Origin of the sequence: Methylocaldum sp. GT1TLB (genome assembly GCF_051027445.1) — a bacterium.
Classification (GTDB): Bacteria; Pseudomonadota; Gammaproteobacteria; order Methylococcales; family Methylococcaceae; genus Methylocaldum.
The window spans coordinates 1265861-1322121 of sequence record NZ_CP194898.1 but is presented as its reverse complement, the minus strand read 5'-3'; the positions used below and the strand labels follow the sequence as shown (position 1 = coordinate 1322121).

The window sequence follows — 56261 nt, the reverse complement described above, 5'->3', positions numbered from 1 at the left end:
ACCGAAACGGACCGGCCGGGAGTCACGGATCAGGCGTCGGAGCGCCCGGCGATTTCCCGTAAGGCGGAGGAACTCGACCGGACCTGGTATTCCGCGTCAGGCTTCGTCGGCTGGTTCACCCAAGTGAACCACCGCATGATCGGCAAGCGCTTCATTGTCACTTCCTTCATCTTCTTCCTGATGGCGGGAATCGAATCGCTGCTTCTGAGAACCCAGCTCGCGGTGCCGGAAAATTCGTTCCTCACGCCGGATCACTTCAACCAGCTTTTCACCATGCACGGCTCGACCATGATGTTTTTCTTCGCCGTGCCCATGATGGAAGGGCTGGGCATCTATGTCGTCCCGCTCATGATCGGGACCCGCGACATGGCTTTTCCCCGCCTGAACGCTTTCGGCTATTACGTATACCTGATCGCCGGAGTGACGCTTTACGCCGCGGGTTTTCTGGGCCATGCGCCGGACGGGGGCTGGTTCGCCTACGTGCCGCTGACGCTGACCCAGTATTCGCCCGGACTCGGTCTGGACTTCTGGGCGACGATGATCACGTTCATCGAAATCTCCGCGCTGGTGGCGGCGGTGGAGCTGATCGTCACCGTATTCAAGCAGCGCGCGCCGGGCATGTCGCTCAACCGCATGCCGCTGTTCGTGTGGGCCATGCTGGTGACCATGTTCATGATCGTGTTCGCGATGCCGCCCCTGATGGTGGGCAGCGTCATGCTGGCCTTGGACCGCACGGTGAGCACCCATTTTTTCATGACCTCGGGAGGCGGCGAGCCGCTGCTCTGGCAGCATCTCTTCTGGTTCTTCGGCCATCCGGAGGTCTACATCATCCTGGTGCCGGCGCTCGGCGTCATCTCGTCCATCGTCGTGACCTTTGCGCGGCGGCCGATCTTCGGCTATACCGCCATGGTGCTCTCGGTGGTGGCCATCGGCTTCGTCGCCTTCGGGCTGTGGGTGCACCACATGTTCACGACCGGCCTTCCGACACTCGGCGTCAGTTTCTTCACCGCGGCAAGCGTGATGATCGCCGTGCCGAGCGGCGTGCAGATATTCTGCTGGATCGCGACGCTATGGGGAGCGAAGCTGCGGTTCGCGACGCCGCTTCTGTTCGTGCTGGGTTTCTTCTTCATCTTCGTGCTCGGCGGGCTGACCGGCGTGATGGTGGCCTCGGTGCCGTTCGATACGCAGGTTCACGACACTTACTTTTTGGTCGCGCACTTCCACTACGTGCTGATCGGCGGGGCGGTGTTCCCGGTGTTCGGCGCGATCTACTACTGGTTCCCCAAAGTCTTCGGGTGCATGCTGAACGAGACCGCCGGCAAGTGGAGCTTCGTCCTGATGTTCGTCGGTTTCAACATGAGCTTTTTCCCGATGCACCAGCTCGGCTTGCAGGGCATGCCGCGCCGGGTCTACACCTATCTGTCCGAATCGGGGTGGTTCGAATTGAGCCTGCTGGCGACCATAGGCGCGTACGTCTTCGCCCTCGGCGTGCTCGTCACCGCGGTCGACGCCCTGCTGAGTTTCCTGCGAAAACCCGACGCACCGGACAACCCCTGGGGCGGGGATACTCTGGAATGGGCGACAAGTTCGCCGCCGCCCAATTACAACTTCGAGGATATCCCTGTGGTGCGCGGCCGTTGGGCGCTGTGGGAGCGCGGCGAGGAGCCGGCGGGAACGGTGGTGGGACTCCGCTCCGGGCGGCGCGAAGTGCTGGTTACGACGCTGCTCGATGCCGAGCCGCACGCCGTGGCGATTCTGCCGGGACCTACGATCTGGCCTTTTCTTTCCGCCGTCGCGGTGGCGGCGGGTTTTCTCGGCTTCATCCGTCATCCGATCTGGTTCCCGATCGGCTTGCTGCTGACCTTTGTCGGATTCGTCGGATGGCTCTGGCCGCGCGCGGTCGGAGGTCACGCCGAGGAGGAGCAAGCCCGATGAACGCCGAAACCCGCTTCGATGCCGGCGAGCTTCCACGATTGCCCGCCGACTACAGAGCCCCCTTGTGGTGGGGCATCGTCGGTCTCATCCTGGTCGAATCGGTGGTGTTCGCCACCCTCATCACCAGCTATTTCTATCTCGGCATCGATCAGCCGGAATGGCCGCCGGCGGGCACCAAGACGCCCGATCTGGTCAAGCCGACCCTGGGCACGCTGGTGCTGATGGCCAGCAGCCTGCCGATGCACTGGGCCGACCGCGGCATCACCCGAGGCAACCAAACGGCCCTGCGCTGGGGGCTGCTGCTGAGTATCGCGCTGGCGGTGACGTTCTTGGTGCTGAAATACATCGAGTACAGCGAAATGGGGTACCGATGGTATACCCATTCCTACGGCTCCATTTCCTGGACCATCATCGGCTTTCACAGCACCCATGTGGTTGCGCTGATCCTGAAGACGGTCGTGGTCAGCGCTCTCGCATGGATAGGCTACTTCAGCGAGCGGCGCAGTCTGGCGGTGAAGGTCAACGGGATTTACTGGCACTTCGTGGTGGCGGTCTGGATACCGCTGTACGCCACGCTGTACTGGATGCCGCGCGTTTTAAAGTGAGGGAAGAAAGGTGTTGCAGGCCGATGCGGAACGGTATTTCTCGGAGCGTAGCGGTATCGCCGCGCTATGGGCCGGTTTGCTGGCGGGTCCCGTCGCCTGGGCCTTGCACCTTCAAACCAGTTACAGCATCACGCCTTTCTTCCACGGCCCCGGGTCGACTCTCGCCCTGTATCTGGCGACTTTGGCGGCCCTGGCGATCGCCGCGGCCGGCGGGTTGGTTTCCTGGCGGAATTGGCAAAGGGCAGGGGCGGCGTGGCCGAGCGGAGAAGGCGGGGTGATCGCGCGGAGCCGCTTCATGGCGCTCTCCGGGATGATCATCAGCGCCTACTTCTTCGTGACCATCCTGGCGCAGGCCGTTCCGATCATGATTCTGCGCTCGTGAGGCCTGCCATGGCACGAAACCGTATTGCGCGCCGAACCGTCTTTCCCTGCTTGTCCACTGCGTTCGGTGTTCCCGCATGCGGACATGCTCACGAAGGGAGTTCGGCGATTTCCGGCTTTCAGTGGACCGCCTGGAATTTCGAGCCTTGGGTCCTTTTTTGTCTTGCGTTGTCGGCCGGACTGTTCGTGGCCGGATTGCGGCGGCTGTGGCCGAAAGTCGGCACGGGCCGTCGGGTGCTCATCCAAAAAGCGCTGGCTTATGCCGGGGGATGGCTGCTCATCGCTCTGGCCCTGATTTCGCCCCTGGATCGGCTTTCGAACGAGCTTTTTTCGGCGCACATGGTCCAGCACGAGATCCTGATACTGCTCGCCGCGCCGCTGCTGGTCTTGAGCCGTCCGATCGCCTTTGCCCTGTGGGCGTTTCCGCGCGGGTGGCGGAAGTCTCTGACAGGCTATTGCAAAACCGGCTGGGTCGGGCGTTTCTGGCGCAGAATGACCGTGCCCTTGGCGGCCTGGACGATACACGGGGCCGTCATATGGATCTGGCATGCGCCGGTCTTTTTTCAGGCGGCGCTGAGACATGAGGACGTGCACACGCTGCAGCATCTGAGCTTTTTCGTTTCGGCACTGGTGTTCTGGTGGGCGATCATCCGCGGCGGCGAAGGGGCGAGAGGGTACGGGGCCGGGGTGCTATACGTGTTCTCCACGACGGTGCATACCAGCCTGCTAGGAGCGTTGCTGACCTTCAGCAGCCAGCCCTGGTATCCGACCTACGGCGGCTCGGCGGCGGCCGGACTGAGCGCGCTCGAGGATCAGCAGCTCGCGGGGCTCATCATGTGGGTCCCCGCCGGCGCGATCTATCTGGTCATCGCCCTCGGGATGTTCGCCGCCTGGCTGGAGGCGATCGGAAAAAACGCGGGCGGCGCGGCGGGGCACAGCGGGAGCCCGCTCCCGAGGGGACCATGATGTTGAGGGAGTTTTGAAAAAGTTATTTCCCTTTGGAGGGTGTCACAAAAATAGGATGTGCTGAACGCAGTGAAGCGCGGCAATCGCGAACTCTGTAGCTCTGTAGGATGGGTAGAGCGAAGCGAAACCCATCGATAGTGGGTTGGCGAAGCGTAACCCACCCTACGCGGAGTGTGTCCGAGCGGAACGGGGCGTTATACAAGGAGGATTCGACATGGAGCAGCCAAAAACCGGTCAGAGTCCTGTGGCCTATGCTTTGCCCGGCAAGATCGGAACGCGTCTCGGTGTGATGCTCGTCGCGCTCGGCGGTCTGGCCGGGTGGCCGGGAGTCGTGTCGAGTCAAGTTGCCGAATCCCGGGTCCAGGCACAAGCCGTTCCGCCTGCCGAGGCGGAGGACGGCCAATGGACCATGCCGGCCAAGAACCATGCGAGCACCCGCTACAGCGGACTCGACCAGATCACGCCCGAGAACGTCGGGAATCTCAAGCTCGCCTGGTCCTTTTCGACCGGCCTGAACAAGGGGCACGAGGCGGCGCCGCTGGTGATCGGCGATACGATGTACGTCGTCACGCCTTATCCCAATGTTCTCTACGCGCTGGACCTCAAGGAAAAACCGGGCGCGATGAAATGGAAATTCGAGCCGAAACCGGCTGCCGCCGCGCAAGGGGTCGCTTGCTGCGACGTGGTCAATCGTGGGGCGGCCTACGCCGACGGCAAGATTTTCTTCAACACCCTCGACAACCATACTTTCGCGGTGGATGCGAGGACCGGAAAACAGGTCTGGAAGACTAAGCTCGGCGACATCAATCGGGGCGAATCCATGACCATGGCGCCCCTGGTGGTGAAGGGCAAGGTGCTGGTGGGCAACAGCGGCGGCGAGTTCGGCGTGCGCGGCTGGCTCACGGCGCTGGACGCCAATACGGGAAAAATCGCCTGGCGGGCCTATACCACGGGTCCCGACAAGGACGTGCTGATCGGTCCCGAATTCAAGGCTTTTTATCCGGAGGACAACGGCAAGGATCTCGGCGTCACGACCTGGCCGCCCGATCAGTGGAAGATCGGCGGCGGCGCCGTGTGGGGCTGGATTTCGTACGACCCGGAGCTGGACCTGATTTATTACGGCACCAGCAATCCCAGCCCGTGGAACCCGGAAATGCGGCCCGGCGACAACAAATGGACCTGCGGCATCTTCGCCCGCCGCCCCGCGACAGGCGCGGCGGTATGGGCCTACCAGTGGAGCCCTCACGATCTCTACGACTACGACGGCGTCAACGAGAATATCCTGGTGGATCTGCCGGTTAATGACCGGATTCGGAAACTCCTTCTGCGCGCGGAGCGCAACGGGTACGTCTACGTCATGGACCGGACGACCGGGGAAATCCTGTCGGCCGACCCGTTCGTGCCGACCAATGTCACCCGCGGCATCGATCTCGAGACCGGACGGCCCATTCACGTCGAGGAAAAGAAGCCGCAGACGGGAAAAACCGTCACCGACATCTGCCCGGCACCGCCCGGCGCCAAGGACTGGCAGCCCGCGGCCTGGTCGCCGCGGACCGGTCTGCTTTACCTTCCGCACAATAACCTCTGCATGGACATCGAGGGATTGGAGGCCAATTATCTCGCCGGCACTCCCTACGTGGGGGCACGGGTGCACATGCACGCGGGACCCGGCGGGCATCGCGGCGAGTTCACCGCCTGGGACCCCCTGAAACGGCAGGCCGTCTGGAAAATCAAGGAGCGCTTCCCGGTGTGGAGCGGCGCGGTGGCGACTGCCGGGGACGTGGTGTTTTACGGCACCATGGACCGCTGGTTCAAGGCTGTGCACGCCCGTACCGGAGACGTTCTGTGGCAGTTCCAGGTCGGCTCCGGAATCATCGGCCAGCCGGTGACTTATCGGGGACCCGACGGCAAGCAATATGTCGCGGTGCTTGCCGGAGTCGGCGGCTGGTCGGGCGCCATCGTGTCGGGCGGGCTGGACCCGCGCGACGGCACCGGCGCGCTCGGCTTCGTCAACGCCATGAAGGACTTGCCCGAACACACCAACCCCGGAGGGACGCTGTATGTATTCGCCCTCCCGTAATGCCGGACGGGCGCTACCGGGAGAGGGGACGCGTCACGGAAGCGGAATCGCCGCGGTCTTCGCGTTGTGCCTGCTCGGAGCTTGCGGGGGCGGGAAAGAGTCCGACGCCGTCGCCCTGACAGGCGGCAATCCGGAGCGGGGTAAGGACGCCATCCGCGCCTACGGCTGCCCGTCCTGCCACACTATCCCCGGCGTGTTCGGCGCGGATGGCCTGGTGGGGCCTCCTCTCGGCGGAATCGCCAAGCGGGTCGCCATCGCGGGCGTTCTACCGAACACCCCGGAAAATATGATCCGGTGGCTGCAAAATCCTCCGGCCGTCAATCCGCAGACCCTGATGCCGAACATGAATGTTCCGGAATCCGACGCGCGTGACATCGCGAGCTATCTTTACACGCTGCTCGATTGAAACGCTTGCGTGGCGGTGTCGCCGGCTGTGGATTGCTCTTCTTTTGTGCGGATGCGCGGCCGAGTCCCGGTTAGCGGATGAGTCCGGGGGGAGCGGCGTCCGTCCGGCGGCATCTTTTGGTCTGCAATTAGAGAATTTTCCGATTCGGTATCAGAGCGCCCGACAGGTAGGTCGGCAATCCCTTGCCGACTTATCGGCTCGGCAAAGGACTTTGTCGGAAGGGCAGCTCTGGCGCTCCCAGAGATGCCGTTTGCGATTGGGAAGGGATTGCCGACCTACGTGCTTCCCGCCCGACACGAAGCCGTGCACCGGGATGAAAAACGCTCCAGGCGAGGCCGGCCCGCTGCGGACGGCGGAAGGCTTGCGTTGGAGCGAGGTGCCGGACAAGTTATATGCCGGTCCTTTTTCGAAAGGCGCCCTGACCGGAGAGCGCTTCGGGCTGTTGCCGAGTTCCTCCTTTCGGCTCGCCACCGGGCGGTGCACGGATTGTCCGGTGCCCGAGGCGGCGCTCTGGTATTTTCGCGACGAACTCATCGCCGTTCCTGATGGACTTCGGCCGATCACCGGCACGGCGCTTTTCGAGCCGGAGCGGAGCGAAACGCCCCATCCGCCGCTGGTCTGGATCGGCGCTCCCGAGATCGTCGAACACGCGACCTTGTCCGAAGACGGACAGTTTCTCCGCGCACCGGCGGGTGAGATCGCGTTTGCGGTCACCCCGGCGATTCCCACCAATCGGGCCTATCTCGATCGTTCCACCGTGGCTTTTCTTTCGAAACGGCCGCTGCGCATGCGAGGCGTCACACTGAGCGATCGGGGGACTCCGGTTTTCGTCGCCCGGACGATCTGGCCGGAAGATACCCGTATCGACATCAAGGGAGCCCGATTTGAGCCGTTGAAAGAGCGGGAAACCTTGACGACCTTGATCCGGGCACAGACCGGCGGCGTGACGGGCATCTACGCCGCGCGGGTGTTATGGGAGCGTCATCCGGGACAGCTCCGCCGCTGGGCGAGCCGCCCGGTGCTCGCCTTCGTGCTCGACGGCGCCCAGGGCGACGATGACGGCGCGCACGGCGGCCATCTCGCGCCCGCCACCGGGATATTGGGGCCGCAAGGCGAATGGAGCGATTGGCTGGCCGCCAACTTCTATCCCATAGACGACAAGAACGCAAAAGGCATTCTCTCGGCAATGGTGCCCATGGACAATTACCTCGCGGATCTCAACAGCGGACAGGCCTGGTACCGTCCGAACTACATGCTCGTCGCGGTCATGCGCGATTCCCGAATTCCGCGCCGGGTGCAAGCCACCTTGCAACAAGTGCTACACGGCTATTACTGCCATGTCATCGGCTACGACCGGGCCGCCAACAACAGCACCGCGCTGGTCATCGATCCCTTGCGCTGGCTGGGCTGGAACATTCCGGAGACCGGTCCGACCAGCTATCTCGCCGCCGTGGCCGCTTTCCCGGTGGCGGCCCTGGTTCAGATGAGCCTCGCCGGCGGCAGGGATGTGTTTCGCACGCTCGCCGCGGAGAAGACCCGGCTCGTGCCCAGAGAGGCCTTCGAGACGATAGGCCGAGACCTTCTCGATCTCGTCGAGGGGAGCGCTCCGACGCGAGAGCTGACCCCTTTCGAGCAGATGCTCGCGGCCGATACCGAGGCTGTACTTTTCGTCCGGATACCGCAGATTCCGTCCAGCCGCCGCTTCGGAACCTATCCGGCGGGTTCCCTGACCGAACTCGCCGGCCGGGTGCCGTGGAGCCGGAATGAATGGGAAACCGCCCCGGACCCCGGCGAACAGCCTTTTCCGGAACGGCTGGTAGGCTCGTGCAGATGAGCAGCGACCGATTTGCCGGCGCGCATCCAGGCACGGCGCCCGGGGGGGCTATGGTCTCCCCGGGCAGTGGAAAAGACGGAAATCGGTCGGACCGAGAACGCTGTAGCACAGCAGGACAATCAGATGGATCTACTGAACTGGAACTGGAGCGAATTTCTGTCTCACGTGCTCAAGCTTGCAGGAGCGTTCGTACTCGCCCTGCCGATCGCCCTGGAGCGCGAAAGAACGACCCGCACCTTGGGATTGCGGACTTTCCCTCTGGTTGCGCTAGCAAGTTGCGGTTATATCCTGGTCGGGGAGTCGGTCGTCGGTACCGCTCAGGATGCGCAGGCGCGCATCATCTCCGGATTGATGACGGGTATCGGCTTTATCGGCGGCGGAGCGATTTTGAAGACGTCGACAGGTGTCCGGGGAACGGCCACGGCGGCTAGCCTATGGTCGACCGGCGCAATCGGCGCTTCGGTCGCCCACGGCTTGTATGAGATCGCCGTGCTGATCAGTACGATCAATTTTCTGACTTTGCAGTTTCTGACGCCGATCGAGCGTCGAATGGGCAAAAAGGATCGGCCGGATTTGGAGGACTCTTGACGCGCAGATCGACGTTTTCGGTCAGCCGCCGCACATTCTGACGTTGCAGAGACCGTGGTTTGTGAGGGGGCGGCTAGCGTGGAAGCGCTCCCGACGGGAATCGAGGGAGGCGATGTTTCCGGACAGATCGGATTCGTGATGGAATAAGCTCACCGCTTGATCGCTCGCTGCCGCGGGTGAGGTTTCGCGGCGGCGATCACGAATTTTCAAAAAAGAAAGTGGGGGGCAAGTTATGTTCGTGTTCGACAGGAATGAGTTTTTCGAGGACTATCGTTCCGCGTTCGGACCCATGACGCAATACCGGGTCGACGCGCTGGAGTTTCTGCTTGGCGAAATCGAACAGGATGTCCGTTTCGACGGGACGGATACAGACCGGCAACAGTTGGCCTACTGCCTGGCGACATTCAAATGGGAAACGGCAAACACGATGAGGCCGATCGACGAGCACGGCTCGGCGGCCTACTTTGAATCCCGCTATGGACCGCATACCTCGGTAGGCCGGCGGCTCGGCAATCTTTACCCGGGCGATGGCAATCTTTTTCACGGGCGTGGCTTTGTACAGCTGACAGGCCGAAACAACTACGAGAGAGCGGGAAGATTTTTGAACGTGGATCTGATCTCGAACCCTGATAAAGCAAAGGAGCCCAAGCTGGCTTATCAAATTGCCGTCCAGGGAATGAAGGAAGGATGGTTCACGGGCAAAAAGCTCGGACATTTCATAAAAGACGGAGTATCGCCCGATTATGAGAATGCTCGAACCATCATCAATGGCCACGACAAGGCTACAACGATCGCCGACATCGCACGCCGATTCGACGGTCTCTTGCGGGCGTCCGCCCTTCAGCGATCATAGCGGAGATGGCATCGGTCGATTTGGGATTCCGTCGGATCGACGGCGCTGCCGTATGAGTCCATTTCGGGAATGTCATGGAGCGCACAGGGAGTTGGGATTGCTATGAAATTGTCCGGGTTCGGCATCACCGCCGCTTTTGTAGGTCTGTTTCTGGTTGCTTCGGGAGTAAAGGCCGGAGGCGATCAAGACAAGTCCGATTTGACTCGAGAGGAGCGAAGCGCCTGGTATCAGAGACTGAAATGGCCCGCTGACTGCGAGGAGAGCTTCCAAAGCCAAGCCGAGGATATTCCCGATGCCGGCCTTACCTTTCATCGCCTGAAGGACAAGCAGTATCTCGTGGAGATACAGTGCTACCTGGGCGCTTATCAACCCGGTTTTGTTTTCATGTTTTATGACGAAGCCCGGACGAAAACGGTATTGTTGAAATTCAAGCGTTATGAGCGCGAGACGGATGGCCGCGTCTCCCGCTATCTTGAAACGGAGCTGAGCGGATTTCCCGAATTCGATGACAAAACGAAGGAGCTGAAAGTCTGGTCGAAATCCCGCGGCATCGGAGACTGCGGCTCGATCGTCGTTTACACTTTTCGGAACGGCCAGCCGGTCGTCGAGGAAGCTCGGGCTCAAGCCTGTCAGGACGACCCCGACGCTCCATTCGCGGAGCCGGAAGCCTGGCCGAGAGTCAGAAATCCTTAAAGCCTTCGGGCAGGAGACTTGCGAAGAAGGTTGAAGCCGAACGCCGGTGTCGGTGAGACGATCGCCATGGTCGTTGACGCTAGCCGGCCTGGACAAAATAACAACAACCGGACTTACGCATTTTTGCCTTTTTCCCTCGGGAGACGGAAGAAGAGTCCATTTTCGTAAGTCCTGAACAACGTCGAGACTGGAGGGGTGCCATCATGCTGAAATCGATCGATATCCTAATCGGGCTTTCTGTCGTCATGCTGATCGTCAGCATGGCTGTGACTCTGATGACTCAGGCCATGCTGGCTCTGCGTCAAAGTCGCGGAAAGCACTTGCTGGCCGGACTTGTGGACCTGTTCGAGCAGCTCGATCCCGGCGTGGAGCGGCGCTGCGCCGAGGAGATAGCGAAGATGATTCTACGCAGTCCAATCCTCAATGGCGGCAAAATATTCGGTTTGATCCGGTATGGCGAGGTGATTCACCGCGAGGAGCTCACCAAGATGCTGCTCGACCTGGCATCGCGAGACCCGAAGGACGTGACGATGACCGAGCTGCAACAGACAGCGCTCAAGGGATTGAAGAAAGTGATGGCGGAAAACGGTATCTCCGACCCCGACCAAACGCTGAAGAATATCCATATGGCGGCCCTCCAACTGGAGAAATCCAACCCCGAACTCGCCCACGACGTCCGCCAGAATATTGCCCTGTTACAGGAAGCCGCCAGCCAATTCTTGGCGAAAATCAACTTGCGGTTTGATTCGGTCATCGATCGCGTCAGCGAATGCTTCACCTTCGGTGCCCGCGTTTGGACTTTCGTCAGCGCTACGGTGGTAGCCGTCGTGCTGCAACTGGACACGGTGACGCTGGTGAACCGATTTGCCATGGACGACGCCATGCGAACCGCTTTTGTCGAGGAGGCGATGAAGATCGATCAGGCACAGTATGTCGTAGCCAGCTTGGAGGCTCAATCCGCCACGCCGTTGCCCGTGTCGGACAAAATCGAGAGGCAGTATTTCACGTTCCTGGCCAAGCAGGGCGTGATATTGCCGCCTACCTCTCTCGAGCTATGGTTTGACAACTGGAAAAATGTGAACCTTCCGGGGCTGATGATCTCCATCCTGCTGCTCAGCCTCGGCGCGCCTTTCTGGTACAGCGTACTGAACAGGTCATTGCAATTGCGATCGGTCCTCGCGCGAAAAGACGATATACAGCGCGTCATTCGGCACACCACTCAGCCTGCGGGAGAGGTCTCCGACGGCGGTGTCGGCGCAAGCGGCGGCAGCCGTTCGAGCGGTCTGTAAAGGCGACGATGTTATCCGGTGCCCGGAACCGGCCCGTCGCTTTGAATAGTCGGGTACATCCCTTGGGGAACACGGTGTCGTAACACGTGATCAGCCGATCACGCTTTGCTCCCCGAGACCGTGTTCCGAGCCGCGTCACTTTAGGAATCTCTGACTAAAATCCTTCGACAGGCTCAGGACGAACGGAATCAATACGTTACCGTTCGTCCCGAGCCTGTCGAAGTGCGTGAACGGAATCCACTTGTTCAGAGTTTCCTTTACTTTGCGATGGTGATGCTCGGAACGCCCGGTTTCGGAAGTTCGGTCACCGTCATCTGAAAAATCTGCGAGAGCACCCGAAAGGCCGTTTGGTTCCACGATGACCCACGGCTTGGACGCACGGCGAAGTATCTCCCTCGATACTTCACCACAACGTCCGCGTCTGCGGGCGGCCTGCTGGATTCGGAAATCTCGATGACCGAGACCGGATTTTCGCCGACCGGCGGCGTTCGCGGATCCTTGGGAACGTCCCTTTCGGGTTCTGCGGCGAGGGTTCGGCCAATGAAATGCATGATGTTGCTAAAGCTTCGCAGCCTGAATTTGCCGTGCAGCGGAGATTCGCCCCCCGGATAGCCGGGACGAATATCGACCAGGAGATCGTTGGGTGCATTTTTTTCGGCCTCGTCATTCAGCCGGATTCGCTCCTCATTGCTCAAAAGGAGGGGATCGTAGTTCGTCAGAACCGTTCGACCGACGACTTGCTTGGTCAGATGATAAATCGGCGTCGTTGAATCCGGCGCAATGGAATACTCCTGCTCCAATGCCTGAAATTCCTTTCCGCTAATCGACTCGGAAGGCAGCGTCCAGTGACGCTCGAAGATCAGGGGCTCCGCGTACAACTGGTCACGATCCTGAATCGATGACAGGTGCAGCACGATGCGCCGAAAAGCGGCGTAATCGCGCCGGTTTCGAGGCCGATTGTGAAATACCGCTTCTTCGCCTTGAGTGCGAAATTCCAGCGTCACCAAACGCAGCAGATCGACATCGATATTCTGACGCAGCAGCAAGGTCAGCTTGTCTTCGGATAATGGCGTCAGCAATCGCTGCGTAAATTGTTCGCCTTCCATGGGAACGATACTGATGGTCGGATTTTCCGACGCCGAGCCGCCGAAAATGGGCATCAGCGTGGTGCCGCTATTCCCCGTAAACGGCGGGGTGGCCCCCGCATTGACCTGGAAATTCAGCGTCGCGGCAATATTCGAAATCCCGGAAAAATATATTGGCTGATTGAAGCGGGCACGCGCGATATTGAGCAGGAGTTGCCTCGACATCACGTCCGCACTGGATTCGTTATAGGCGATCGCCAGATGATCAAGCGCCATGGGTGACAGACAGCTCGAAAGTCCGGCCGCGAAAAAGGCTAAAGCGAGCAGGCGAAATAGCGGTGCGGCGCTTCGCAGGCCGCGAACTGCTGAACAGTCTCGCAGCATGATGACCGGCACAGGCTATGGATTCGGGAATTCATCAAGCCAGGATACTGTACGGATACTCTGAATCGAGGCCATTGATATTCGTCAGGTTCCGGCCGGGAGTGACTTGGTTCCCAGTTTACTGAAGCGTATCCGCTCTGCCGCATAACCCGATCCTCCACGAACATATGCCGACCGGCAGGAGTCGGCCAACCACTACCCCGTAGCTGACGTTCGGCTCGAGATCGTTTTTCGGGTGGGATAACCGGCACTTCCGTGCCGAATGTGGCGGCGGATTGTCCTGAACGGATAGTTAGGGCCACCGAAGTGAACTTCTGCTGTTCGGCCATTTCTGCCGTTCGCATTTAGTTTTCAGCCGGCTTCGAATGTCGGCTTTATGGAACCATGAGCGAATTGGTACTTTCCGCTAGTGCAGGCCGCTCGCGGCAAATATTCCGGGAGGTTACGAGAGAAATCTCCGAGTGTCCCGGTCTAATTTAGCCAATCTCTCTATTTTGCTGCGGGAAGAAAACGTCATGAAAGGAAAGAAGCCCACGGGGCTGCCCGGCTTGCTGGTCGGTTTGACTGCGGTGTTTGGCACAGTTACAACAGGTATATCTCATGCGCAAAGCGGCACCCCGGATCCCGCCTTTGGTGTCATCGGACGGGTGCTCACGACCTTCGAGACCGCTACTGATCAGGCGTTTGCTGTGGCCATCCAGCCCGACGGCAAGATCGTGGCGGCCGGATTCACTACTTCCCCCATTGCCAATGGCGACAACAACTTCGCCGTAGTCCGCTATAACCCCGATGGCACCATGGATCCGACCTTCGGCACGGGCGGCGGAGTCATCACGAATTTCCGGACTGACGTACCCACGGGTGACCCCGATAGCCCCAGCAGAAACAGCTCGGATACGGCGCGCGCCGTCCTGATTCAACCCGACGGCAAGATCGTGGTTGGAGGGTTTTCCGACGCGCCCAATGGCGACAACAACTTCGCCTTGGTTCGCTATAACCCCGACGGCAGCGTGGATCCGACCTTTGGGGATAATGCCATCTTCCCAGGCACGACACTCACGGATTTTCGTCAATTACCCGATGGGACTCGTTCGCTTGACCAACTCAGAGCCCTCGCCCTCCAGCCCGACGGCAAGATTGTGGCGGTAGGTTTTTCGAATGCGCCTAACGGCGAGGGTAATTTTGCCTTGGTCCGGTACAATCCCGATGGCATCATCGATCCGACCTTCGGCGATAATGCCATCTTCCCAGGCACCGTGCTCACCGATTTTGGCAATCGTAGCGTGGATGACGCCTTTGCTGTGGCCATGCAGTCCGACGGTCAGCTCGTGGTGGCAGGCAGCACGTCCCCCGCCCCCGATTGTCCGGCGGCCTTCGGCCTCGTTCGATACAACAATGGCGTTCCGAATACCAATTTCGGGCCCAATAACCGGGTAGCGACCTGTCTTCGTGGCACAAGCGCCCAGGCCAGCGCGCTCGTCGTCCAGCCCGATGGCCGGATCGTGGCGGTCGGAACGACCAACGGTCCCAACGGGGATCTTAACTTCGGTTTGGCGCGGTACAATCTGGATGGCACCCTCGATCCGACCTTTAATGCCGACTCGATCAACCCTGGGCTCTCGATCACGGACTTTGATAACCGTGCGCTTGACGCTGGGACCGTCGAGCGCAGCGCTGACTTTGCGACTGCGGCCGCGATGCAGGCAGACGGCCGGATCGTGGTGGCAGGAACGTCCAACGCCCCCCTTGGCGTGGGCAATACCAACTTCGCCCTGGTCCGCTACGATCTGAATGGTGTCGCGATAACCGACTTCGGATCCAACAACCGGGTGCTGACCGATTTGGCCAACACGACCGGCGACCACGTCTTGAATAGCAGCACGGACCAGGTCCAGGCCATCGCCATTCAGCCCGATGGCCTGATCGTGGTGGCAGGCGGTTCTGACGCGCCTATCGCCGCTGTCGGCGGTCCCAGCTTCAACTTCGCCCTGGTGCGGTATCTCCCATAAGGGGCGTACGCTTGCGAGACAGCAACCGAGTGGCTGCCTATTGAGTAGTGTCCCGGAAGCCTAAGCTTTATCAGCTTACAGAAAGCGTCTATCGACCTTGCCGCAGTGCTGCAGCAGGCGATTGAAACCTGCCAGCCGCTCATTCAAGCCCGCCGTCACAAGCTGATCGCCTCGCTGCCCGATCAGCCGCTCGGGCCGGACGGGGATAGCCTGCGCTTGGCCCAAGTGGTGTCGATCTGCTCAACAATGCCGCCAAATATACGCCCGAAGGCGGCACAATTTGGCTGGAGGCGGCGTGTGAGCAGGATGACGCCGTCATTTGGATCCGGGATACCGGCGAAGGCATTCCGAAGGCGTTGCTGCCCTACCTGTTTGATGTCTTCACCCAAGCCGAGCGCACCCTGGACCGGTTCCAAGGCAGGTTGGGGCTCGGCCTGACTATCGTCCAGCGCTGTGGCGCTGCACGGAGGCCCGGTGGAGGCCAAGAGCGCAGGCCCCGATCAGGGAGTGAATTCATCGTGCGGCTGCCCCTGAGCGAAGGGCAGGCTTGACGGGCGCTGGCCTTGCGCGACTCCAGGCGCAACGCGGTTGACGATGATCTGGCCACATATTCGGCGCTCGAGCCAACGTTGGAAGTGCACAGCCCGCACGTTGTAGTTCCAGCGCCGCGTCGTGGCTGGCCCCGGTCCGCTGTGGTTATTGAATCGAATGACCGCTGCGGGCACGAACCACTTATAGGAGGCAACCGCACGGAATGTCGGAAGTCGACCGCGTTAGCGAGGATGCTTTCGCCGCTAGAATGTAGGAATGAGATCGAAAGCCAGCTTTAGAGCGTTTTCCGAATCGGTGTAAGGGATTCGGATATGTAGGTCGGCAATCCCTTGCCGACGTATCGGCTCGGCGAAGGGCTTTGTCGGAAGGGTCGCGACTAAAGCGACCGTTTGCGATTGGAAGGGTCGCGACTAAAGCGACCGTTTGCGATTGGAAGGGTCGCGACTAAAGCGACCGTTTGCGATTGGGAAGGGATTGCCGACCTTATATCTCGATTCTGGATTCCACAAGAGGCAGAATCTCCGACTGATCATCGGACCCAGACGCTGGGCAAGACGTTGCCGACCTTGGGCCTGAAGCCCGCGCCGTAGATCGTCCCCCAGCGTCCCTTCCTCGCCATAGAGTTCGAACGGTATCGTAGGGCTGCCTTGGGCAACACCCTGGATGGATAAGGCTGAACCCGGCAGGAGCGGTTTCGATCGGTCAGCACTTTGCCCCATCGTCAACGCAGACCAAGGAGACCCTATGACGTTCAGCCCCATCGGTATCGACATCGCCAAAGCCAAGTTCGACGCCGCCGCGCTACGCAACGGCAAGTACAAAACCAAGGTCTTCCAGAACACGCCCGAAGGGTTTAAGGCGTTCCTGGCCTGGCTGCAAGCCTTCCCAACGCCCCACGTATGCCTGGAGGCCACCGGCCGCTATGGTGAGGGCTTGGCCCTGTTCCTGGTCGACCACGGCCTCGCCGTCAGCGTGGTCAACCCCGCCCAAATCCACGCCTTCGGCCAAGCCGAACTGAGCCGCACCAAGACCGATAAAAGCGATGCCAAGCGCATCGCCCGCTTCTGTCTCAGCCAACGGCCGCTGCTCTGGCAGCCGCCTCCGCCGGCCGTGCGCCCATTACAAGCCTTAGTGCGTCGGCTCGAGAGCCTCCTCGAGATGCGGCAGATGGAAAAAAACCGCCTGGACGGGGCCGACCCCACCGTACGCCCCTCCATCGAAGCCGTGCTCGCCACCCTCGACGCCGAGATCGCCGCTACCCAACAACGCATCCGCGAGCACATCGACCACGATCCGGACCTCCGCCAACGGCGTGACCTGCTCGACACCATCCCCGGTTTGGGCGACGCCACCATCCCGGTGCTGCTGGCCGCCCTGGGCGACGTTCACCGCTTCGAAAACGCGCGCAGCGTCGCCGCCTTTGCGGGCCTCTCGCCCAAAGAGCACCAGTCCGGGAAGTGGAAAGGCCACACCCGCCTGTCCAAGACCGGCGATGCCTTGCTCCGCAAGGCCCTTTACCTGCCGGCCATCGTCGCCCGGCGCCATAACCCACTGATCCGGGCCTTCTGCGAGCGCCTTAAAGCCCAAGGCAAGAACGGCAAACTCATCGTCGGCGCCGCCATGCGCAAGCTCCTCGTCCTGGCCTACGGCGTCCTTAAGTCCGGCCGACCGTTCGATCCCAATCATGGGCTTGCATCGTGATTTCTAAGACGGTATCTACGTTCTCCCCTCCTGGAACGAATCCGTACACCGGGATGGAAAACGCTCTAAGTACATTCCGCAAATACTTGCGGAATCTCGACAGATTGGCTTGATTGGCGGGGTTGTCCTGCAGGTTGCCTATGCCGCAAGACTTCCCTGAATGTACTTAGAACTGGCATCGTGTGGAAGACCCGCTTTACACGTCAGGAGTACGCCCCCTGTCCATTTGTGCGCAATGGCCCATGCCAAAGTCGAACCGCGACACGTCGGACTGCAAACGCGTGAGCAGCATGCAACGCGTGCCAGCATCGAGAGTATCCATGCGCAAGCCATCTACCGTAGTGGGTTACGGCATTCACGCTATATCGGCCTGCCCAAGACTCAGTGCAGCCCATCATCACGTCCGTGGCGGCGAACCCGGTTGGGCTCGGTTTCGGGTGAAACGGTAACCCGTAACATCCCTTGCAGATCGCGGTTTGCAGCCCTCACACGGTCTGTTTTGACTGCTCGAAAGAGCTTATGAATAAGCCAATCGCATGAACAGATGGACTCATCCTGATCGTCCACGTTTCTGTTTTGCCGGCATGATCATTTTCCTGATCAAGCCGTGACCGTTTGCTGCTCCAACGACGCCAGATCGATAACGAAGCGGTACTTCACGTCGCTCTTGAGCATGCGGTCGTATGCGTCATTGATCTCTTGGATAGGAATGAGTTCGATGTCCGAGACGATGCCGTGATCGGCACAGAAGTCGAGCATTTCCTGCGTCTCCTTGATCCCGCCGATAAGCGAGCCCACCATTCGTCGGCGTCTGAAGATCAGGTTGGCGACGCCGGGTGACGGATGCGGCGTATCCGGAACCCCGATCAAGCACAGCGTGCCGTCACGTTTGAGCAGCTCGATATAGGCGTCCAGGTTATGCGATGCGGCCACGGTATCGAGGATGAAGTCGAAGCTGTTGACGTGCTTCTTCATCTCATCGGGATTCTTTGAAATCACCACTTCGTCGGCGCCCAGCCGCTTGGCGTCCTCGGTCTTGTCCGGAGAAGTCGTGAACAGCACCACATGCGATCCAAAAGCATGGGCGAACTTCACCCCCATGTGGCCCAAGCCTCCGAGTCCGACGATTCCGACCTTTTGGCCTTGGCCCACCTGCCAATGACGCAGCGGCGAATAGGTGGTGATGCCCGCGCACAAGAGCGGCGCGGCGGCGGCGAGATCGAGCTTTTCGGGCAGGCGCAGTACGAAATGCTCATCGACCACGATCACATTGGAGTACCCGCCGTAAGTCATCTTTCCCGTGTGCTTGTCGGGACTGTTATAAGTCAACGTGAGTTCGTTCTGACAATACTGCTCCAGATTCTCGCGACAATCGGGACAGGTGCGGCAGGAATCGACCATGCACCCCACGGCGGCCAAGTCGCCGGCCTTGAAGGTCTGCACCTCGTCGCCGACCGCCGTCACCCGCCCGACAATCTCGTGCCCGGGCACCACCGGGTAGACGGTGTTCTGCCATTCGCTGCGGACCGTATGGAGATCCGAATGGCAGACCCCGCAGTAGAGGATTTCAATCTGCACGTCGCGTGGACCCGGTTCGCGCCGCTCGAAGCGGAACGGACCCAGCGGCGTACTCATGCTGTGGGCAGCATATCCGATGGTTTTGATCATGGAGAGCTCCTTATTCCGTTTCTTAAACGGACCGTGTTTCGGACGCTTTGTTCGATTTACTTCCTCGCTCCCCATATAAAGAGGATATGTGCAATAGGCAGACATCAATGGCCCCATTCTGGTAAACGGTATTCTAAAGCGATTGGGTAGATCCGAATCCGCCACGCTGAGTGATGTTCGTAGGGGACTGTCAGCCATGAAACCGTTCGGCCGCGGGCACCCCTTGACAGTCCCCCGTTTCGGAGTAGTCTACCATCCCATTGGATGGCTATGAGATGGTAAGCAGAAGGTATGGCAGGGGAAACCGAGAAAATTACGATCAACTTGGGGTTCGTGGACCTCGGGCAGATCGATTTGCTGGTGCAGGAAGGCTTCTATTCCAACCGCACCGACTTCATTCGTACCGCGATACGCAACCAACTTGCCGCCCACGCGGAGGTGGTGAAACAAACCGTGGCCCGCAAGACCCTGGTGCTCGGCCTGCAGGAGTACACCCGCCGCGATCTGGAAGCGGTACGGACGGCCGGACAGAGGCTGCAAATTCAGGTGCTGGGCCTGGTCATCATCGGCGATGATGTCTCGCCCGAACTGGCACGGGACACCATCGAGTCCATCACGGTACTAGGGGCCTTGCGGGCCAGTGCGGACGTCAAATCGGCCTTGGCCGGCCGCATCCGCTAGACCTTGTTTTCCCGCCTCGCCGGTGGAGATCCACTTACAGCTCACATGTCTCCACCCACCGAACCATGGCCGCTGTTACAATCGCCAAAGGAGACCTGGATTATGACCGACGCACTGCACGCCGTAATGGCGGAAGCCACCCGGCTCACCCGCTCGGGCCGGCTCGATGAAGCCGCCGCCCTCATCCGGCGCACGCTCCGGGGCGGTTTCGCACCCGACACGTCCTCGAAGACCTCCGACTCTTCCGGTCACGAACCTATTGACAGCACGTGCCGCGTCATCGACGACATTTCCCAACTCACGCCGCCACCGGACAGCGGGGCATCGGCGCATGGGAGCCCGCACGACGCGAGCCCATCCTCCGCGCCGTCGTCCGCCTTCGAGGCTACGTTTCGTTCGCTTCGAACCGGACTCGAATCCATAATAACCAAACCGAGCCAGTCAAACCCGGACATTCAGGCAGGAGGGCAGTTCATGACAGGTTCCTTCACCAACCCGGCCGGAACCCGCGCCTATAAGCTCTATATTCCCAGCGGCTACCACGGACAAGCCCTGCCGCTGATCGTCATGCTCCATGGCTGCGCCCAGGACCCGGACGACTTCGCCGCGGGCACCCGCATGAATGTCCTGGCGGAACGGGAGGGATTTTTCGTCCTGTACCCCGAGCAAGCGCCCCAAGCCAATCCGTCCCGATGCTGGAACTGGTTCAAGGCGAGCGACCAGCACCGGGATCATGGCGAACCGTCCATCCTTGCCGACATGACCCGGCACATCGTGAGCACCCATGGCCTTGACGCCGGGCGGATCTACGTGGCGGGACACTCGGCCGGCGGGGCGATGGCCATGGTCATGGGAGTGAACTACCCTGAGCTCTACGCCGCCATCGGCGTCCATTCCGGACTCCCTTACGGTGTCGCCCATGACATCCCCTCCGCCTTCGCGGCCATGCAGCAGGGGGAAACAGCTGCGCTGCTGCAGCGGGAAAGCAGTTTCCCGGCAGCGCTGAAAGCACTCCGGATCGTCCCCACCATCGTCTTTCATGGAGACCGGGACACCACGGTTCACCCCGGCAATGGCGATCGGGTGTTGGCACAGTGGGCAACCGTACACTCAGGCGCGGGAAGAAAATTGCGGGTCACGGCGAACCGGGGTCAGGTGCCTCACGGGCATTCCTATACCCACTCCATCTATCACGACGCGAGCGGCCAGGTCGTCATGGAGCAGTGGCTAGTTCATGGGGCGGGCCACGGCTGGTCGGGCGGAAGTCCTGATGTCTCGTATACCGACCCCAAGGGACCCAGCGCCTCGGAGGAGATGGTCCGGTTTTTCCGGAAGCACTCGCAGGGCAAACCGTAAGAACTCGGCGAGCCGGTGAGAAGCCTCTTGCGTTCCTGTCTAACCGGGAAGTTTTTGGGTTGCGAGCGCATCACTATCAGGAGATCGTCCAGTAAGCGGAAGGTCTCCCGGAACCTAAACGAAGACCACGAGGTCCATGGATGAGGCGTCCATAGGGAATGGCGGAGAAAAAATCATGCTCCATGGGAAGATAGCCCTGGTCACCGGTTCCACCCGCGGCATCGGTCTCGGCATCGCCACCGAACTCGCCCGGCAGGGCTGCCATATCGGTTTGAATGGCTTCGGGGAGATCGAGGAGATCGAGAGATTGGCGCAGCGCTTGAGCCACGCTCAGGGTGTGAAAACTGCCTATTACCCCGCAGACCTCTCACAACCGGCTGCCATCCGCGGCATGATCCAAGCGGTGGAGGCTGATTTCGGTGCCGTTGACATTTTGGTCAACAACGCCGGTATTCAGTATGTGGCACCGCTGGAGGAATTTCCGGATGCGCAGTGGGAGACCGTGCTCGCCGTCAATCTTTCAGCCGCTTTCCATACCATCAAAGCCGCGCTGCCGGGCATGAAGCGGCGCGGTTGGGGACGGATCATCAACATTGCCTCAACCCACGGCCTGGTAGGCAGCGAGGGCAAGGCCGCTTATGTGGCGGCGAAGCATGGCCTCCTGGGTCTGACCAAGGTCGTGGCTCTGGAGACGGCTAACGCCGGCATCACCTGCAACGCGATTTGCCCAGGTTGGGTGCTGACCCCGCTGGTCGAAAAACAGATTGAGGACTTGGCCCGACAGCAGGGTATTTCGCCGGAAGAGGCCAAACTGGCGCTCCTGCGCGAAAAGCAGCCTATGCTCCAATTTTCGACCCCGGAGGACATTGGCGCCTGGACCGCTGTCCTGTGCAGCGAGGCGGCCAAGACGACCACGGGGGCGGCCTTTCCGGTCGATGGGGGCTGGATCGCCCGCTGACCGGCTCAGGACGGAGCCGCTCAAGGCCAAGCTCGGCAACGGAAACCCGCCGCTTAAGGAATGAGCATGCCCAGACTTCAAATACGAGGTGCAGAACTCCATTATGAAAGCCTGGGGCACGGCCCGTCCCTGCTTTTCATCCACGGCCTAGGCTCCAGCACACGGGATTGGGAAGCTCAGCTCGCTTACTTTTCTCCACGTTTTCACGTGGTCACGTTCGACCTCCGCGGCCATGGCCGATCGGACAAGCCGCCCGGCCCCTACAGTATTCTTGGGTTTGCGGCGGACACGGCGGAACTGATCCGCTTGCTCTCCCTGGGTCCGACTCACGTTGTCGGCCTCTCGATGGGAGGCATGATCGCTTTTCAGCTCGCCATCAGCGCCCCGGAACTCGTGCAGAGCCTGGTGATTGTCAACAGCGGCCCGGAATTCATCCTCCGTACGCTCAGAGCACGACTGCAGATCGTCCAACGGAAACTCATCGTCCGGTTGCTGGGGATGCGCCAAATGGGAAAGGTTCTGGGCAAGCGTCTCTTCCCCGAGCCGGAACAGGCAGAACTCCGACAGCTATTCATCGATCGGTGGGCCGAGAATGATCCGCGGGCTTACCTTGACGCTTTGCGGGCTTTGATCGGATGGACCGTGGCGGATCATCTCGACGCCATTCACTGCCCGGCCCTCGTGATCACTTCGGATCAGGATTACACGCCGATAGCGGTCAAGGAAACCTATGTAGCCAGAATGCCGCAGGCGGAGCTTGCGATCATCCGCGACGCACGGCACATGCTGCCTCTGGAGCGTCCGGACGCGTTCAATCAGGTACTGATGGAGTTCCTATTAAAGCATCGGCCCTTTCTCCGAAACCTTCCCGAGTCTCGCGAAGGATAGCTATGCCGGGAAGCAAATCGGGACGGTATACGTTTCCGGGTGATTTCGTTCCTGCTGCTCCGGACCGAGGGCATACCTTGAAAGCTTTGGGCTTCCGTCACTCGGTCCTTAAGGAAGCTCTGAACAAGTGGATTCCGTTCGTGGCGAGCTTGTCGAACCACGAACGGAATCCATACGTTACCGTTCGTCCTGAGCTTGTCGAAGGACTTATTCAGAGCTTCCTTAACAGCTTTGGCTGGACCCGTATCAGCGTTTCGGTTAAGTCATCTCGGCTCATGATCTGATCGACTCGTCCGAAGCTGCAACGTTCGATCGGTCAGGGAGGTCTTAGTTGAAACCGGGAAATAAAGTATGCCCTAAGAATTGGAGAATGAGACCTTGGATAGGCGGACTTTTCTCAAGGGTTTGGTTGGCGGGGTCGTTGTGACCTGGCCGGGCTTGTTGGTGCCGCGATCATTGCGGGCCGGCGAGTTGCCGATCGGTGCGGTGGAAAGCGCCGTGCGGACGGCATTGTCCGGCAAGAAGCCCCTCATCAAGCGCACCTACCGGCCACCGAACTTCGAGACCCCGGTCAGGGGTTTCAGCGGCGTCATCACGCCGAACGACCAGTTCTTCGTGCGCTGGCACCTTGCCCATATTCCGCAAGTGGCCGCCGAAACCTGGCGGCTTGGGGTAGGTGGCGATTCGGTGGAGCATCCCTTCGAGTTGACGCTGGACCAGCTCAAGCGGGATTTCGAGCCCGTCGAACTGTTTGCCGTGTGCCAATGTGCCGGGAATCGCCGCGGCTTTTCCGAGCCGCATGTGCCCGGCGTCCAATGGGGGGCGGGCGCCATGGGCAATGCGCGATGGAAGGGCGCTCGCCTCAAGGACGTGCTGGCGAGAGCAGGACTCAAGTCGGATGCGCTGGAAATCGTCTTCGACGGCGCCGATTACGGAGCTATCGACGAGACCCCCGATTTCGTCAAGAGTCTTCCGCTATGGAAAGCCCTCGACGAGAACACCCTGGTCGCCTACGAGATGAACGGCGAGGCCCTGCCTCATTGGAACGGCTTTCCGGTACGACTGGTGGTGCCCGGTTGGTCGGGGACCTACTGGGTGAAGCAGCTGACGTCCATCAGCGCGATGCCGAAACCGGAAACGGGATTCTGGATGAGCAGGGCTTACCGGATACCGAAAGACAAATTCCCGCACATCGAGCGATTTCTTTCGCAAGAAGGGGAGGACAATACGCCGATCACCGATATGGTGGTCAATTCTCTCATGACCAACATCGAGGAAGGGCAGCGCTTGCATGCGGGCAAACCGGTGACGGTCAAAGGGCTTGCGTGGGACGGGGGGCATGGAATCCGAACGGTCGAAGTTTCGGTGAACGGCGGCAGGACGTGGCGGGACGCGCAGCTCGAACAGGACTACGGTCGTTTCTCGTTCCGCGCCTGGCACCACACCTTCACGCCACGCCGGGGCGGCAAACATGTGCTCATGGCGAGGGCGACGAGCCGGCAGGGAAGCACCCAGGTTTACGAACTCATCTTCAATCCAGCGGGTTACCACAACAACGTGGTGCAACGGATCAATGTGGTGGTCGCATGAGTGCCCATGTCATGAAGATGCTCAACACGCTGCTGCTAGCGCTAGTCGCGGTTTTTTCCACTAGCGCCTTTGCGGGAGAGGCGCAGATAGAGCTCAAGGAAGGGGCGGGACGCGATACCGTGATGGCCAATTGCGTCATGTGCCACAGTATCGACTATATCCAGATGAACTCCCTTTTCATGAAAAGAACCGACTGGCAAGCGACCGTCGACAAAATGGTGAATGTCATGGGAGCGCCGATCAGCCAGGACGACATGTCGGTGATTCTGGATTATCTGACGACGTATTACGGCGTCGAATAACGGCGTTAGAGCGTTTTGATCTCGCTCGTACGGCAAAACAGGCTTGGCCGGAGTCGTTGGCGCCTTCGGCCAGGGTAGATCGACTCAAGCATTCGTAGGTCGGGAATCCCTCCCAATCGCAAACGGTCGCTTTAGTCGCGACCCTTCCGACGAAGACGCTCGGCCGGGACGTGGCGTCGGGAAAGGATTCCCGACCTACTCGCGAGTGCCCGTACAGTCGGTATGAAAATGCTCTAAGTACATTCCGCAAATATTTGCCGAATCTCGACAGATTGGCTTGATTGGCGGGGTTGTCGTGCAGGTTGCCTATGCCGCAAGACTTCCCTGAATGTACTTAGAACGCCGCGTTCAGATCGGCAATCCAACCCGGCGGAATGATCTTATCGTGGAAGCGATCCGCACCGACGGCGCAGGTATAGGCCGTGCGGAAGGGTGTAATCTCAATCGATTTTTTCCAGTGCCGGAGATTTGGCTTTGAACAACTCGGCTGCAAGCTCGAGTTGAGCCGTCAATGGCGGTATAGCAGGAATTTCCCAGGCTTTTCCTGCGATACGGGACAATAAGTTATTCAGCCAAAGGCGGTCCGATTTTGCCTGGTGGATAATGAATCTGTAGGAATCACCGTCCTTAAAAACAGCAAAATCTTCCAGATAAACTTCAATTGCTTCCTGTTCACCGTAGAGCCTTGTTTGAACGTAGATTGTTCGCGCGTCGAGATCAAAACGAAATTTCTTTAATTCTGCAATACCCTTAAGGATTATATTCGCCACCCAAATAATCAATCTATTGGGTGTCAATTTTATTGCCATTTTTATTAAGCTGGATTTCATACTCATTTCTTTCACCTTGGTTCGCTAACATAATAAGTTTTATAGTATATTGTTCCGGCGCTTACTAAGCGTAAAGAAAGTATTGTCATGTTATGGCGTATCGGCATTCAGGGTGCCGGAAGAATGCGACCACGATCTGCGGTAGTTTCTGAAGTCGCCGCGAGGCCCCGATCAGGCATCGTTTCAAATCGGCTTTATTCTCGGGTAAGTGTTTGGCCACCCTGGATTCACAGACCCCGAGACCTGCTCATCCGGGTTCAGTTGCGGGGAATAAGGGGGCAGGTACACCAGTTTCAGCCGTCCCTGCTGCTGTTCCACGTAGTCTTTGACCAACTTGGCCTTATGAATCGGGTGCCCGTCCACCACCAGAAAGATCGGTTGCTTGGCCCCGACCATCAGGCGTTTGAGAAACTCCCGAAAGACCACCGTCGTGACCGTTCCCTCCTGGACCATGAAACGGAAATCGCCACGAGCGCTGACCGCGGAAATGACATTCAGGCCAAAGCGCCGGCCGGTCGCCTTGACCACCGGGGTTCGGCCGCACGGCGCCCACGTCGTGCCCGCATGGTAATCGGAACGAAGGCCCGCTTCATCGGCAAAATAGATCACCGCACCGGCCCGTTTCGCCTCGGCTTGCAGGCGCGGAAACGCTTCCGCCTGCCACCTTTCGACCAGCACCGGGTCTTGTTGCCAGGCTCGATACAATGGCCGTTGTGGGGTAAACCCCAGCATCCGCATGATCCGCCCCACACTGGGCTTGGTCAGCCGCTTGCCGAACTGCCGGTAGATCACTTCGCCGATCAGCAACAAGGTCCACAGACCAAATTCAAACTTCATTTGCAGGGGCGTCTGATCACGCACGGTCTCGGCAAGCCAGCGCATTTCGTCCGGGGTCACCTTCGGGGGTCGACCGGGAATCGATTTGGCCAGCAAGGCATTTTGTCCACCGCTGGCAAAGTCCGACAGCCAGCGAAATACCGTTCGGATATTGACGCCAAAGGCGGCGGCAACACTGGCCACGGTCTCGCCTTTGCCGACTGCTTTAACCGCCTGCTGGCGCATGACTTGGAGCGAGAGATTGTCGATCGATCGCCCGTCAGAGTCTCTTTTGCATCTCATGGCCGTAGCCTAACACGAATATGGCATTCTTTATTTTACGGTTAGTATAAGCCGTACATGGCCGTCCCCTTTAGCCGAAAACCAATCGCCGGGGGCTCCCTGAGAATGCCTGGAACGGGCCCTGTGCCGATTATTTAAAGCGTGAAGCGAAAGGTGCCGACGAGCGCGCCGGGTATCTTGCTGCCGCCGAGTGCACGACAGTGATAGGTATCGATGGCGGGATGGATCGGGCTTTCCCGGGTCAGCGCCTCGAGCGCCGAGCCAAACAATCGATACAAACTGTCGTCAAACCGCAGATCATTGATGGGTGCCGCGATTTCGCCGTTCTCGACCCAGAAACAGGCGTAGCGGGTCATGCCGGTCACCCGGGCGGCCTGGACATCGCTCCAGTTGAGGTAATGCAGATTGCCCACGTAAAGACCGGTACCCAGGCAGTTCAGGACCTCGGTCTCAGGCAGGTTGCCGGCCATCAGTTCCGGCGCGCGCAAATGCTCTCCGAACCAGCCGCTCGGATCGGCCGCATTGGACGGCACGCCATATTGTTTTGCGGAACGGGAACTCACCAGCAGGTTTTTCAACTGCCCCTTCTCGATGAGCATCAACTCCACCGGCGGAAGCTCGCCCAGGCTGTTGAAGCGCGGCGTGAGCGCCAAGCAGAAGTTTTCTTTCAAGGTGAACTGTTCGGACAGACCGACCTCACCCTGGATCAGTCGCTTGAGAGGACAGTTACCATCCCGGTACGCCCGGTAACTGAGCGCGCCCCATGAGAACATGGCGATCAGTTCGGCGACGGCGGCCGGCGCGAAGTACACCCGATACTCGCCAGGCGCAATCGGGCGGGCAGGGCGTTTCAAGAAGGCAAGCCGGGCCTTGTCGGCAGCCAGGACGGCCTGGAACCGGTCCTCATCCCATGCCGGCCCCCAGAACCGACCTTTGACGGCCTTGTTATCTCCGGACGCGTTGGTCGTGAACAGGGAATAATCCACCCATAGGGATGCGGTCGAAAACCAGTGGTTCAACCCCGCCGAATTGCGGACCGCGCGGACCTGCGGGCCCGCGGCCAAGAGTCCGGTAAAGTCCGTCCCTTGGGTGACGCGGGCGATGGCCTTGACCGCAGCGGCGGCGTCCGGCTCTGTCCCGGAATGTTCGTGTTCGCTGGTTCCATGGTCTTGCAGAGGCACCGCGAAAGGGTCTTCCGGGAGTGTTCGAGCTTCCCGCCGTGCCCGCTCCAACCAGGAACGCAGGAGTGCCCGATCGTGATCGAGGTGGCCGCTGAGGTCAAACATGAAAGTCACCTGACGGCCAGCCCACTGAAAGGTGAGTGCCAGGTTTCTCTGCAAGACGGCCGTGGCTTGCCGCACTTTGGAATCGTTGAACCGCACATAGGTTTGATCTTCGGCGGTGAGTTGGAGGCTGAGCGCTTCTCCGGCCTTCAAGTCGGAAAAGGTTGTATCCGCGAGATCGTCGAAGAGCCGTCGGGTTTCCGGAAGAAAGCTCACGAGCCACCTCCGAACACGTCGATGCCCGCAAACAGACAGGGCGGGGCGGCATGGCCGACGCGGATGAGCTGATTAGGTTCGCCTTTCCCGCAATACGGCGTTCCGAAGAGCTCCCGCTCGTCGCGACAACCGACCTGCTTCAGTGCATTCCAAAAAGGCACCGTCATCCCCCGGTAATTGGGATTTTTGAGGACGTCGGTCAACCGGCCTTGTTCGATCCTGCGGGCATATTCGCAGCCAAACTGGAATTTGTTGCGGTAGTCGTCGATGGACCAGGATCGATTGGATTGCATGTAAACGCCTCGCTCCACGGAGGCGATCATCTCGGCCAGGGAACTGATGCCCGGTTCCAGGTTGATGTTCGCCATGCGGTCGATCGGCGCCCGATTCCAGCCGGCCGAACGGAAATTGGCGACGCCGGGAATGCCGAGTCGAGACTGACTTTCCAAACTGCCGAGCCCCCGCAGCAACACGCCGTCCCGGATCAGATATTCCCGTGTCGCGGGGTTGCCGCAGTCATCGAAGGCGTAAGAGGCAAACTCACCCGCGACGGTGGGGTCGAAGGTGACGTTCAGCAGGGGCGAGCCATAGCGCAGCCGGCCGAAATCGTCCGGCTTCACGAAGCTCCAGCCGGCATAGTTGCGCTCGTCGCCGAGGATGCGGTCGAGTTCCAGCGGATGGCCGATCGATTCGTGGATCTGCAGCAGCATCTGGTCCGGCGCCAGGATCAGGTCCAGGGTCTCATCGGGACAATTTTCGGCGTCCAGCAATTCGAGCGCCTCGCGGCCCGCCCGCTCGCACTCGGCGTGGAGGGCCGAAAAATCGAAGAATTCCAACCCCGCCTGACGGCAGCGGGCGGCCGGGCCGTTCAATGAACGCTGCTGGGTCTCGGTACCGTCCTGAGCGGTGGCCGCGCAATGACTGGAAACCAGCCACCACTGCTGTTCGATATCCGCGCCGCTGGATGAGACGTAGTGCACCGTGCTTTCCACCAAGGTGGCTTCGGCGGACGTGCTGACGATCTTGTCGGAGACTTTGAGTGACCGGCTGGCGCGGATCAGTTGATCGGTCAATTCGGCGAGCGTCAGACGGTCGAAACCCAATCGCCGGGTGCTGACAAAGCGTCCGTGAGCCGGAGGCCGGTGCCCTTCGGTGAATGGGAACAAGGCATGGGGCGCGCAGATCCGGGCCAGATACGCGGCCCGCCGGGCGGCCTGGACCAAGCCCTGTTGCGAGAGATCGCTGGTGCCGGCATAGGCGATATGGCCGTCCACCCGTGCTTCCACCATGACGCCCCGCTCCAGGGTGATGGCGTTGTCTTCCGGGAGGTGGTTGCGGACGGTACGCCGATAGGTCTGCTCCTGGACGAAACGCAGGCCAATCCAATCAGCCTCGGCCTGGACCCAGGCGAGTGCCCGGTGAATATCGAACGCGGGGAGTTCGGGATAAAAGTTGACCGGGAGGCTCATGCTTCGCTGATCGAGTAGACAATATCAAGGGTATTGTGGGACCGGGAGGTCAATGGCCGTCCGGCGGCAGCAGGAGGCCCCAGCCGGTTCCTGTGGATCCCGGCAGCCCCAGTCCTGCACATCGACGGGTTCCTTGCGGTATGGCTGAACGCATACGCCTGACTCTGTTCTGCCCGCCCTGCTCAACTGGAGCCGGACGCGCTGAAAGCCCAATGAGCATAAGCTCGGGAGGCCGTTGATGCGGCATCTTATCATGACCGGTCAAGCCGAACGAATGCCTCGGCACATCCCGGCGGAGCAAGAGACGCCTCCAGCGAGATTTAACGGGGCACAAGCAATCGATCATGCAGTCAAATCAACGGCGCCATATTTCGGGCCCCATCCTCTGCGTTCTGGCCGATTACCAGGTCCGCCGCTGGGATGCCTATCACATAGCCTTGGTCATGCTGGGCACCTTGTTCCTGGTGGAGCAGAAGATGGAAGGCCGCCCACACTGGCCGATGCTCTCCGTCATACGCGCGGGGCCGGCAAAGCGCGGAGCCGCGCGACGAACCGCGCCAGCGCCGCGCCGATTTCGTGGGGCGAATCTTCCTGCAGGTAATGGATGCCCGGCACGGTGATTTCGGTCTGGTTCGGCCACTGCCGGCAGAATCGGCGTGCGCGCGCTCCCAGCAATGCGCCCGGTTCCGCGTTGATGAACAGCTTGGGAATATCGCTGGCCGCGAGCCAGGCCCCGTAGGTTTCGACCACTTCGGCGACATCCCGCGGCTCGCCATCGATAGGCAACTCGCGGGCCCAGGCCAGCGTCGGCGGCCGGGATTCCGGCGTGTGGAAAGGGGCACGGTAGGCCTCCATTTCTTCCTTGGTCAAACTCCGCAGGACGCTTTTCGGCAACACGGTCTCGACGAAGAAGTTTTCCTCCGCGATCATCCTGAAGCCCTCGTCCGAGCGGAGGGCGCGGAAGATCCGCTCCCGCGGCGGAGGGAAATCGGCCCACAGCCTCGGTTGCACGAGGGCTTCCATGTAGGCGATCCCCTGCACGCGGTCCGGGTGGCGGCGGGCCCAATGGAAGCCCAGGGCTGAGCCCCAGTCGTGGACCACCAGCATCACCCGAGCACCGATGCCCACTGCCTCGAACCAGGCATCCAGATAGTTGGCGTGATCGAAGAACCGATAGCTCGACGCCGGCGAGCGGCCCGACTGGCCCATGCCCACCAGATCCGGAGCGAGGCAGCGGCCGAGGTTCTGGACGTGGGGGATGATGTTGCGCCAGAGGTAGGACCAGGTCGGGTTGCCATGCAGGAAGACGATGGGGTCGCCTTTGCCGACATCGACGTAGCTCATCTCGGTATCCAGGACCGATACGCGCTTCCGGGGATGATGATCGACCGCGGAAATCTCGGATGGGAACATGATCGGCACTCCTGTTCTCGAGAACGTTACCCCCGCGATCAACGACATAGATCGAGCGGGACGAAGCCCTGCTCGGAGCAGGCGCGGTGGTATTCCTCGGCATTGGTGGCGGCCGTTTCCCGGCGCAGGACGGAGCCGTCCAAGTCGAGGTACTCGACCGCGCCGCGCACGAAAAACAGACTCACGAAGGGGGCATCGCCCTCGGCAGTCCAGGTGTCGACATGACCGGCCGGCTCGTACTCGTAATCGCCGGGACCCAGCAGTCGTCCCTCCGGATCGAGGCGCCGGCATCCGCTGAGGAGGTAGCCGTGAACCTCGCCCTGATGCCGATGCAGGGGGATGCGTGCTCCCGGCTCCAGGCGCAGCAGCGTGACCCATTCGCCGCGCTCGGGAAACAGGGCCAGCAGCTTCTTGGAAATACCGTGGCCCACTGAAATCCACGGCAGCTGATGGTTGCCCGCGGCTGCCGGGATGAACGGTTCGGTTGCTAACATAAGATGCTCCTTTGCCAAATAGTGACTGACGGTACGGACACAATAAGGCGGCGAGTAATAGCGGAAAAGGACCACAAATGACAAAAATCATGGAGCCACTTTTCGAACTACCCATCACCCTGCCGCGCAAGGGTTCCCGAGAACTGCTGCGCTCCGTGTATTGCCAGCTGCGGGAGGCGATCCTCGACGGACGGCTCCAGTCCGGTACGCGACTGCCTTCGACCCGGGCATTTGCCGCAGCGATCGGTGTGTCGCGCAATACCGCGGTAGCGGCGTACGAGCTATTGTTGAGCGAGGGCTATCTGACCGTTCGGTCGGGTTCCGGTACCTATGTGGCCGACATCTCGCCGCGCCCGGCTCATCATCTGTCCAGCGAACCCGGGGCGGACGGCCGTTTGAACGAAGCCTGGCGCCGGGCTCAGCCGGTGCTGCCTGCGGGCGTCGAATCCTGCCATTTCGACTTCAGGCTCGGGCTGCCCGACAAATCGGCGTTTTCCTTTCCGGTCTGGCGGCGCCTGTCCGCCAGGGCACTGAGAGCCTGGTCGAAGACGCCGGCAGTCTACGACCACCCGCAGGGCTGGCCGGCGCTGCGCGCGGCGATCGCCAAACACGTCTCTTTCGCCCGGGCGGTTTCCTGTTCGCCGGAACAAATCGTGGTCACGGCGGGCGCCCAGCAGGCATTTGACCTGCTGGCCCGCATCCTGGTCACGCCGGGCCGAACCGTGGTCGCGGTCGAAGAACCGGGCTATCCGCCGCTGCGGGATGCCTTCACCGCCGCTGGTGCCAGAATCGCCGCCATCCCGGTTGATGAGGAAGGGCTGAGGATCGATTGCCTGCCGGCCGATGCCGGGGTGATCTGCGTCACACCCTCCCACCAGTTTCCCCTGGGCATCACCTTGTCCGCGAAGCGCCGAGTTGCCCTGCTCGAATTCGCGCAGGAAAGGGGTGCCGTAGTGGTGGAAGACGATTACGACGGCGAGTTTCGCCTGGGTGGCCGGCCATTGGATGCATTGCAGACGCTCGACCGAAGCGGCTCGGTTTGCTATGTCGGGACCTTCTCCAAGAGCCTGTTCCCGGAGCTGCGCCTCGGGTTCGTGGTGGCTCCGCCCTGGGCGCGGGATGCACTCGTCGCCGCCAAGGCGTGCGCGGACTGGCATTGTCCGACGCCGTCTCAGGACACCCTGGCGGCCTTCATCGACGAGGGCCATCTGGCTCGCCATGTGCGCAAGATGGGCAAGATCTACGCAGAACGGCGCGCGATGCTGCTTCAGGCCTTGTCGCAGCACGGCGGCGATCGGTTGCAGCCAATAGGGGATGCGGTGGGCCTGCACCTGGCGGTGAAGCTGAGCCGGGAGATTCCGGCCACCGAATTGGTCAGGGAAGCGGCGGCGGATGGCATCCGCCTTTATGCCCTCGAGCGATACTCGGTCGAAAAGCCGGCACCTAACGGCGTGGTTTTAGGCTACGGAATGATCCGGTCGGACCGGATCGGTGCCGCAATTGAGCGACTGGCGCGGATCATGAGCCGCTTCGAATGACTGCTTTTGGCCATCTCGTTTTCGAAGCGGGGAAACCACCGACCGAAATGGTCTTGCTAGGTCCCGCCAGCCGCTCGCCACAAGTTTTCGCATATAGGCACTCGACGCCATCTATGACGAGGGCCGTAGTGTGCCAACGCGCCCGGTGCGCGGCGTCGACGATCTTCGGCTGTGGCTTGATGCCGTACTCGACGGGCTAGGCTTGACCAATGGCATCCCAATGGCGGGGCAATCGTACGGCTGCTACGCTTCAGCCGAGTACGCACTGCATGCACCTCAACGGGTGAGTAAGCTCGTTTGGATCGCACCCGTCATGATTGGCGCGCCCATCCCGCAGGAGTTCGTTGCACGCCTGATGTCCGTTGCAGATGGGCGGCGGGAGTCGCTTGAGGAGTATTGTCGCTGGATCATGCCAAGCATCGCGGTCAAGTATCCCGAGGAGTTTGATCGGAGAATTGACGAAATACTACTCGTGCGGGAGAGCTACGGCACGATGTTCCCTCCAGTGCGGGCGGCAGTGATGTCCGACGAGGATTTACAGCGAATTGAGGTACCGACGCTCGATATCCTTGGCGAGTGCGACGGAGCAACGGCCGACCCTCACGAAGCAATCGAGCGCGTCGAGTCGCTCATGCCGCATGTCGAGACGATACTCGTTCCCAGAGCGGGGCATGACATCGTGGCTGCGGAGACCGAACTCGTGACTGAGCGGCTGCTCAAGTTCCTCCAGTAGCAGTTGGCTAATCTCCAGCGGACAGGTGAGTTCGGATGGTACCTAACTATTCATTCATGCCGACGCCGCTTCGCGGCGCGGCTTAATTCAGGGCGGTTATGCCGTAAGACGACCTCGTGCTAAGCGATCGGGCGAATAGCGGCTCCTAATCCTGTATGCTTTTCGATTCTGAACAAAGCCGCCATTGGCGAAAGGCCGGTATTGGTCAGCGTGAATGGCCGATTAGACCGAAAACCACCCACTCGAAAACAAACTTCCGGAGATCGTTCTTGGCCGTCATTCAACATTGAAACAGCAAAGCGTCGAGGTAAAGGATCGGAAAAACACCGGCGAGTCCAAGACGGACCAGGCTGCCGCCGAACGTTCGGGTTCCAGACGGACTTCGGTGCTCGCGGATTCACGGGCAGCCCCAAACGAGGCGCTGCCCGTGACGTTTTTGCCGAATGGCGGCGAGGCGTCGTCCGGTTTATCCAGTCGGATCATCGACCGGTGCCGCCACCTTACAGCGCGCGACTACGGGCGTGAATCTCGTTGTCTCGCCGAACCGCGGATGGCCTCGGGTCGAGACTCAGCGGCTCGAACGCGGCCTCCGATAACAACCGCTCGATGCCGGAACGCCTATCGCCGCCCAGACACAAGCCAGCCTAAAAATAAACCATCGAAGCCGTGCAGGCGAGATCGATGTATTTGGAAGGATTGACCACCCCCTCAAAGGGCGTGGGGATGAACGGCGTGTTCACCGTGGTCAGGATAAGCTGGCTCTTGAAGGTGACCGGCGACTCTCCCAACGAGACGGATGGAATCACCACGGACGCATGTTTAATGTGGAGGTCCGGTATGTGTTCCAACACCACCTCCCAAAGATCGCCAATCAGGGTTGACTCGGTGACGATGTCCGATTCCTGAAAGCGATAGCTTTTTTCGCCCAATTGCAGATTGAGGGTCGTTTGCGTTGGGAGAATGCCAACTTCTGCCTGGCTGCCCACCACCAGGGTAAGGCTGACGTGCCGGCCGGTGCACTCGTAGAAGTTGGGCGTTTGCGCGGCGTCTGCGACGGTCTGCAGCCCCAGTCCGAGCCCAATGGCTCCCAATAGGGACTTGTTCAGGTGCTTCATGCGAATATCCTCCTAAGTTGATGAGAGAGGGCGGTTTGAATCGCCGACCGAAAATGTCACCGGCCAAACCGTAAGATCTGCCTCAAATCGAGGCGGTTGCTATGATGAGGCGATAAGTCCATTCAGGCTGTTAATTAATTCACACGCTGGACACGGCCAGCGCTCTTCAAGATTTCGGTCCGTCGACGGTTCACGGCGATGACCGCCAATTGTCGGCCTCAGCAGTCATTCAGTCTGAAAAATACCAGCCCCCACGAACGACTGCTTTAGGCCGTCTGTGTCCAGAAAACCACCCTGTCGTAGGACATGTAGTACTATCAGTATTCGCTTATCTACTGAGATGGGCGATTGAACTCGCTTTTTGTCCTTTCGTTGTATTTTCTAGAGAGTGATCTATGGCAGGTTATGAAGGTGATGTCGTCACCCCTTACGATCAGGATCTCGGACCCGTGCTTTTCGAGCACTATGGAGCCGACACCGCACGACGCGTAGCGGAAAGATCAGTCCGTGACGTGCTCGAAATCGCCGCGGGCACGGGAATCGTGACCCGGCACTTGCGTAATGAGCTTGCCAAGGACGTGCGATTGACCGCGATCGATATCAGCGATTCCATGATGGAGGCCGCCCGCAAAAAGTTTCTCCCTCACGAGCAGGTCGCGTTCCAAGTCGCGGATGCCACGGCGCTGCCGTTCGACGATGAGGCGTTCGATGCGGTGGTCTGCCAGTTTGGGGTCATGTTCTTCGATAAAGAGGCGGGGTTTCGCGAGGCATACCGGACATTGAGGCGCGGAGGGCGGTACTTGCTCCGCGTCTGGGACTCGGAGCATTACAATCCATTCGCCAGCTTGAGCTTTGAGGTGCTGAAACAATTCTTTCCGTCGGATACACCTCGTTTCCTCTTCGATCCCGTTGCCTGCCATCAAATCGATCCGATCAAAGAAAAGCTGATTCGCGCCGGCTTTGATCGAATCGTCATCTCGGTCGAGCGAAAGGAACACGATATTCTGGACGTGGCGGCGTTCGCGCGGGCACTTGTGTTCACTCCGGTTATCACAGAAATACGAGATCGCGGCGGTGTCGATCCCGAGGAGATCTCCGAGGCGTTGACGGAGGCGCTGATAAAAGAATATGGCTCAAATCCCACGCGCTATCCGATGCAAGCCATACTGTTCGAAGCGGAAAAGCCGATTGCATCGCCATTTTTGCGAAACCTTTTGGGACATCCAAGTCACCAAAAGGAGTAAAAAAATTGGCGACGAGTATTGCCTTCGGCGGCCCGCGTTCGACCGGTCCCGACCCAATAGTGGGATCGGGACCTGGATCCACAATGACTTGACACGGTGTCGGTTGCCTTATGTTTGATCTCCACCTGCGCTAGCCGCGCAGACTCCGATCAAACATCCGACCCTACGGCTACGCGGAGGCAGGGATCAGCGGTTCGAGCCCGAGGGCGGCGGCGAAACGCCGGGCATCGCGCGAGCGGTCCAGGCGGTAAAGGACACCGCGCAAGGGACCGATGGGGGCGCCGAGGAACGCCATGGGCCGTAGCCGTTCCAGCATGGTGACGGTGCCGCGGACGAACTCGCGGGCCGAGAGGATTTCCGGCGGGATGGGGGAGAGGAGGATATCGGCGGCGGCGACCGCGGCGTCCTGGAGGGGCCCAACCGCGCCCTGGGTGTCGATCAGGATGATATCGTACTGGGCAAACGGCGGACGGCCGAGGAGGTGCTTGAGACGCACCCGCCCGTCGACGGCGTCGCGGATCCAGTCGCGGAGCTTGCCGTCCGGATCGTCGGAATAGACGAGATCGAGGCGGTCGAGGGTGGTCTGGCTGACCACGTCCTCGCAGGCCGCCTCGACCATCAGCCGGGTGAGACCGCCCGGAGCGCGGTATCGGAGCGGAAAAAAGCTGGAGAGGGTCGGTTGGGGATCGGCGTCGACGAGGAGGGCGGTCTGGCCGAGATCGGCGAGATAGGCGCCGAGATTGGCGGTCAGCGTGGTCTTGCCGACGCCGCCCTTGGTGCTGGTGATGGTGATACAGATGGCCATGGCGCCCTCTCCGGCATGTTACCCGGGGATGGAGTCCCGGGGACGATGATGAACCGAAGAAACAGAGCGCTCGCGCCTGTAAGGCGTGGAGCCGGTGATAGGATTTGAACCTACGACCCGCACATTACGAATGTGTCAATGGTCCCTTTTGACTTCCGGCTAGTATCAAAACCTTGACCAGATCTGTTTAGTACTTGCAAGATGTGGCAAATCCCCTAATCCAGGCGCAGTCTGGTCAGCACGGATCGCAGTTGCCCCATTTCCGGCTCGACATACTCCAAGGTCGTTCGCAGGCGGGTATGACCCAGGAGATATTGAAACGACTTAAGGTCCGGTTGCTGGCCTTGGGCGAGTTTCGTCGCCATCGTATGGCGCAGACGTCGCGATGTAATGCGTGCGCCCAAGGTCTCGGATAGGCGCCTAAAAAAACCGCTTACCTGGTCTGTTGTTAATTCCTGGCCCTTGTCGTCCCGGTTAAAAAGTTGAATTCGAAACACCTGGTGACGGAGCGTTACTGCGCTTGGACTGACTCTGAGCGTTCGGTTGCGGAGATACAGTAAATCCTCCACACAGTCTGGCGGGATCGGGATGATCCACTCGCGTTTCGTCTTGCCGCCTTCGACTGCCAACAGCATGGTCTTGTGTGTGAAGTCGATGTGGTTCCAACGTAGGGCAGTCAATTGCCGGGCACGCATGCCGGTAAAGAAAAGAAGGCGAACAACGATAACCCAAAACCAGCCCGGTTTGATCGGCTCGTCGGGTTCTTGCAGCAAACGGATGGCTCGGCGCGTTACCTCATCGGGCACTGTCTTTTTGCGCTTCTTCCAGGCTCCAAGCTGTTTGACGTATTGAAACGGGTTATGCTCGATCCATCCCGAGCGAACCGCAAAGGAGAATGCGATTCTGAGGTATGTAAGATAACTGTTCCACGTCACCACAGTGACCCGCTGAAGGACAGTGTCCCGCCACGCGATGACGAGATTCTTGTCAATCTTGCTTAATTCATCGACGCCTGTATCCCGCTTGAATACGCGGGCGGTGATGCGGTAGTTGCGGATCGATCCCGGGCTCAAGACGACTTCCCGGCAATAGGCTTCCACCAAAGCGGACAATGTAGTAGGCGCTTCAGTCTCCTCGCGCATGGAGTTCCTCCCATTTACGGCAATTCGCTAGCCTTGGTGCGGCATTTGCCCAATGGCTGCGTACATTTAGGTTGAGTAGATGGTCGCGGACCCGTTGGCGCCGTGGACGCAGTCTGGGTCGGACGGACGGCTTTGCAGCCCAAGTCTTCGATGTTGCGGGAATGAGGTTAATCCCGCCAATTCATTTCATTTTAATCGGGTTCGACGGGAGGTTCGACTGATGGTCAAGCCATCCGTAAAACCCTTTTTAGAGCATACAAGGGTTTTTGTTCGCACTTTGCGTGCCGCCTTGGGCACACTCGCCGCCGAGCAACTCGGAGACCCTCTATGCGTAATGCGCTGCTGGCGCTTTTCTGTTGTTTCACGACTGCCGCCCGTGCCGATGACGATGGCGAGCGGGCCGCGCTCGCCCACCTGATCCATGAGCTGGACGCCCTGGCGCCCCTGATCGCCGAAGCCGAAACCCAAGCCAATCCGGAGTCGCGGGTCAGATTCCATTATGGCTGGCTTCGCCAGGACATCGAGCACGTCAAACTCGGCATCCGTGAACACATCGAAGCCCCGCGCACGACGCCGAGAGAGTTTCCACCGCTCAAGGGCGATTACCGGCGCTGAGCCGGTGAATCATGTCACTGTGATTGCTATCGGAAAAAGCTCATGACGCACGTGAAACGCACCCTCAAACACACCGTTCGGCGGGCACGATCGGTCATGCTCGCCTCCTTGATCCTGGCGGACACCGCCTTCGCCGCGCTGCCGACGCCCGTGCCGCCGACGACTTCACCGGCCGCGGGCGACTGGCTCAACCTCATCAAGGGCTACATCAAGGATGGCGGGATCGTCATCGGATTGTTCCTGGCGGTGGCCGGCTTTCTCTGGCTCTCCTGGCATGTTCTCGCCGATCTCAATCAGGTTCGGCAGGGCCGAAAAGAGTGGGGCGAACTGGGCCTTGGCGCGGTGGCCGGCGCCGCCATTTTCCTGTTCGTGTCCTATCTGCCGGGCGAAGCCGCGGGTGTCATCTGATGGCCGGCTCATCCGAGACACCCGATATTCTCGGGGACCGGCTCAACGAGGAGCCGGTCATCTTCCGGGGGTATACCGATTCGGAGTTGGGTACGGCCATCAAGCTGGCGGCGGCCTTGCTGTTTCCGCCGAGCGTGGTCATCGGCCTGATCCTGGGGCGTCTCGCGATGGCCCTCGGGGTCGCCATGATCGGCGCGATCGCCTTCGTCTATTTCGGGGCGGGGCTCTATCAGCGGCTGAAACGTGGCCGCCCGCACTTCTATCTTCGACAGCGGGTGCATCTTTTCCTGGCGGACCTCGGTTTCGTCCGCTGTCAGTTCAATTTCCGGGGAGAGTCCGCCCGGTTCCGGTTTCCGGACGGCTCGTACCAAATGAGCCTTGGCCGCGACGCCCTCCGCGATTGAAACGGACACGGGACTGCGTTACCGCGCCGAAAACGAGAACCTTAGGTCCCGTATCAACACGCTGCGGTCGGTGATCGCAGGGCTGTTCGTCGTCATCCTTGTCCTTTGGCACGGCTGGGAGGACGCAAAGAAGGACGCGCGCCTCTTCCTTCCGCCGAACCTCCGATCGGGTGGCATGATCCATCGGGACGATCCGAGGCCGGAGCATATCTACGGCTTCGCCCGATACATCTTTCAGCTGCTCAATTACTGGCCGCGAAACGGCGAGGAGGACTATGGCCTCGTGCTCTTCAAAGCTCAGAACTATCTGACACCCGCCTGCCAGGACGAACTGAGGAGCGATCTCGAGGCCCGCGCCAAACGTGGCGAACTGACGGACCGAAAACGCGCCATCCACGACGTGCCGGGCCATACTTACGAGGAATCCAGCGTCGAGGTCAAGGGGAATAGCGTCTGGATCGCGCGGATCGACTTCCGGATCGAGGAGCATGTTCGTGGGATGCCGGTGAAGACGGTCGACATCCGCTACCCCATCCGGGTGGTGGCATACGACGTCAGCCCCGAGGTCAACCCGTTTGGCCTGGCCCTTGATTGTTTCGCGAGTCCGCCCGAACGAATCGAGGGCAGCGAGACGTCACGGCCGGCCTTACCCCCGATATTCAAACTCGGCTCATGAATCCGCATCTCGTCGTTCTGTCCACCCTTCTGCTGTTGACCGTCGCGACCCGTGCGGAGGAGCCGGTCGGCGCGTCTGCCGACACGGAGGGGGAGAGCGGTGTCCACGCGCTCTCCGCATCGGCTTCGGTGCCGGAAACCGCGTTCACCAACCCGGGTTCCGACATCCCACCGGGCCTCGAGCTCGACGTCGAGCCCGAGGCAGCACCCGGCGCGCTTCCGATCGAGCGGCTGACCTGGCACAAACTGCCGCTCCAGATCACCCTCCCGGTCGGGCAGGAGCGCCTGGTGTCGTTTCCGGTCGCGGTGCGGGCGGGGCTGCCGCCGACACTGACCCCCGATGTCCTCAGGACCCAGATCCTCAATGACGGGACCATCTATTGGACGGCGCTCAAGCCGTTCGGACCGCAACGAGTGCGGATCGAGGCCTTGGGCACGGGCAACACCTACCTCCTGGATCTCTCGGCCTCGGACCGGATAGCCGATACCCGCCCCATCGAAGTGTCGATTCCGGAAGGGAAGCCCTCCGCCGCGCCGGTGGATGCGGCAGCGACGGACGTTGCCGAAAACCGGTCCGCCGGGACGGACTACGTCACCCTGACCCGGGTGGCGGCGCAGCATCTCTACGCCCCAGAGCGCCTGCTGAACGTTCGAGGACGTGATCCTCGATCCCCGAACGCTCCGGGGCGCCTGGCTCGCCTGCACCTTCCAACACGCGAGGCTCTACCCCAAAGGCGACGAACGGGACGTGACGGCCGCCTATCTCGTGTCCAGCCGGCCGTTCGAGGACGCGCTCGATGGGCGGCAATAAGCTCCTGCCGATTCTCGGCACGTTCGCACTGGTGCTCGCGCTCTTCGCGGGATTCCGCTCGTGCGGCAAAAAGGCGGCGACAGCCGAGTCCGAGCTTCCGGTCGCCGAGGTGCCGAAGGCACCCGCGCCGGATGCCGATTCTCCGGCGGACACCATCCGCGCGCTGACCGCCCAGGTCGCCTCGGCCAAGTCGGAGATGGCGCAGCTTCGGCGCGAGAACGCGGAACTCCTGAAGCAGCGCAACGACATCGCGACCCAAGTCACGAACGAGGTCACGGCGGCGGTTCGCCGGGACCAGGCCGCACAGCGCAACGATGAATACACCCGCCTGTCATCCCGCCTCGACGATCTCTCCAACCGCCTGGGACTGGTCGCGCCGCTGGCGTCATCCGATCCGTCGGACGGTGCGGCGGTCGACCTCGATCCGGCCGCCCTGAACGCCGCGGTGGTGTGGGTCGATCCGCTCGGGTCCAGCCTGGTCAAACGCGCCGGCGACGCCGTGTCCCGGACCGCCACCGCGACCGCCGAGGCGGCCCGTTCGGGCGGAAGCCTGCTGCACGGCGTCGGCGAAAACCCCCTCCTGGACCATGCCGGGCTCGGCGGGGGTGCCGCCCATCCCGCCGCTGCGCCGGAACCGGCCTACACGGTGCCGCGGAACGCCACCCTGATCGGCTCCACCGGCATGACCGCGCTGATCGGGCGGATTCCGATCAAAGGCCAGGTGGAGGACCCGTATCCCTTCAAGGTGATCGTGGGCTCCGACAACCTCGCCGCCAACGGGCTCGAGATTCCGGGCGTCGACGGCATGATCTTTTCCGGGACCGCGATCGGCGACTGGGCGCTCTCGTGTGTCCGGGGCACCGTGCATTCGATCACGTTCGTGTTCGACGACGGCACGATCCGCACCCTGAGTTCCGATGATCAGAGTCTGCAGCGGAAAGAGCAGCAGAGCGCTCAGGCCCAGGGCGCGCCGCCCCCCGCCACCGGCAGCGCCACCAAGCCTCTCGGCTGGATCTCGGACCGGCGCGGCATCCCCTGCGTAACCGGGGCGCGCGTGACCAACGCCGCGCAATATCTGGGCGGGCGCATTCTGGCGAAGGGCGTCGAGGCGGCGGGTCGGGCCTACGCCCGCTCTCAGACCACGATCGGGGTAACGCCGCTCGGCGGCTACACCAGCACGGTCACGGGCAGCCCGGAGCAGTACGCCGCCGGTGAGGTCGTCTCGGAAGGCGCCAACGAGGTGGCCCGCTGGATCGCCGAGCGGCAGAGCCAATCCTTCGATGCCGTGTTCGTCGACACCGGCGTCGAACTCGCGGTCCACGTGGACCGGGAGCTCCCCATCGATTACGAACCCAAGGGCAGGAAACTCGACTATGCGCACGCTACCCCAGCCGTTCACGCGGGCCGTGACCATGATCTCGATTAGCCTCCTGGTCGGCTGCGCCACCGGCAGCAAGGACACCCTTCTGCCGCAGGGGGGACCCACCATGCGGGAGGTTTACGATGCCCATTTCGAAAAAACCCGGCAGCGCCGAACGGAAGGCGCCCGACGGGAGCGGGGTGCGCGCGGCCCAGGCGATGCCGCCCTGAACCTGGACGGCTGGACCCACGAGGCCCACACCGAGATCCAGCACCTGTTCCCGCGCCTGCCGAATCCGGACCTCGTCCTGTACGTTTTCCCGCACATCTCGCCCCAGGGCCATCCGGTGCCGGGCTATGCCACCAGTTTTCCGATGTATGAGACGGTGGAATACGCCCTGCCGGGCGAAGCGGAGGGGTGGTGATGCCGCAGTTTTCGTTTTTATCCAAACCCCGAGCCATCGAACCCGCGCCACGCGGGCCGTTCGACCGGACCACGCCGCCCACCGAGGCGGACGTCAGGCGGCGCTACGAGCGGCCGAGCAGTTTCACCAACCATCTGCCCTGGCTCGACTACGATCCCGAACACCAGGTCTTTCTGCTCGACGACGGGCGCAACGTCGGCGCCTTGTTCGAGATCCGGCCCGCCGGCGTCGAGGCGCGCCCGGAGGAGTGGCTGGCCGAGTTCCGCGACAAGATCCAGCAGGTGCTCACGGGCTCGGTCGCGGAGCAACAAGACCCTTGGGTCTTCCAGCTCTTCGTCCATGACGAGTACCGGCTCGATGGCCTGGCCGACCAGGTGGAGGCCTACGCGCGGATCGAAATTCGCGACTTGGCCTATACCCGCCACTGGCTGGCCGTGCTGCGCGACCACTGCGCCAACATCGCGCGGCCCGGCGGACTATTCCATGACGATCAGGTCACGGGTGGGCCGTGGCAAGGGAATTGACGGAAGGTCCACGCGTGCTTGTTCAGGCGGCGCAGCGCCACCCAATCTCTCAAGGGACCGGATGATCTCGGTCCGATCCGGGAGCTGAACGAGGCCGCGGCCCGGCTCACCGCCGGACTTGAATCGACGGGGGTGGGCGTCCGCCGGCTCGGCGGGCGGGATCTTTACGAGTGGATGCTGCGCTGGTTCAATCCGCGCCCGGCGGTAACGGCGGGCGACGTGGAGGCCTTGCTCGCGCTTGCGCCCTATCCCGGCGACGACCACGAGGACCGGCCCTACGGCTACGATTTCGGCGAAGCCTTGGTTCTGGGACTTCCGCGTTATCATCCCGAGAAAGGCCTCTGGTGGTTCGACGGCCGGCCGCACCGCGCCATCACCATTCAACAGCTGACCGATCCGCCGACGATCGGTCAGTTCTTCGCGGAACGGCGCATCGGCCGGCACCTGTACGCGGTGTTCGATCGGCTGCCGCCAGGCGTTGTGATGGCGATCACGGTCGAGTTCCAGCCTCAGGACGATGTCCGGGAACGCCTGGTGCGGGTGGAACGTGCCGCCATCGGCGACTACGCCGAGGCCCAGCTCGCCGGCGAGGACGCCAAGGCCGCGCAATTCCAGATCGCGCAGGGCAACAAGTTGTTCCCGACGCAAATCACGTTCTATCTGCGCGGCGAAGACGAGGAGGGTCTCCGCCGAAAGCAGAACCAGCTGCATTCCCAGCTCCTCACCAATTATCTCCGGCCCATCGACGAGCGCCAGGACCTCTGCGCCCTGGACACGTATCTCCGCTGCCTCCCCATGGGCTACGATCACCGCTTCGACCGGAAACGCGCTCGCCGATCGCGCTTCATGTTCGCGCGCCATCTGTCGAACCTGGTGCCGCTCTACGGCCGCTCGACCGGTACCGGCCACCCCGGCATCCTGGTCTACAACCGGGGCGGCGAGCCCCTGACGTTCGACCCCATCACCGACCGGAAATCGAACGCCCACGCCCTGATCCTGGGGCCGACCGGCGCCGGCAAGTCCTCGCTCCTGGTGTATCTCCTGCTGCACATCATCGCGGTGCACCGGCCGAGACTGTTCGTCATCGACGGGGCGAGTTCGTTCCGGCTGTTCGGGCAGTATCTCGAAGCTCACGGGCTATCGGTGAACTACGTCCAGGTACGGCCGAAAAGCGACGTGAGCCTGCCGCCCTTCGCCGAGATCGGAAAGCTGCTCGATCCCAAGCACCGGCGACGCCTAGACCTGGATTTGGCCGGCCCCGAAGACCTGGACGACGCCGACGACACGGCGAGCGAGGATCGCGACTTTCTGGGCGAGGCCGAAATCGCGGCGCGCCTCATGATTACCGGCGGCGACGCCAAGGAAGAAGCGCGCCTGACGCGCGCCGACCGGCTCCTGATCCGTGAGGCCATCGTCGAGGCAGCGCGGCAAGCGGTCGCCGCGAAACGCCAGCCGCTCACCGAGGACGTCGCGCACGGTCTCCGCCATCTGCCGGGCCTTGCCGAACTTGATCCGCCGCGGCGTGCCCGGGTACTCGAAATGGCCGATGCCTTGAGCCTCTTCTGTACCGAGGGAAGCCTCAAAGCCAAGCTGTTCAATCGGCCGGGGCAGCTCTGGCCGGAAGCCGACGTCACCGTGTTCGAGATGGGCGTCCTCGCGCAGGAAGGCTACGAGGATAAGCTGACGGTTGCCTACATCTCGCTGATGAATCACATCCATGCCCTGGTCGAGCAGCATCAGTACGAGGGCCGGCCGACGCTGGTGCTCACCGACGAGGCGCACATCGTCACCACCAATCCGCTGTTGGCGCCTTACGTGGTCAAGATCTCGAAGATGTGGCGGCGCTATGGCGCCTGGCTGTGGCTCGCCACCCAAAACCTCCAGGACTTTCCCGATGCGGCCCGGCAGATGCTCAACATGATGGAATGGTGGCTGTGCCTCTCCATGCCGCCCGAGGAGGCCGAGCAGATCGCGAGGTTCCGGGAGCTCAGCGCCGAGGAACGGGCGCTGCTGCTCGCCGCGACCAAGGAGCCCGGCAAGTACACCGAGGGCGTGGTCCTGGGCCGGGCGCTGAAGGCCTTGTTCCGGAACGTTCCGCCGCCCATCGCGCTGGCCCTCGCCATGACCGAGAAGGACGAGAAGGCCGAACGGGCGGCGCTCATGACACAACAGGGCTGCACCGAGCTGGAAGCGGCGCTGAAGGTCGCCGAACGCATCGCTCGGAAGCGCAGTAGCGTATTCACGAAGGAGGCCTCGCCATCATGAGGCATCGCCAATCCCTGTGGGCCTCGATGGTCGTGCTGTGCCTCTCCGCACCCCCGGTTCCGGCCGATATCGGGCCGGCCGCCGTGGAGGTTTTCACCGATCCGGCGTTTCCAACCTCCGGCGCTGACGCGCTTCGGACCCAAGGGGTTTCCATCGACATCTTCGATCTTTCCGCCCCACGCCGGATCGAGGCGGTCCTCTCGGCAGGACTCCCCGCGAACGAGGCGGCGGCCTTGGCGGATCGCCCGGCAGCGGCTCGAAGGGCAGGGCAGTGGGCTTGCGGCGCCGTTGCAGGCGGCCTACGAAGGCCATGCCCGAGCACTGAGCTACGGCCTCACGCGTTATCCCGCGATCGTGTTCGACCGGGGTAGGGCGGTCGTCTATGGCACCGCCGATCTCGGCGAGGCGCTGCGGTACTACCGGACCTGGAAGGAAGGTACGCCATGATCAAGCGTTTGACGCTGAGCTTTCTCGTTCTGGCGCTGACGGCTGACCTTCGGGCCGAACCCATCAACACCGGCACGATTCTATCCAGCGCCTTGAACTTTTCCTGCATCAAGTTCCAGGTGATCGGGGTATGCCTCTGGCTGGTGTGCACGCCCTTCGGCTGCGAGATCGAAACCTCGGCCAAGTACGGCCACTACAATCCCGATCTGGTGGTCAGCGCCCACAACGGTATCGCCAACAATCCCTGGACCGAGATGAAGGCCCTTCTGGCTGGGATTCAAACCACCGGCGCGGGCGCGGTGCTTTCGGCCATGGGCGGCCAATTGCCGAACCTTCTGGGCGGCGGCACGACGACCGAATGCGGCATCGCCGGCCGGCCGGCTCGCGAGCACCCGGCGCACAAGAACCTGATCTTCAAGGACTCCGACGCCATCGGCCATCCGGCCGCGGGATTTTTCCTGTGCCCCTCGGCGTCGACGCCGTTTCAGCCCTATCTCGTCTCGGCCCTGGATGCCTTGTCCTGGCGTTGGGCGATTCCCGAATTCATTTATCCCCAGTCGCTCATTCCCGGGCTGCGGGAGATCGGCGACTGGCCCTTGAATACCTGGGGTGCGGTTTATTCCAGAGGCGGCTTCGTGACCCAGGCCGAAGACCCCAAGGCGGCCGCGGTCGTGGCGCAGCGCGCCGGAGACGTGGTGACGCGGACGGGTCAGCCGCATGTCTACATCGCGCTCGAGAGCGACAAGCGGAAAGAAAAGAAAAAGTACATGGTGTGGTATCCGCCGTCCCTGAAAGAGGGAGACGCCAAGACCGGCACCTGGCAGATGCTGACGCCCAAACGCGCCGGAAGCTGCGAAGTGTTCGGCAGCAACGACCTCATGAGTTTTTCGGGCTGGGCGGGCAGCAAGGTCGCAGCCGATGGAAATTATGCCTTCACGCTGTGGCGTCCCTACAAGTGCTGCAAGGTGAAAGGCAGCTTCATCGGCAGCATCGACATGATGTCCTATCCGTCCGACAGCTCGACCACGCCAACGCCGACCCGAACCCAGTAGGAGACGACTGTCCATGGTCCGCGCACTCCGCCGTCCTCTCATTCTGTTCGTCGCCCTGTCACTCACCGCGCAATCATCCGCCGTGCCGCTGTCACCCGCCCGATCGAGCCGCTGGTACTACGAGATCGGCGGGGCCGAGGCGATCACTGTCGCGGCGAACCCCTACGCCCACTCGATTACCCTCGGCGGTTCGCTCGATCTTCGACGGGCGTTTTCGTGCGGAAACTTCGATCCGGTGCTCGGTGTCTCCAACATCCTGAACAATGTCAGCCAAGGAATCGAGAACATGATCGGCTCCATGGTCAACGCCGCGACCAACGCGATCGCTTCCTTGCCCGCCCTGATCCTGCAACGGGCGAACCCTGGGCTCTACGACCTGTTCCAGAACGCTCTGCTCCAGGCCGAGGCGACGATCTCCCTCGCCACCAAGAGCTGCGAGCAAATGGAGTCGGAGATCGCCCGCGGCCGGAATCCCTTCGAAGAGTGGATCACTCTGGTCAAGGGTTACGACTGGAAGGTGCAAATGGGAACCGGCGGTCTGAATTCGTCCTCGGTGGACGTCAAAACCGCGAAGGATACGGTGGAGACGAATGCCGGCAAGAACGGCGTTCCCTGGATCGGCGGTCAGCGCGCGGGCGGGGCGGGGCAGGCGCCGATCCGGGTCACCGCCGACACGGTGCGGGCCGGCTACAACATCGAGCTGGGCCGCCCGGTGACCGACACCAGCGCGGTGGTGAGCGCCTCGCCGCCGCCGCTTGCCAAGGTCTGGCCGAGTCCGGACGAGGCGGTCGCCTACGCCCGGTATGTCCTCGGCGACGTGGCCGTCCGGACCGACAGGGACACGGCCCGAACCGCGACCCCCGGCCACGGCCTTGCCCCCAAGATCGAGCAGGAGACCCGGGAACTCCTCGAAGACCTGATGAAGATCGTCGCGGGCACGACGGCGCCGGAGGCGGACACGCTGGCCAGGCTCTCGCCGCCGGGAACACTGCTGACGCGCGAGGTCATCGACGGCATCCGCCGTCTATCGACGCCTCAGGAACAGGGGATGGCGGTTCACAAACTGGCGAACGAAGCCGCCGTCGCCCGGAATCTCGAAAAGGCGCTTCTCTTGCGGCGCCTGATTCTGTCCGGGCGGATGGAGCCGAACATTTACGCCTCCCCGGCGCATGCCGATATTGAACGCATGCTCGCGGCCCTGGATAAGGACATCGACGCCATGTTGTTCGAGACGCGGATCCGCCGGGAGCTGTTCGCACAGACTTCCGCGACCTTGATCGAGCTTCGCGAAGGGCGGGGCGAATCGGGTGCGATACGCAGGCGCCCGCCGCCCATGACCGGAAGCCGATCGAGCCGGGCGGCGCGGTACGCAAATGAGTGCGCGGCGCTTACTGCCCACGCTCGGGCTGGGTCTCGCGCTGCTGGCCGCCCTGATGATGCTGGTCGGCCTGGTCCTGGGGCTTTGGGCGTATCAAGCGGGCCTGCCGGCGGTCGAGCGCGCGCTCGATGCGGCGAAGCCGTATCTCGCCGCTTGGCGATTGCTGGTGTTTCTGATCCTGATCGGCGGGTGGCCGCGGTGGATGGATGGCGCGGCGCGGCGGTGGCGCTGGCCGGAAGCGAAACGGCGGGCGGTATTGGCGCTCCGCTGGCGAGCCGTAGCCTGGCTCCTCGTCATCGAGGCGCTATTTGTTCAGAACGTCGGCGGGGAGTTTGCCCGGAACTGGCTCTTGCCGGCAGAGGAGGGGCCTTGAGGGATGGTGCCAGGCGCCGCTGACCAGTGTCGTATTCCAGGTCCAGCACATAGGCCGAGCGGGCATTGGCATCGGCCTTGAAAATCGGCGCGAACCGCGGCCCACGCCATTGCTGCACGTTGTCGCGCTTCGACGGAAGTCTGGTTTTGTCTGTTGTGCGTCCAGGCAGCAGGCCGACATTACTCGATCGAAAAAGAACCATCCGGCGTCACGGACGAAATGAAGCCCGGATTTGCGGAAAGTTTTTCCAGGAAGACCACCAGTACCCAGTTTTCCGGGCGATCGAGAAAGGCCAGTGAAGGAACGAAAATGGCTTCGGCCGGCGTGAGTTTTCTGACAAACTCAGCCGTGGCCCGAGCTACGGACTTGTCGATAAAACACTGTGGGGCGTCGGTGATCGATAAGACGGCGAGCACTTCGGGATGGGTCAGATCCAACGTCGCGTGGAAGGCGAGATCGAAGCGGTAAACCTGGCGGCGCTTGACCTGCTGCGCTAACACAGGCGAACGGTCTTCGGTGATATGGCGGGCCATTTCCGCTAGTGCCACATGTTTATGGCGAGCCAAATATAGCGTCGGCTCCCCTTGGATATTCCAGCGATTATCGCGAGCGAGTCCCGCTCGGCTGAAGTCCAGCGGATCCAGCGGTCCTTGCGGCAGGTGGCGATAGGCGGTGCCTTGCCAGGCTTTGAGATGCGATTGGATCAAGGGGCGGGTTAATAGCCGAGTCCTTCGACGTCTGCGGCGAGTGCCGCGATGACGGTGTCGTATTCCCGCAAGCTCATCAGGTCAAGGGCGGTTCGCCCTTGGAATTCCGGCAGCGGGGTCGCGAGGAAGGTCTCGACGCCTTCAGGCGTGTAAACCAGGCTGGCGAGTTCGCTGATCTCCCGGATCTTGGCGAGATCCTTGATCGCGTCCGGGTTCCGCACGCCATCCTGCTTTTCCCAGCGCTCCAAGGTCTTGGCGCTCACCCGCAATATCCGGCCCATCGCCTCACGGGAGAGATGCAGGGACTGGCGGATCTTTTGCGGATTGATCTTGATGTCTCGTACGGCGTTCATCAGCGTCGCGATACGGGGTAGTAGGATGAGTAGCCACTACTCTAGGCAATGTCTAGACATTTGTCCAGATAAAAAATTAGACCTCATGCAACCGGCATTTCGCCTGACAGGACGGAAAACAGCCCAAGGCACTGCCAGGCGATCATGCTGTCTTGGTGGATCTTGGCGAGGTTGCACGTCGATTCCGGGATACCCGCCAGCCCCTCGGGACAGTAGCTCGCCGGCGACTGCGAGAAGCTGCGGGGTTTTAAGCCCATGTCGAGCTACTGCGATGCTCGGGGAGCCTCTCTGCGCTCTATACCATGTCGCCTTGGAAGTATTGCCAAACTAGGGGGGAGCTTCAAGTCCGAGATCACGCGTCTTCAAGCTAAATCCATCAAAAAACCCTTTCAAAACCAAACAAGGGTTTTCGTTTGATTTCCGTCTATTGGCTTGGGCAGACTCGCCGCCAGGCGCGTTGACTTCTAGCTGATTCGTAACGTCCTCCGCGCGCTTTCTGTTCTTTTTGTGAGGAGCGACCGTGGCTTTACTGTTTGCGCTCTTATTCATCCTCGCCTTGAGCCAATTGGGCAGCATCTCCCGACGCAGCAAGCGTCTGCTCGAACTGTGCGAGAGCCTCAAGCGTTCGAACGAAGAGCTCTGCCGGCAACTCCAGACCTTAGGCGATCGCGTGGCGAGGATCGAAGGCGCGATGGGCCTCGGCCACACCGCTCCCTTAACCGCGGACGAATCGGACGTCGCGCCGGACGTTCAGTCAGATGTGTGAGTGGTCTGACTGCCCCGACGTTCGATTCCGATAGCCGACTCAATTTCAAGGAGAAGCACTATGGTTTGCCCCAAATGCGGCGCATCGAATCCGAACACGGAACGCTACTGCGAACAATGCGGGAATCCGCTGATCGAGGCCATGGCGAGTGCGGGCCGGCGACGGCCGCTGGTGATATTGGCGGTGCTGGGGCTGCTGACGGCTGGAGGGGTTTATGCGGACGAGCGGGTTAACCTTCAACCGAGCGATCGAGAGTTGGAACGCGTGGAATCCTGCTCCGATGGCGGAACCCTTCGGATCGCGGGCGATCCGGCTTACAGCGGCCATCCGTGGCATCTGGTCGCGACCGTTCCGGAAATCCGCGAGCGGCACTTCGCCGTGACCCGCGCCGAAGAAAAGTGGGTTCAGGACATGAGCGGTCCGGCTTACTACGTCCGCCGATATGAGCGAAATGGACAGCGCGTACTCGTATGGGACCTTTGTAAGTCCCACGAGTGCAACGAATACGCGTTGTACGCGGCCTTCGATCTTGGTTCGAAGACGTATGTCATTGAACTCAACGAGAAGGGAAGAGGCCGTCGACTCGGGACATCCATTTCGGTTGCCGAGGCGGCCATCACCTGCGCCAAGGCAGAGGATGCCAAAAGGAAATCGCAATGAATGCGCGGGCATGGCTATTCGTCGTGCTAGCCGCGGTGTCAGCGTGGGCGATCGCCGATATGTATCAAGCTTTCCTCGCGTCCCTCGCGCAACGCGAATCGAGTGGAGATCCGACGAAAACAAATGAATCGGGACACCTCGGCCTGTATCAGATGAGCGAAGCCGCTCTCATCGAAGCCGGCTATTACCGGCCCGACGGCACCACCACAAACGACTGGAGCGGCCAATGGACGGGCAAGGACGGTATCTACAGCAAAAACGACTACCTGAACGGTTCCACGGCGCAGAACAACGCGGTCCAGGCTTATCATCACAAGCTTTGGAGCTATATCGAGGCTGAAGGCCTCGACCAGATGATCTCCCAGACGGCGAACGGTGCCCCGGTAACTCCTTCGGGTCTTCTCGTCGGCGCCCATCTCATCGGCGCCCATGGCCTTGCGAAGTGCCTCTCGTCCGGAACGGGCTGCGCCGACGGCAATGGGACCAAGGCGATGAGCTACATGACGATGCTCGGCGGCTATGACGTAGCCTCGATCACCGGCATCGTGGGGACCGGGTCCGGCGGTTCAGTCGGCTCTGGCAACGGCGGTGCCGGCGGGGGAGGCGGGGTTGGTTCAGGAAGCGGACATGCCGGTAATCCGCTCGCGGGTTACACGCCGCCGTCGAGCAACGAAGCCTTCTACCGCGGCGCCGGGATTGCGATGTCACAAATGCGACAGGTAATCCTCGAAACGCTATCCGTCATCTTGCTGCTCTGGCTCGCCTGGATCGCGCTTGCCCAATACTCGAACTGGCGGAACGGCGTCATCACCGTCATGCAGATGCAAAACAGCATCGTCCGCGCGGCGGCATTGGTATCCCTGATGCTGGTTGTCTTCCTTGCAGTATAGGAGGAGGGCTTATGAGCGTTGGGTCGTATCTTGAATTGTATCTCGCTGCACTTGGCTGGCATTTCTACGAGACGCTTTGGAGTTCGCTGCTCAATATCGGGCTGCTTTATATCCCTTTCATTGCAATGGCGGTCAGGGCTTGGATCGAAAGCTACGAAGCCGCCGGGGCCGAGGGCGCGGAACGGAACATCCGTGCCGCCGAAGTCTCGATCGCGACGATGTTCACGGTGGTCATGCTCGCGGGTTCGCCCTTCATTCCGCTTCAACCCTCGGGGCTCGTCTATACTCGGCCGTGCTCAAACGATGCGCCGAAGGGCGGCGCCTCCAACACGACCTACGACAGCGTGTTTACCAATCGTGGCATCTCCGGGATTACCGGTCACGTGCCGGTGTGGTGGTATGGCGTCATGGCGGCCGCGGGCGGAGTGGTTAACGCCGCGGTCGCCGTGATTCCCTGCCAGAACGACTTCCGGCTGTATCAATACAAGCTTGAAAACAGCCGGATCAAAGACCCGCAACTTCGGCGGGAGCTTCAACTTTTCACGCACGATTGCTGGTATCCCGCCCGGATGAGGCTCTTCGATAGCAAGCAGCCGCTGCCGAGCGGGTACGACCCGTCGGACATCGACTGGCCGGGTTCGCAATTCTTCTTGGACACAAGTAGCTACTACGGAGTGAACAACATTAACCTTGCGACAAGGGCGAGCGAGGAAATACCGGGCTTTCCCTTCGATCCGCAACGGGATACGGAGTACGACACCGAGCATTATCCGGCGCCGCAGTGGGGCCGGCCCGAGTGCAGGGACTGGTGGGAGGCACAGACTTACGGGATCAGAGACCGGTTGATCCAAGAGATCGAAGTGGAGGCGTGGGCGCAAACCCAGGGGTGGGTGACCCAACTCATGAATGCGTTCGGCTGGGACGCCAGAAAGACCGAAGACGCTGCCCTTCGGTCAATGTGGACCATCGAGGACGGCAGGTTGAGCATGCCGGTGACAGCGGGTCTTGGGGATGCCGCCGGCGGACGATTGGCTAGAGCAGGCGCGACCGTTGGAGGGTGGTGGGAATCGGTCTTCTTTCAGTCGAAGATGTACGCCATTCGCGAAGCGGCGCCTGTCGGCCAGGCGGTTCTTCTGATGCTGATCTTTGCGCTGATGCCGTTCGTCCTGTTATTCGGCGAGTTTTCCGTCGGCACGCTCCTGACTTTGACGATTACTCTCTTTGCCGTGCGGTTCCTGACATTCCTGTGGGCGGCGGCCGTCTGGCTCGATAATACGCTCCAACAAGCACTCAACCCCACCGGCTGGTTCGACTTTGCTGCCGATAAGATGGACTACACCGTGAGCGAAGTGGTGATCGATCTCGTTACCGGCACGATGTTCACGATCGTGCCGGTCTTATGGGTAGGCATGTTGGGTTGGGCTGGATATCACGCGGGCGTTGGACTCAATTCCTTCCTAGAGGGAACAAACTCTAGTGCGGCCGCCACCGGCAGCGGCTTTGGAAACGCGCTCAGCCTTGTGAAGAACCGGTTTCGCGAGCTAAAACCCCCTAACAAGAAGTGATCGTTCACCCCAAGTACTTCTAAGTTCAAAGTAAACCGGGACTGGAATCAGCGTGATTTCAGGCCCATTTTTTGGCAGAAATTCGGCCAGCCACGACCGAGTTATTCAACTTTTTCCTTGCCGCAGGTCCCAATCGTAAATACCACCAGGTTGGCAGCCGTTGTCGCACTTGCCTGTAGCGTAGTTATAAATCCCGCCCATGCTATATTCAGACTCATCCCGTTTGTCAAAAGAAACATCTTCTTCAGCATCGTCCAGTGAGCCAAAAACCAGTTGCAGCAGCATCCAGCCACACGCGACGGCCACCGCGCGGACAAACACCGTTGGAGCAAACGTGAGGCGCATTGCCCGAACGGGAATGGTCCAGCGGCCCCACAGCTCTCGCGTGATGACCACATCGGTCGTTACCGTCCGCCAGAATTCGGCCGGACGCTGCCGCGTCAGGCCGTAGGCAGCCACAGTGATCCAAAAAAGGCCAATGGTGAGTAGGATGGTGTTCATCGGCATTCCTTCATGCCGGGGATCAGCGGACGTATAGACATAAAAATCGCACGGCAGTGCCGATGGCGTAAGTTCCAGCGTGAGAGACACCTACAAGCCGTCGATCTCGCTCAATTCATCAAGATGTTGGCCGATAATCGGCCGGCCAATCAGATCAATGGCGTGCTTGGAATTTCGTCCGCCGCATTCAAGCGCGGGCTCCGTGTCATCTGTGAGGTTGGCTGCTGCCGGATCGATTGCTCTCTCGGGCGGAATCATTACCGGGTAATGGGTTGGGGTATCTTCAACGGTCATCGGCGTAGATCTCCTTCAGGCAGGCATTCTAGGCTTCCAATTCCTCCATCCGAGTTATCAAGGATGTGTCCATATCTCCATATTTCGCGCGCCACTTGTAGAACGTCGCCGAACTGACCCCCAACTCCCGGCACAACTCCGGCACCGCTAGCCGGCCTTCTACACGCTTCAACGCTTTCGATCCGGCCTGGGCCTGGCGCAGAAGTTCTCGGAGATCGTGGACGACCGCTTCGAAACAGCCCGCCGCAAGCCAACGCTGGGTCTGCTGATAGACGGCTTCCCAGGGCGGCAGGTCATGCGGTAACAGCCGCCAGGGCGCACCGGCCCGCACCAACCAGCGCAGACCATTGAAGATCTCACGCAGATCGTGCTGGCGTTGGGGCGCGTCCGCCTTCATCAAGATTAAATAAGGCACGACGAACATCCATTCGTCGTCCGACACATCGCTAGGATAAGGTTTACGAGTCATCATGCTCGTAATAACCACTTCTCCAGCAAAAAGTTCATAACACGCTCTAACCCTAAGCCACCGGCTTTCAGCCGGTGATTATTCGAGGCGAGTGGTCAGGAGCTCCTGGATGAAAGGGGATACTCGTTCCAACACCACATTTTCGCTAACGAATCTGCGAAGCAGGCTAAGTCCTTGCTCATCGGCGAACTGGAGTCCGGAAAGGTCAAGGTGCACATGCTCATATGCCGCGCGAGATTCACTCACCGCTGCTTCCAGCGCTGGGTTCCACGGCCCGATTAGCCTACCTTCCACGATCAGGCGAACACGGGTCCTGGAGTCTGCTTGGGCGGTGATTCGAAGCATGAACGCTGCATTTTGTGAGTGATCACGAGGAGAATAGCGAATGTCGTGCCATTTCTTCGCCAAGACGCCGTCCGGCTAGGAACACTTTGGTTAGATGGCCGTGGCACCGGCGATGCAACCGCAAAGCCGCGATTCGTGCAGCGCAATGGGCTTGGTAAATCGTCCTCAACTATTCGAGGAGCCCGCGATAGTTAACGGCGCTCCTGGGTCAAACCGAGCTTTTTCATGCGGTACCGAAGGGTGCTGGGATGTAGGTCAAGAATGTGGGCGGCGCCATTGGGGCCCTCGATTACCCACCCAACCTTTTCAAGCACTGCCAGAATATGTTGCCGTTCGACCGCTTCCAGAGTGGCGCCGCTGGTCACGGCAAACCCTGCGTCAGGGGCAGGGTCGGTAGATCCCGGCAGCATTTCCGCGTCGATTTCTAGGAGTGGCCCATCCGCCAGAATAATGGCGCGCTCGATCACATTCTCCAGTTCGCGAATATTGCCCGGCCAGCGATAAGACTGCAGTCTTTGCAGGGACTTGCTACTGATACCCTCGATTTTCTTACCTATCCGGGGTGCAAACTTCTCGATCAAGAAACGCAGCAGCAGTGGAATGTCCTCTGTTCGCTCTCGAAGGGGCGGCGTGAATACGGGAAACACATTCAGTCGATAATACAGATCGTCGCGGAATGTCTTGTCGGCGACCGCCTTCAGCAGATCGCGGTTGGTTGCGGCGATCACCCTGACATCGACCTTGATCGGCGCTTTCCCGCCTACCCGGTC

The 56261-nt window shown here is 61.0% G+C and carries 54 protein-coding genes, 1 tRNA gene and 5 pseudogenes (2 of these 60 running past the window's edge); 39 read left to right on the top strand and 21 right to left on the bottom strand.

Features of this window, described 5'->3' with window-relative positions; genetic code table 11:
- The 11 genes from ctaD to ACR2R1_RS05735 all read left to right on the top strand — a co-directional run.
- Positions 1-1935: the 3' portion of a cytochrome c oxidase subunit I gene (gene ctaD / locus ACR2R1_RS05785; RefSeq protein WP_434113072.1), read on the top strand. 12 nt of this gene lie to the left of the window's left edge; the window shows 1935 of its 1947 coding nt (coding positions 13-1947); its start codon lies beyond the left edge, outside the window; the stop codon is at positions 1933-1935.
- Positions 1932-2540: a cytochrome c oxidase subunit 3 gene (locus tag ACR2R1_RS05780; protein ID WP_347258371.1), complete on the top strand. Its 609-nt coding sequence runs from the start codon at positions 1932-1934 to the stop codon at positions 2538-2540. Before ctaD ends, ACR2R1_RS05780 begins: the two co-directional genes overlap by 4 nt.
- A gap of 10 nt (positions 2541-2550) precedes the next feature.
- Positions 2551-2922, top strand: coding sequence for a hypothetical protein (locus tag ACR2R1_RS05775; protein WP_434113070.1), 372 nt, complete (start codon positions 2551-2553; stop codon positions 2920-2922).
- Positions 2923-2930: 8 nt separating this feature from the next.
- Positions 2931-3887, top strand: coding sequence for a cytochrome c oxidase assembly protein (locus ACR2R1_RS05770; RefSeq protein ID WP_434113068.1), 957 nt, complete (start codon positions 2931-2933; stop codon positions 3885-3887).
- A 214-nt stretch (positions 3888-4101) separates the two neighbouring features.
- Positions 4102-5967 (top strand): methanol/ethanol family PQQ-dependent dehydrogenase, encoded by a 1866-nt coding sequence (locus tag ACR2R1_RS05765; protein WP_434113066.1) that lies wholly within the window; start codon positions 4102-4104, stop codon positions 5965-5967.
- Positions 5948-6373 carry a c-type cytochrome gene (locus tag ACR2R1_RS05760; protein WP_139840997.1) on the top strand — a complete coding sequence of 142 codons (426 nt, stop codon included), beginning with the start codon at positions 5948-5950 and terminating at the stop codon, positions 6371-6373. Before ACR2R1_RS05765 ends, ACR2R1_RS05760 begins: the two co-directional genes overlap by 20 nt.
- A 313-nt stretch (positions 6374-6686) precedes the next feature.
- A complete protein-coding gene (locus tag ACR2R1_RS05755; RefSeq protein WP_434113064.1) occupies positions 6687-8207 on the top strand; it encodes a hypothetical protein in 1521 nt (506 codons plus the stop codon).
- A gap of 123 nt (positions 8208-8330) precedes the next feature.
- Positions 8331-8795 (top strand): MgtC/SapB family protein, encoded by a 465-nt coding sequence (locus tag ACR2R1_RS05750; RefSeq protein ID WP_077731073.1) that lies wholly within the window; start codon positions 8331-8333, stop codon positions 8793-8795.
- Positions 8796-9027: 232 nt separating this feature from the next.
- Complete coding sequence (locus ACR2R1_RS05745) at positions 9028-9648, top strand: glycoside hydrolase family 19 protein (protein ID WP_434113062.1); 621 nt, start codon at positions 9028-9030, stop codon at positions 9646-9648.
- A gap of 102 nt (positions 9649-9750) precedes the next feature.
- On the top strand, positions 9751-10341 hold the full coding sequence (locus ACR2R1_RS05740) for a DUF1176 domain-containing protein (RefSeq protein WP_434113060.1): 591 nt from the start codon (positions 9751-9753) through the stop codon (positions 10339-10341).
- 203 nt (positions 10342-10544) lie between these two features.
- Complete coding sequence (locus tag ACR2R1_RS05735; RefSeq protein ID WP_434113059.1) at positions 10545-11630, top strand: hypothetical protein; 1086 nt, start codon at positions 10545-10547, stop codon at positions 11628-11630.
- Positions 11631-11887: 257 nt separating this feature from the next.
- Here the strand turns inward: ACR2R1_RS05735 and ACR2R1_RS05730 are convergent, their stop codons facing one another.
- The gene (locus tag ACR2R1_RS05730) at positions 11888-12991 is read right to left on the bottom strand and encodes a hypothetical protein (protein ID WP_434113057.1); all 1104 of its coding nucleotides are present in this window, start codon (positions 12989-12991) and stop codon (positions 11888-11890) included.
- 623 nt (positions 12992-13614) lie between these two features.
- Here ACR2R1_RS05730 and ACR2R1_RS05725 point away from each other — a divergent pair.
- On the top strand, positions 13615-15108 hold the full coding sequence (locus tag ACR2R1_RS05725; RefSeq protein ID WP_434113055.1) for a hypothetical protein: 1494 nt from the start codon (positions 13615-13617) through the stop codon (positions 15106-15108).
- A gap of 75 nt (positions 15109-15183) precedes the next feature.
- Here the strand turns inward: ACR2R1_RS05725 and ACR2R1_RS05720 are convergent, their stop codons facing one another.
- Complete coding sequence (locus tag ACR2R1_RS05720) at positions 15184-15333, bottom strand: hypothetical protein (RefSeq protein ID WP_156881698.1); 150 nt, start codon at positions 15331-15333, stop codon at positions 15184-15186.
- 11 nt (positions 15334-15344) lie between these two features.
- Between ACR2R1_RS05720 and ACR2R1_RS05715 the strand changes: the two genes are divergently transcribed.
- Both ACR2R1_RS05715 and ACR2R1_RS05710 read left to right on the top strand, forming a co-directional pair.
- On the top strand, positions 15345-15659 hold the full coding sequence (locus ACR2R1_RS05715; protein ID WP_077731068.1) for an ATP-binding protein: 315 nt from the start codon (positions 15345-15347) through the stop codon (positions 15657-15659).
- A 745-nt stretch (positions 15660-16404) separates the two neighbouring features.
- Positions 16405-17361, top strand: coding sequence for an IS110 family transposase (locus ACR2R1_RS05710; protein WP_434113053.1), 957 nt, complete (start codon positions 16405-16407; stop codon positions 17359-17361).
- Between the two features lie 600 nt (positions 17362-17961).
- On the opposite strand, the gene ACR2R1_RS05705 is transcribed toward ACR2R1_RS05710, so the two are convergent.
- Positions 17962-19029: an NAD(P)-dependent alcohol dehydrogenase gene (locus tag ACR2R1_RS05705; RefSeq protein ID WP_434113051.1), complete on the bottom strand. Its 1068-nt coding sequence runs from the start codon at positions 19027-19029 to the stop codon at positions 17962-17964.
- A gap of 291 nt (positions 19030-19320) precedes the next feature.
- On the opposite strand from ACR2R1_RS05705, the gene ACR2R1_RS05700 reads away from it, so the two are divergent.
- From ACR2R1_RS05700 to ACR2R1_RS05675, 6 genes are all read left to right on the top strand, one after another.
- A complete protein-coding gene (locus tag ACR2R1_RS05700; protein WP_077732190.1) occupies positions 19321-19710 on the top strand; it encodes a CopG family transcriptional regulator in 390 nt (129 codons plus the stop codon).
- Between the two features lie 102 nt (positions 19711-19812).
- On the top strand, positions 19813-21066 hold the full coding sequence (locus tag ACR2R1_RS05695) for an extracellular catalytic domain type 1 short-chain-length polyhydroxyalkanoate depolymerase (RefSeq protein ID WP_077732189.1): 1254 nt from the start codon (positions 19813-19815) through the stop codon (positions 21064-21066).
- Positions 21067-21241: 175 nt separating this feature from the next.
- Positions 21242-22024, top strand: a complete 783-nt coding sequence (locus ACR2R1_RS05690; protein WP_434113048.1) for a 3-hydroxybutyrate dehydrogenase — start codon at positions 21242-21244, stop codon at positions 22022-22024.
- A 66-nt stretch (positions 22025-22090) separates the two neighbouring features.
- Positions 22091-22912, top strand: coding sequence for an alpha/beta fold hydrolase (locus tag ACR2R1_RS05685; RefSeq protein ID WP_156881703.1), 822 nt, complete (start codon positions 22091-22093; stop codon positions 22910-22912).
- A 378-nt stretch (positions 22913-23290) separates the two neighbouring features.
- Positions 23291-24502, top strand: a complete 1212-nt coding sequence (locus tag ACR2R1_RS05680) for a molybdopterin-dependent oxidoreductase (RefSeq protein ID WP_434113046.1) — start codon at positions 23291-23293, stop codon at positions 24500-24502.
- The gene (locus tag ACR2R1_RS05675; protein ID WP_240506782.1) at positions 24499-24804 is read left to right on the top strand and encodes a cytochrome c; all 306 of its coding nucleotides are present in this window, start codon (positions 24499-24501) and stop codon (positions 24802-24804) included. The genes ACR2R1_RS05680 and ACR2R1_RS05675 overlap by 4 nt, the downstream gene beginning before the upstream one ends.
- Before the next feature lie 440 nt (positions 24805-25244).
- On the opposite strand, the gene ACR2R1_RS05670 is transcribed toward ACR2R1_RS05675, so the two are convergent.
- The 6 genes and pseudogenes from ACR2R1_RS05670 to ACR2R1_RS05645 form a co-directional block, all read right to left on the bottom strand.
- Entirely contained in the window at positions 25245-25634 is a 390-nt protein-coding gene (locus tag ACR2R1_RS05670; RefSeq protein WP_434113044.1) for a hypothetical protein, read from the bottom strand.
- A gap of 85 nt (positions 25635-25719) precedes the next feature.
- Positions 25720-26753, bottom strand: a pseudogene (locus ACR2R1_RS05665) (IS630 family transposase).
- Positions 26754-26887: 134 nt separating this feature from the next.
- Entirely contained in the window at positions 26888-28252 is a 1365-nt protein-coding gene (locus ACR2R1_RS05660) for a metallopeptidase TldD-related protein (RefSeq protein WP_086133196.1), read from the bottom strand.
- Positions 28249-29721, bottom strand: coding sequence for a TldD/PmbA family protein (locus ACR2R1_RS05655; protein WP_434113042.1), 1473 nt, complete (start codon positions 29719-29721; stop codon positions 28249-28251). Before ACR2R1_RS05655 ends, ACR2R1_RS05660 begins: the two co-directional genes overlap by 4 nt.
- A 510-nt stretch (positions 29722-30231) precedes the next feature.
- A complete protein-coding gene (locus ACR2R1_RS05650; protein WP_434113040.1) occupies positions 30232-31134 on the bottom strand; it encodes a haloalkane dehalogenase in 903 nt (300 codons plus the stop codon).
- Positions 31135-31172: 38 nt separating this feature from the next.
- Entirely contained in the window at positions 31173-31628 is a 456-nt protein-coding gene (locus tag ACR2R1_RS05645; RefSeq protein WP_143735278.1) for a 2,4'-dihydroxyacetophenone dioxygenase family protein, read from the bottom strand.
- A gap of 77 nt (positions 31629-31705) precedes the next feature.
- On the opposite strand from ACR2R1_RS05645, the gene ACR2R1_RS05640 reads away from it, so the two are divergent.
- Together ACR2R1_RS05640 and ACR2R1_RS05635 are read left to right on the top strand one after the other, a co-directional pair.
- Positions 31706-33166 (top strand): PLP-dependent aminotransferase family protein, encoded by a 1461-nt coding sequence (locus ACR2R1_RS05640; protein ID WP_240506784.1) that lies wholly within the window; start codon positions 31706-31708, stop codon positions 33164-33166.
- Between the two features lie 130 nt (positions 33167-33296).
- Positions 33297-33899, top strand: a complete 603-nt coding sequence (locus ACR2R1_RS05635; protein WP_168175520.1) for an alpha/beta fold hydrolase — start codon at positions 33297-33299, stop codon at positions 33897-33899.
- Between the two features lie 644 nt (positions 33900-34543).
- Here ACR2R1_RS05635 and ACR2R1_RS05630 read toward each other — a convergent pair.
- On the bottom strand, positions 34544-35014 hold the full coding sequence (locus ACR2R1_RS05630; protein WP_434113037.1) for a hypothetical protein: 471 nt from the start codon (positions 35012-35014) through the stop codon (positions 34544-34546).
- 395 nt (positions 35015-35409) lie between these two features.
- Between ACR2R1_RS05630 and ACR2R1_RS05625 the strand changes: the two genes are divergently transcribed.
- On the top strand, positions 35410-36258 hold the full coding sequence (locus ACR2R1_RS05625; protein ID WP_434112994.1) for a class I SAM-dependent methyltransferase: 849 nt from the start codon (positions 35410-35412) through the stop codon (positions 36256-36258).
- Positions 36259-36427: 169 nt separating this feature from the next.
- Here ACR2R1_RS05625 and ACR2R1_RS05620 read toward each other — a convergent pair whose 3' ends face one another.
- The 3 genes from ACR2R1_RS05620 to ACR2R1_RS05610 all read right to left on the bottom strand — a co-directional run bounded on the left by ACR2R1_RS05620 (position 36428) and on the right by ACR2R1_RS05610 (position 38205).
- Entirely contained in the window at positions 36428-37063 is a 636-nt protein-coding gene (locus ACR2R1_RS05620) for a ParA family protein (RefSeq protein ID WP_077732179.1), read from the bottom strand.
- Between the two features lie 86 nt (positions 37064-37149).
- Positions 37150-37223, bottom strand: a tRNA-Leu gene (locus ACR2R1_RS05615).
- Between the two features lie 55 nt (positions 37224-37278).
- The gene (locus ACR2R1_RS05610; RefSeq protein WP_156881712.1) at positions 37279-38205 is read right to left on the bottom strand and encodes a site-specific integrase; all 927 of its coding nucleotides are present in this window, start codon (positions 38203-38205) and stop codon (positions 37279-37281) included.
- Positions 38206-38532: 327 nt separating this feature from the next.
- Between ACR2R1_RS05610 and ACR2R1_RS05605 the strand changes: the two genes are divergently transcribed.
- The 12 genes and pseudogenes from ACR2R1_RS05605 to ACR2R1_RS05550 all read left to right on the top strand — a co-directional run bounded on the left by ACR2R1_RS05605 (position 38533) and on the right by ACR2R1_RS05550 (position 48964).
- Complete coding sequence (locus tag ACR2R1_RS05605; RefSeq protein WP_156881713.1) at positions 38533-38820, top strand: RAQPRD family integrative conjugative element protein; 288 nt, start codon at positions 38533-38535, stop codon at positions 38818-38820.
- Between the two features lie 42 nt (positions 38821-38862).
- Entirely contained in the window at positions 38863-39228 is a 366-nt protein-coding gene (locus ACR2R1_RS05600; protein WP_347258670.1) for a TIGR03745 family integrating conjugative element membrane protein, read from the top strand.
- Positions 39228-39632: a TIGR03750 family conjugal transfer protein gene (locus ACR2R1_RS05595; RefSeq protein WP_156881714.1), complete on the top strand. Its 405-nt coding sequence runs from the start codon at positions 39228-39230 to the stop codon at positions 39630-39632. Before ACR2R1_RS05600 ends, ACR2R1_RS05595 begins: the two co-directional genes overlap by 1 nt.
- Entirely contained in the window at positions 39607-40308 is a 702-nt protein-coding gene (locus ACR2R1_RS05590) for a PFL_4703 family integrating conjugative element protein (RefSeq protein WP_434113033.1), read from the top strand. Before ACR2R1_RS05595 ends, ACR2R1_RS05590 begins: the two co-directional genes overlap by 26 nt.
- Positions 40305-40943, top strand: a pseudogene (locus ACR2R1_RS05585) (DUF3438 family protein); the annotation flags it as partial. The gene ACR2R1_RS05590 and the pseudogene ACR2R1_RS05585, both read left to right, overlap by 4 nt.
- 22 nt (positions 40944-40965) lie before the next feature.
- Positions 40966-41118 carry a DUF3438 family protein gene (locus tag ACR2R1_RS05580; protein ID WP_210024178.1) on the top strand — a complete coding sequence of 51 codons (153 nt, stop codon included), beginning with the start codon at positions 40966-40968 and terminating at the stop codon, positions 41116-41118.
- Positions 41105-42544, top strand: coding sequence for a TIGR03752 family integrating conjugative element protein (locus tag ACR2R1_RS05575; protein ID WP_434113031.1), 1440 nt, complete (start codon positions 41105-41107; stop codon positions 42542-42544). The genes ACR2R1_RS05580 and ACR2R1_RS05575 overlap by 14 nt, the downstream gene beginning before the upstream one ends.
- A complete protein-coding gene (locus ACR2R1_RS05570; RefSeq protein ID WP_347258673.1) occupies positions 42492-42902 on the top strand; it encodes a TIGR03751 family conjugal transfer lipoprotein in 411 nt (136 codons plus the stop codon). The genes ACR2R1_RS05575 and ACR2R1_RS05570 overlap by 53 nt, the downstream gene beginning before the upstream one ends.
- Positions 42902-45691: pseudogene (locus tag ACR2R1_RS05565) on the top strand (conjugative transfer ATPase). Before ACR2R1_RS05570 ends, ACR2R1_RS05565 begins: the two are co-directional and overlap by 1 nt.
- Before the next feature lie 3 nt (positions 45692-45694).
- Positions 45695-46138, top strand: a complete 444-nt coding sequence (locus ACR2R1_RS05560) for a DUF1525 domain-containing protein (protein ID WP_434114207.1) — start codon at positions 45695-45697, stop codon at positions 46136-46138.
- Positions 46135-47190, top strand: coding sequence for a TIGR03756 family integrating conjugative element protein (locus ACR2R1_RS05555; RefSeq protein WP_434113029.1), 1056 nt, complete (start codon positions 46135-46137; stop codon positions 47188-47190). The genes ACR2R1_RS05560 and ACR2R1_RS05555 overlap by 4 nt, the downstream gene beginning before the upstream one ends.
- Positions 47191-47203: 13 nt before the next feature.
- Positions 47204-48964: an integrating conjugative element protein gene (locus ACR2R1_RS05550; RefSeq protein WP_434113027.1), complete on the top strand. Its 1761-nt coding sequence runs from the start codon at positions 47204-47206 to the stop codon at positions 48962-48964.
- 156 nt (positions 48965-49120) lie between these two features.
- On the opposite strand, the gene ACR2R1_RS05545 is transcribed toward ACR2R1_RS05550, so the two are convergent.
- The 3 genes from ACR2R1_RS05545 to ACR2R1_RS05535 all read right to left on the bottom strand — a co-directional run bounded on the left by ACR2R1_RS05545 (position 49121) and on the right by ACR2R1_RS05535 (position 50258).
- A complete protein-coding gene (locus ACR2R1_RS05545) occupies positions 49121-49648 on the bottom strand; it encodes an RES family NAD+ phosphorylase (RefSeq protein WP_156881721.1) in 528 nt (175 codons plus the stop codon).
- An 8-nt stretch (positions 49649-49656) separates the two neighbouring features.
- Entirely contained in the window at positions 49657-50001 is a 345-nt protein-coding gene (locus tag ACR2R1_RS05540; protein WP_086132883.1) for a helix-turn-helix domain-containing protein, read from the bottom strand.
- Between the two features lie 83 nt (positions 50002-50084).
- Positions 50085-50258 (bottom strand): hypothetical protein, encoded by a 174-nt coding sequence (locus ACR2R1_RS05535; RefSeq protein WP_168175519.1) that lies wholly within the window; start codon positions 50256-50258, stop codon positions 50085-50087.
- Positions 50259-50521: 263 nt separating this feature from the next.
- Between ACR2R1_RS05535 and ACR2R1_RS05530 the strand changes: the two genes are divergently transcribed.
- From ACR2R1_RS05530 to ACR2R1_RS05515, 4 genes are read left to right on the top strand one after another with little or no spacing between them, the layout of a single operon-like run.
- Entirely contained in the window at positions 50522-50767 is a 246-nt protein-coding gene (locus ACR2R1_RS05530) for a hypothetical protein (protein ID WP_434113024.1), read from the top strand.
- Between the two features lie 60 nt (positions 50768-50827).
- Positions 50828-51427: an Ivy family c-type lysozyme inhibitor gene (locus ACR2R1_RS05525; protein WP_086132919.1), complete on the top strand. Its 600-nt coding sequence runs from the start codon at positions 50828-50830 to the stop codon at positions 51425-51427.
- Positions 51424-52317, top strand: a complete 894-nt coding sequence (locus ACR2R1_RS05520) for a DUF3262 family protein (RefSeq protein WP_434113022.1) — start codon at positions 51424-51426, stop codon at positions 52315-52317. The genes ACR2R1_RS05525 and ACR2R1_RS05520 overlap by 4 nt, the downstream gene beginning before the upstream one ends.
- 11 nt (positions 52318-52328) lie before the next feature.
- Positions 52329-53882, top strand: a complete 1554-nt coding sequence (locus ACR2R1_RS05515; protein ID WP_434113020.1) for a conjugal transfer protein TraG N-terminal domain-containing protein — start codon at positions 52329-52331, stop codon at positions 53880-53882.
- Positions 53883-53987: 105 nt separating this feature from the next.
- Here ACR2R1_RS05515 and ACR2R1_RS05510 read toward each other — a convergent pair whose 3' ends face one another.
- The 5 genes and pseudogenes from ACR2R1_RS05510 to ACR2R1_RS05490 all read right to left on the bottom strand — a co-directional run.
- Entirely contained in the window at positions 53988-54383 is a 396-nt protein-coding gene (locus ACR2R1_RS05510) for a hypothetical protein (protein WP_077732162.1), read from the bottom strand.
- 90 nt (positions 54384-54473) lie between these two features.
- Entirely contained in the window at positions 54474-54677 is a 204-nt protein-coding gene (locus ACR2R1_RS05505; RefSeq protein ID WP_434113018.1) for a hypothetical protein, read from the bottom strand.
- A gap of 31 nt (positions 54678-54708) precedes the next feature.
- Positions 54709-54879: pseudogene (locus tag ACR2R1_RS05500) on the bottom strand (transposase); the annotation flags it as partial.
- Positions 54868-55146, bottom strand: a pseudogene (locus ACR2R1_RS05495) (transposase); the annotation flags it as partial. The pseudogenes ACR2R1_RS05500 and ACR2R1_RS05495, both read right to left, overlap by 12 nt.
- 536 nt (positions 55147-55682) lie before the next feature.
- Positions 55683-56261: the 3' portion of a sigma 54-interacting transcriptional regulator gene (locus ACR2R1_RS05490; RefSeq protein WP_077732159.1), read on the bottom strand. It continues 1338 nt past the right edge of the window; 579 of the gene's 1917 nt are visible here — the last part of the coding sequence; its start codon lies off the right edge, out of view — the gene reads right to left on this strand; it ends in the stop codon at positions 55683-55685.

Excerpts from the sequence above, each read along its gene's own strand:
- ACR2R1_RS05540 (WP_086132883.1), bottom strand. The coding sequence starts at position 50,001 with ATGAACGCCGTACGAGACATCAAGATCAATCCGCAAAAGATCCGCCAG.
- ACR2R1_RS05575 (WP_434113031.1), top strand. The coding sequence starts at position 41,105 with ATGGGCGGCAATAAGCTCCTGCCGATTCTCGGCACGTTCGCACTGGTG.
- ACR2R1_RS05655 (WP_434113042.1), bottom strand. The coding sequence starts at position 29,721 with ATGAGCCTCCCGGTCAACTTTTATCCCGAACTCCCCGCGTTCGATATT.
- ACR2R1_RS05705 (WP_434113051.1), bottom strand. The coding sequence starts at position 19,029 with ATGATCAAAACCATCGGATATGCTGCCCACAGCATGAGTACGCCGCTG.
- ACR2R1_RS05505 (WP_434113018.1), bottom strand. The coding sequence starts at position 54,677 with ATGACCGTTGAAGATACCCCAACCCATTACCCGGTAATGATTCCGCCC.
- ACR2R1_RS05670 (WP_434113044.1), bottom strand. The coding sequence starts at position 25,634 with ATGAAATCCAGCTTAATAAAAATGGCAATAAAATTGACACCCAATAGA.
- ACR2R1_RS05710 (WP_434113053.1), top strand. The coding sequence starts at position 16,405 with ATGACGTTCAGCCCCATCGGTATCGACATCGCCAAAGCCAAGTTCGAC.
- ACR2R1_RS05640 (WP_240506784.1), top strand. The coding sequence starts at position 31,706 with ATGACAAAAATCATGGAGCCACTTTTCGAACTACCCATCACCCTGCCG.
- ACR2R1_RS05610 (WP_156881712.1), bottom strand. The coding sequence starts at position 38,205 with ATGCGCGAGGAGACTGAAGCGCCTACTACATTGTCCGCTTTGGTGGAA.
- ACR2R1_RS05770 (WP_434113068.1), top strand. The coding sequence starts at position 2,931 with ATGGCACGAAACCGTATTGCGCGCCGAACCGTCTTTCCCTGCTTGTCC.
- ACR2R1_RS05605 (WP_156881713.1), top strand. The coding sequence starts at position 38,533 with ATGCGTAATGCGCTGCTGGCGCTTTTCTGTTGTTTCACGACTGCCGCC.
- ACR2R1_RS05645 (WP_143735278.1), bottom strand. The coding sequence starts at position 31,628 with ATGTTAGCAACCGAACCGTTCATCCCGGCAGCCGCGGGCAACCATCAG.
- ACR2R1_RS05535 (WP_168175519.1), bottom strand. The coding sequence starts at position 50,258 with ATGGGCTTAAAACCCCGCAGCTTCTCGCAGTCGCCGGCGAGCTACTGT.
- ACR2R1_RS05620 (WP_077732179.1), bottom strand. The coding sequence starts at position 37,063 with ATGGCCATCTGTATCACCATCACCAGCACCAAGGGCGGCGTCGGCAAG.
- ACR2R1_RS05550 (WP_434113027.1), top strand. The coding sequence starts at position 47,204 with ATGGTCCGCGCACTCCGCCGTCCTCTCATTCTGTTCGTCGCCCTGTCA.
- ACR2R1_RS05700 (WP_077732190.1), top strand. The coding sequence starts at position 19,321 with ATGGCAGGGGAAACCGAGAAAATTACGATCAACTTGGGGTTCGTGGAC.
- ACR2R1_RS05555 (WP_434113029.1), top strand. The coding sequence starts at position 46,135 with ATGATCAAGCGTTTGACGCTGAGCTTTCTCGTTCTGGCGCTGACGGCT.
- ACR2R1_RS05595 (WP_156881714.1), top strand. The coding sequence starts at position 39,228 with ATGGCCGGCTCATCCGAGACACCCGATATTCTCGGGGACCGGCTCAAC.
- ACR2R1_RS05515 (WP_434113020.1), top strand. The coding sequence starts at position 52,329 with ATGAGCGTTGGGTCGTATCTTGAATTGTATCTCGCTGCACTTGGCTGG.
- ACR2R1_RS05755 (WP_434113064.1), top strand. The coding sequence starts at position 6,687 with ATGAAAAACGCTCCAGGCGAGGCCGGCCCGCTGCGGACGGCGGAAGGC.
- ACR2R1_RS05735 (WP_434113059.1), top strand. The coding sequence starts at position 10,545 with ATGCTGAAATCGATCGATATCCTAATCGGGCTTTCTGTCGTCATGCTG.
- ACR2R1_RS05675 (WP_240506782.1), top strand. The coding sequence starts at position 24,499 with ATGAGTGCCCATGTCATGAAGATGCTCAACACGCTGCTGCTAGCGCTA.
- ACR2R1_RS05520 (WP_434113022.1), top strand. The coding sequence starts at position 51,424 with ATGAATGCGCGGGCATGGCTATTCGTCGTGCTAGCCGCGGTGTCAGCG.
- ACR2R1_RS05780 (WP_347258371.1), top strand. The coding sequence starts at position 1,932 with ATGAACGCCGAAACCCGCTTCGATGCCGGCGAGCTTCCACGATTGCCC.
- ACR2R1_RS05525 (WP_086132919.1), top strand. The coding sequence starts at position 50,828 with ATGGTTTGCCCCAAATGCGGCGCATCGAATCCGAACACGGAACGCTAC.
- ACR2R1_RS05750 (WP_077731073.1), top strand. The coding sequence starts at position 8,331 with ATGGATCTACTGAACTGGAACTGGAGCGAATTTCTGTCTCACGTGCTC.
- ACR2R1_RS05625 (WP_434112994.1), top strand. The coding sequence starts at position 35,410 with ATGGCAGGTTATGAAGGTGATGTCGTCACCCCTTACGATCAGGATCTC.
- ACR2R1_RS05690 (WP_434113048.1), top strand. The coding sequence starts at position 21,242 with ATGCTCCATGGGAAGATAGCCCTGGTCACCGGTTCCACCCGCGGCATC.
- ACR2R1_RS05600 (WP_347258670.1), top strand. The coding sequence starts at position 38,863 with ATGACGCACGTGAAACGCACCCTCAAACACACCGTTCGGCGGGCACGA.
- ACR2R1_RS05510 (WP_077732162.1), bottom strand. The coding sequence starts at position 54,383 with ATGAACACCATCCTACTCACCATTGGCCTTTTTTGGATCACTGTGGCT.
- ACR2R1_RS05740 (WP_434113060.1), top strand. The coding sequence starts at position 9,751 with ATGAAATTGTCCGGGTTCGGCATCACCGCCGCTTTTGTAGGTCTGTTT.
- ACR2R1_RS05685 (WP_156881703.1), top strand. The coding sequence starts at position 22,091 with ATGCCCAGACTTCAAATACGAGGTGCAGAACTCCATTATGAAAGCCTG.
- ACR2R1_RS05765 (WP_434113066.1), top strand. The coding sequence starts at position 4,102 with ATGGAGCAGCCAAAAACCGGTCAGAGTCCTGTGGCCTATGCTTTGCCC.
- ACR2R1_RS05760 (WP_139840997.1), top strand. The coding sequence starts at position 5,948 with ATGTATTCGCCCTCCCGTAATGCCGGACGGGCGCTACCGGGAGAGGGG.
- ACR2R1_RS05630 (WP_434113037.1), bottom strand. The coding sequence starts at position 35,014 with ATGAAGCACCTGAACAAGTCCCTATTGGGAGCCATTGGGCTCGGACTG.
- ACR2R1_RS05695 (WP_077732189.1), top strand. The coding sequence starts at position 19,813 with ATGACCGACGCACTGCACGCCGTAATGGCGGAAGCCACCCGGCTCACC.
- ACR2R1_RS05730 (WP_434113057.1), bottom strand. The coding sequence starts at position 12,991 with ATGGCGCTTGATCATCTGGCGATCGCCTATAACGAATCCAGTGCGGAC.
- ACR2R1_RS05570 (WP_347258673.1), top strand. The coding sequence starts at position 42,492 with ATGCGCACGCTACCCCAGCCGTTCACGCGGGCCGTGACCATGATCTCG.
- ACR2R1_RS05725 (WP_434113055.1), top strand. The coding sequence starts at position 13,615 with ATGAAAGGAAAGAAGCCCACGGGGCTGCCCGGCTTGCTGGTCGGTTTG.
- ACR2R1_RS05745 (WP_434113062.1), top strand. The coding sequence starts at position 9,028 with ATGTTCGTGTTCGACAGGAATGAGTTTTTCGAGGACTATCGTTCCGCG.
- ACR2R1_RS05650 (WP_434113040.1), bottom strand. The coding sequence starts at position 31,134 with ATGTTCCCATCCGAGATTTCCGCGGTCGATCATCATCCCCGGAAGCGC.